32 protein-coding genes and 1 tRNA gene (1 of these 33 cut by a window edge) are annotated in these 42,559 nt (G+C 69.4%); 9 read left to right on the forward strand and 24 right to left on the reverse strand.

What is annotated here, in order from left to right; genetic code table 11:
• Nucleotides 1–398: the 3' portion of a DUF2142 domain-containing protein gene (locus tag QM568_RS13735; protein WP_415139737.1), read on the forward strand. 1,099 nt of this gene lie to the left of the window's left edge; only the last 398 of its 1,497 coding nucleotides appear in the window; the start codon falls outside the window, past its left edge; the stop codon is at nucleotides 396–398.
• Here QM568_RS13735 and QM568_RS13740 read toward each other — a convergent pair.
• The 6 genes from QM568_RS13740 to rfbA all read right to left on the reverse strand — a co-directional run bounded on the left by QM568_RS13740 (nucleotide 340) and on the right by rfbA (nucleotide 8,285).
• A complete protein-coding gene (locus tag QM568_RS13740; RefSeq protein ID WP_415139738.1) occupies nucleotides 340–1,389 on the reverse strand; it encodes a glycosyltransferase family 2 protein in 1,050 nt (349 codons plus the stop codon). The genes QM568_RS13735 and QM568_RS13740 overlap by 59 nt on opposite strands.
• A 2-nt stretch (nucleotides 1,390–1,391) precedes the next feature.
• A complete protein-coding gene (locus QM568_RS13745; RefSeq protein WP_415139739.1) occupies nucleotides 1,392–2,597 on the reverse strand; it encodes an ABC transporter ATP-binding protein in 1,206 nt (401 codons plus the stop codon).
• Nucleotides 2,598–2,606: 9 nt separating this feature from the next.
• Nucleotides 2,607–3,473: an ABC transporter permease gene (locus QM568_RS13750; protein ID WP_415139769.1), complete on the reverse strand. Its 867-nt coding sequence runs from the start codon at nucleotides 3,471–3,473 to the stop codon at nucleotides 2,607–2,609.
• A gap of 86 nt (nucleotides 3,474–3,559) precedes the next feature.
• Nucleotides 3,560–5,497 (reverse strand): rhamnan synthesis F family protein, encoded by a 1,938-nt coding sequence (locus QM568_RS13755; protein ID WP_415139740.1) that lies wholly within the window; start codon nucleotides 5,495–5,497, stop codon nucleotides 3,560–3,562.
• Entirely contained in the window at nucleotides 5,494–7,416 is a 1,923-nt protein-coding gene (locus QM568_RS13760) for a rhamnan synthesis F family protein (protein WP_415139741.1), read from the reverse strand. The genes QM568_RS13755 and QM568_RS13760 overlap by 4 nt, the downstream gene beginning before the upstream one ends.
• Nucleotides 7,413–8,285 (reverse strand): glucose-1-phosphate thymidylyltransferase RfbA, encoded by an 873-nt coding sequence (gene rfbA / locus QM568_RS13765; RefSeq protein ID WP_415139742.1) that lies wholly within the window; start codon nucleotides 8,283–8,285, stop codon nucleotides 7,413–7,415. Before rfbA ends, QM568_RS13760 begins: the two co-directional genes overlap by 4 nt.
• A 78-nt stretch (nucleotides 8,286–8,363) precedes the next feature.
• Here rfbA and rfbB point away from each other — a divergent pair, with 78 nt between their 5' ends.
• The gene (gene rfbB / locus QM568_RS13770; protein WP_415139743.1) at nucleotides 8,364–9,362 is read left to right on the forward strand and encodes a dTDP-glucose 4,6-dehydratase; all 999 of its coding nucleotides are present in this window, start codon (nucleotides 8,364–8,366) and stop codon (nucleotides 9,360–9,362) included.
• Nucleotides 9,362–10,771: a sugar nucleotide-binding protein gene (locus QM568_RS13775; protein WP_415139744.1), complete on the forward strand. Its 1,410-nt coding sequence runs from the start codon at nucleotides 9,362–9,364 to the stop codon at nucleotides 10,769–10,771. The genes rfbB and QM568_RS13775 overlap by 1 nt, the downstream gene beginning before the upstream one ends.
• Before the next feature lie 6 nt (nucleotides 10,772–10,777).
• Here QM568_RS13775 and QM568_RS13780 read toward each other — a convergent pair whose 3' ends face one another.
• Both QM568_RS13780 and QM568_RS13785 read right to left on the reverse strand, forming a co-directional pair.
• Nucleotides 10,778–12,913: a hypothetical protein gene (locus tag QM568_RS13780; protein ID WP_415139745.1), complete on the reverse strand. Its 2,136-nt coding sequence runs from the start codon at nucleotides 12,911–12,913 to the stop codon at nucleotides 10,778–10,780.
• A gap of 130 nt (nucleotides 12,914–13,043) precedes the next feature.
• Nucleotides 13,044–14,117: a glycosyltransferase gene (locus QM568_RS13785; RefSeq protein ID WP_415139746.1), complete on the reverse strand. Its 1,074-nt coding sequence runs from the start codon at nucleotides 14,115–14,117 to the stop codon at nucleotides 13,044–13,046.
• An 86-nt stretch (nucleotides 14,118–14,203) separates the two neighbouring features.
• Between QM568_RS13785 and QM568_RS13790 the strand changes: the two genes are divergently transcribed.
• Nucleotides 14,204–15,964: a DUF4012 domain-containing protein gene (locus tag QM568_RS13790; protein WP_415139747.1), complete on the forward strand. Its 1,761-nt coding sequence runs from the start codon at nucleotides 14,204–14,206 to the stop codon at nucleotides 15,962–15,964.
• A 140-nt stretch (nucleotides 15,965–16,104) separates the two neighbouring features.
• The gene (locus QM568_RS13795) at nucleotides 16,105–16,683 is read left to right on the forward strand and encodes a hypothetical protein (protein WP_415139748.1); all 579 of its coding nucleotides are present in this window, start codon (nucleotides 16,105–16,107) and stop codon (nucleotides 16,681–16,683) included.
• Between the two features lie 217 nt (nucleotides 16,684–16,900).
• Here QM568_RS13795 and QM568_RS13800 read toward each other — a convergent pair whose 3' ends face one another.
• The 6 genes from QM568_RS13800 to QM568_RS13825 all read right to left on the reverse strand — a co-directional run bounded on the left by QM568_RS13800 (nucleotide 16,901) and on the right by QM568_RS13825 (nucleotide 22,772).
• Nucleotides 16,901–18,373 carry an LCP family protein gene (locus QM568_RS13800; protein ID WP_415139749.1) on the reverse strand — a complete coding sequence of 491 codons (1,473 nt, stop codon included), beginning with the start codon at nucleotides 18,371–18,373 and terminating at the stop codon, nucleotides 16,901–16,903.
• Complete coding sequence (gene purE / locus QM568_RS13805; protein WP_415139770.1) at nucleotides 18,370–18,837, reverse strand: 5-(carboxyamino)imidazole ribonucleotide mutase; 468 nt, start codon at nucleotides 18,835–18,837, stop codon at nucleotides 18,370–18,372. Before purE ends, QM568_RS13800 begins: the two co-directional genes overlap by 4 nt.
• A 118-nt stretch (nucleotides 18,838–18,955) precedes the next feature.
• Nucleotides 18,956–20,083 carry a 5-(carboxyamino)imidazole ribonucleotide synthase gene (locus tag QM568_RS13810; RefSeq protein WP_415139750.1) on the reverse strand — a complete coding sequence of 376 codons (1,128 nt, stop codon included), beginning with the start codon at nucleotides 20,081–20,083 and terminating at the stop codon, nucleotides 18,956–18,958.
• Nucleotides 20,084–20,129: 46 nt separating this feature from the next.
• The gene (locus QM568_RS13815) at nucleotides 20,130–20,675 is read right to left on the reverse strand and encodes a PH domain-containing protein (RefSeq protein WP_415139751.1); all 546 of its coding nucleotides are present in this window, start codon (nucleotides 20,673–20,675) and stop codon (nucleotides 20,130–20,132) included.
• A 53-nt stretch (nucleotides 20,676–20,728) separates the two neighbouring features.
• Complete coding sequence (locus tag QM568_RS13820; RefSeq protein ID WP_415139752.1) at nucleotides 20,729–21,499, reverse strand: biotin--[acetyl-CoA-carboxylase] ligase; 771 nt, start codon at nucleotides 21,497–21,499, stop codon at nucleotides 20,729–20,731.
• Nucleotides 21,489–22,772 carry a CDP-glycerol glycerophosphotransferase family protein gene (locus QM568_RS13825; protein ID WP_415139753.1) on the reverse strand — a complete coding sequence of 428 codons (1,284 nt, stop codon included), beginning with the start codon at nucleotides 22,770–22,772 and terminating at the stop codon, nucleotides 21,489–21,491. The genes QM568_RS13820 and QM568_RS13825 overlap by 11 nt, the downstream gene beginning before the upstream one ends.
• 179 nt (nucleotides 22,773–22,951) lie before the next feature.
• Here QM568_RS13825 and QM568_RS13830 point away from each other — a divergent pair, with 179 nt between their 5' ends.
• A complete protein-coding gene (locus QM568_RS13830) occupies nucleotides 22,952–23,971 on the forward strand; it encodes a glycosyltransferase family 2 protein (protein ID WP_415139771.1) in 1,020 nt (339 codons plus the stop codon).
• A gap of 319 nt (nucleotides 23,972–24,290) precedes the next feature.
• On the opposite strand, the gene QM568_RS13835 is transcribed toward QM568_RS13830, so the two are convergent.
• The 3 genes from QM568_RS13835 to QM568_RS13845 form a co-directional block, all read right to left on the reverse strand.
• Complete coding sequence (locus QM568_RS13835) at nucleotides 24,291–25,727, reverse strand: CDP-glycerol glycerophosphotransferase family protein (protein WP_415139754.1); 1,437 nt, start codon at nucleotides 25,725–25,727, stop codon at nucleotides 24,291–24,293.
• Entirely contained in the window at nucleotides 25,724–26,977 is a 1,254-nt protein-coding gene (locus QM568_RS13840) for a CDP-glycerol glycerophosphotransferase family protein (RefSeq protein WP_415139755.1), read from the reverse strand. Before QM568_RS13840 ends, QM568_RS13835 begins: the two co-directional genes overlap by 4 nt.
• A 183-nt stretch (nucleotides 26,978–27,160) precedes the next feature.
• The gene (locus QM568_RS13845) at nucleotides 27,161–28,648 is read right to left on the reverse strand and encodes a S1C family serine protease (protein ID WP_415139756.1); all 1,488 of its coding nucleotides are present in this window, start codon (nucleotides 28,646–28,648) and stop codon (nucleotides 27,161–27,163) included.
• A 98-nt stretch (nucleotides 28,649–28,746) separates the two neighbouring features.
• On the opposite strand from QM568_RS13845, the gene QM568_RS13850 reads away from it, so the two are divergent.
• Nucleotides 28,747–29,949, forward strand: a complete 1,203-nt coding sequence (locus tag QM568_RS13850) for an aminotransferase class I/II-fold pyridoxal phosphate-dependent enzyme (RefSeq protein WP_415139757.1) — start codon at nucleotides 28,747–28,749, stop codon at nucleotides 29,947–29,949.
• 249 nt (nucleotides 29,950–30,198) lie between these two features.
• Here QM568_RS13850 and QM568_RS13855 read toward each other — a convergent pair whose 3' ends face one another.
• From QM568_RS13855 to QM568_RS13870, 4 genes are all read right to left on the reverse strand, one after another.
• Nucleotides 30,199–31,017 (reverse strand): carbon-nitrogen hydrolase family protein, encoded by an 819-nt coding sequence (locus QM568_RS13855; RefSeq protein ID WP_415139758.1) that lies wholly within the window; start codon nucleotides 31,015–31,017, stop codon nucleotides 30,199–30,201.
• A gap of 105 nt (nucleotides 31,018–31,122) precedes the next feature.
• Nucleotides 31,123–31,196, reverse strand: a tRNA-Met gene (locus tag QM568_RS13860).
• 221 nt (nucleotides 31,197–31,417) lie between these two features.
• Complete coding sequence (locus tag QM568_RS13865) at nucleotides 31,418–34,318, reverse strand: UPF0182 family protein (protein WP_415139759.1); 2,901 nt, start codon at nucleotides 34,316–34,318, stop codon at nucleotides 31,418–31,420.
• Nucleotides 34,319–34,395: 77 nt separating this feature from the next.
• Nucleotides 34,396–35,475 carry a PDZ domain-containing protein gene (locus tag QM568_RS13870; protein WP_415139760.1) on the reverse strand — a complete coding sequence of 360 codons (1,080 nt, stop codon included), beginning with the start codon at nucleotides 35,473–35,475 and terminating at the stop codon, nucleotides 34,396–34,398.
• Nucleotides 35,476–35,584: 109 nt separating this feature from the next.
• Between QM568_RS13870 and QM568_RS13875 the strand changes: the two genes are divergently transcribed.
• The gene (locus QM568_RS13875; protein WP_415139761.1) at nucleotides 35,585–36,955 is read left to right on the forward strand and encodes a zinc-dependent metalloprotease; all 1,371 of its coding nucleotides are present in this window, start codon (nucleotides 35,585–35,587) and stop codon (nucleotides 36,953–36,955) included.
• Nucleotides 36,956–37,747: 792 nt separating this feature from the next.
• Here the strand turns inward: QM568_RS13875 and QM568_RS13880 are convergent.
• Nucleotides 37,748–39,469 carry an ATP-dependent helicase gene (locus QM568_RS13880; protein ID WP_415139762.1) on the reverse strand — a complete coding sequence of 574 codons (1,722 nt, stop codon included), beginning with the start codon at nucleotides 39,467–39,469 and terminating at the stop codon, nucleotides 37,748–37,750.
• Nucleotides 39,466–40,356, reverse strand: a complete 891-nt coding sequence (gene nudC, locus QM568_RS13885) for an NAD(+) diphosphatase (RefSeq protein WP_415139763.1) — start codon at nucleotides 40,354–40,356, stop codon at nucleotides 39,466–39,468. The genes QM568_RS13880 and nudC overlap by 4 nt, the downstream gene beginning before the upstream one ends.
• 64 nt (nucleotides 40,357–40,420) lie before the next feature.
• Between nudC and QM568_RS13890 the strand changes: the two genes are divergently transcribed.
• The gene (locus tag QM568_RS13890; protein WP_415139764.1) at nucleotides 40,421–41,812 is read left to right on the forward strand and encodes a phosphotransferase; all 1,392 of its coding nucleotides are present in this window, start codon (nucleotides 40,421–40,423) and stop codon (nucleotides 41,810–41,812) included.
• On the opposite strand, the gene QM568_RS13895 is transcribed toward QM568_RS13890, so the two are convergent.
• The coding region (locus QM568_RS13895; protein ID WP_415139765.1) for a PD-(D/E)XK nuclease family protein at nucleotides 41,758–42,559 on the reverse strand (802 nt) is incomplete at its 5' end. The genes QM568_RS13890 and QM568_RS13895 overlap by 55 nt on opposite strands.

Here is a 42,559-nt window from a genome sequence, read left to right on the forward strand (position 1 = left end):
TCGCCCAGTCGCACACCGTCGTCGGCGATCTCGTCCAGCCGCGCTACATCCTTCCGCTGCTCGTGATAGCGACCGGGATCGGGGCGCTGGGAACGACACTGCGCACCGAGTGGAACCCTCTCATCACGACGATCGTCGTGGCCTCGCTCTCCGTCGCCGGCGGATTCGCCCTGTACTTCAACATGCGCCGCTACACCACCGGACTCGATGAGCTCGGACTGGTGCAGGTCGAGTGGTGGTGGGATGCCGCTCCCACTCCTGCGATCGTCCTCGCCATCGGGGTCGTCGCCTTCACCGGGCTGATCGCGACGCTCGCCGTCGTCGGCACCGATCGTCCGGTCAGCGACGCCGGTGAATCGTCACGTTGTACACCTTCACCTCGAGCATCCGCAGGGTGAACAGAAGCCGGCACGTCACCCGCTGATTCCAGGTGAGTCGGCGCAACCGATCTCTGAAGGCCTGCCGGTCGGACTCGTAGAGAGCACGATCCTGCGGTGTGCGGATGCTCCTGCGCTCGACATCGACGGTGCGCAGGCCGGTGTACGCCCTGGCAGGCAGGATGCCGAGCTCGATGCTCGTATCGAAGGACGCCGCATGAGCGGTCACGATGTCGTGATAGTACGAGGTCGAGCGCATGCCGTGCGAGACGGAGTCACCGCGTTGCAGCCAGTAGTACAGCGCATCGCCGCAGGATGCCACGCGGGTCATCCGACGGTACAGCTGCATTGCGACCGCCACATCCTGGGCGTAGCGCCCCGAAGGGAAACGGATGCCGTCGAACAGCTCCCGACGATAGAGCTTGCCCCAGTTGGCCTCGCTGAAGTACCGCAGCTCGTTCCCCCCGAGCCGTCGCAGCGTCAGGCTGAAGATCAGCTGGTAGGCGCGCGCGGCCCCGGTGAACACGATGCTCTCGCCGAGCGGATCATGCTCGTGCGCGCGGAGCTCATCCTGCGCACGGCTGGCTCCGACGTTGCGCCAGCGGCAGCAGCTCATATCCGCATCGCCGTCCTCGAGGATCTGCACGAGCCGCGCGATCATCCGCGGATCCATCAGGTCGTCGTTGTCGCAGAACGTGATCAACGCCCCGCGAGCGCGGTCGAGCCCGGTGTTCTGTGCGACCGCGATGCCGCCGTTCGGCTGATGGACGACCTCGACCCGGTCATCCTCCGATGCGAGCTCATCGCAGATGCGCCCTGATGCATCGGTCGATCCATCGTCGACGAGGATGATCTGGAGCTCCTCGTGCGTCTGCGCGAGGATGGATCCCACGCAGGCCGCCAGGTAGGCCTGCGCGTTGTACACCGGGATGATCACCGAGACCAGGGGGCCCGGTCGCCCCCTGCCGCTCAAGGGGTCCATCGGCGTTCCCGGTTCAGACGATGCGGGCATGGTCAGGCGATGCGGATGTCCGCCGCAACGGGGCCCACCGTCGGCGCCGCCCCCGCGATCGTGAAAGAGGCCGCTCCGGTGAGCGAGTGCGAGGTGGAGTCGCTGAGGCCGGCCACGTTCGCGTTCACCACGTACTCCCCCGGGCTGAAGGCATCCGTCGAAACCACGACGTCGACCGTCTGCTCGTCGACCAACTCGGGAAGCTCCACCGCGAGCAGATCCGTGTTCGAGGCGACGGCCATCTGCCCGCCCGCCGTGTCGATGCTGAACCCGAGCGCCCATTTCTCCAGCGGTCTGACCGCACAGACGCGGATGCGCAGTCTGATCTCGGTGCCCGCCTCGATCTCCGACACCGGGACACCAGAGGCATCGTGGACATCGACGGATTCGATCGCGACGCCGCGTGACGACTCCTCGGTGTGCGCCTGGCCGACGCCGTTCTCGACGAGAAGCTCCCGGAACCGTTCGATGGCGGTCGCCGGCAGCCCGTCGTAGACCATGCTTCCGTGATTCATGACCACGACCCGATCGCACAGCGATGCGATCTGATCGAGAGCGTGACTCACGATGATGATGGTCCGGCCCTCGCTCTGGAACTCCTTGATGCGGTCGAGGCACTTCTGCTGGAACTGCTCGTCGCCGACGGCGAGCACCTCGTCCACCAGCAGGATGTCGGGGTCGGTGTGGACAGCGATGGCGAACGCCAGGCGAACGTACATGCCAGAGGAGTAGAACTTCACCTGGGTGTCGATGAAGTCCCCGATGCCTGCGAACTCCTGGATGGCGTCGAACTGGGCCGCGATCTCGTCGTGGCTGAGTCCGAGCACCGACCCGTTGAGGAACACATTCTCCCGACCGGACAGATCGGGATGGAATCCCGCGCCGAGCTCCAGCAGCGCGGCGATCCGACCACGCTGCTCCACCGTGCCGGAGGTGGGCTGCACGATGCCGCCGAGCACCTTCAGGAGCGTGCTCTTGCCGGAGCCGTTGTGTCCGATCAGACCGATCGTTGTGCCCGCGCGGATGTCGAAGCTGACATCGTTGAGGGCCCAGAAATCCTGCCGATGCTGCCGGCCGGCGCGACCGAGCGTGACCATCCGCTCCTTCAAGGAGGTGTCCTTGCGCACGGTGAACCGCTTGGACACGCTGTTGACCGTGATGACCTGAGGCGGACGGACCGCTTCAGCCCGATTGATGACCGTCGACACGTGACTTCCTCACAATTCCTGGGCGAAGTTCCCCTGCAGACGCAGGAAGAGCCGGTGGCTCGCGATCAGCAGGACGGCCCCAATCACCAGCGCGACGAGCATACGCAGGAGCAGGTCGCCCGGCCACGCGCTCTCATCGCCCGCAACCCAGAAGGCCCGCTGGAATCCCAGCACCGCCAGAGTCAGCGGATTGTCGGTGTACACCTCGACGAGCCACTTCGTCTGCACCATCTGCGACACGGTCTGCCAGGAGTAGACCACCGGCGACGCCCAGAACAGGAGCATCGTCGCGACCTCCACGAGGTACTGCATGTCACGCAGATAGACATTGACAGCGCTGAAGAACAGTGCGAACGCCAGCCCGTACACCAGCACCAGTGCAAGAGCGGGGATCGCGTAGAGCAACCCGACGTGCAGGGGCGGCTTGCCGACGAGAATCGTCGCGATGATGAGGATCACCAGCTGCACCAGGAAGTTGAACAGCGCGGCACCCGTACTCGCGAGCGGGAACACCTCACGAGGCACATAGACCTTCTTGACGAGCCCCGAGTTCGCGATGATCGAGCCCGTGCCCCCGACCGCGATCTCCTGGAACAGGCCCATCATCGTGAGGCCCGTGAAGATGAAGATCGCGAAGTCGGGGATTCCCCGCGCCGCGCCGAGGAAGTTGCCGAGCACGATGAAGTAGATCGCGAGCTGCATCAGCGGACGCGCGAGCACCCACAGGAAGCCGAGCACGGAGTCCTTGTAGCGCGCCTTCAGATCGCGCTTGGTCAGCAGCCCCAGCATCTCGCGGTGCGCGATGAGGTCGCGCACGGGCTTGACGATGGACCGGATGCCGCCACCGCTGACCGCGCCGACACTGTCCATCGGCATCCCGGCGAGGCGCGCATAGCGCACCTCGGCCACGGACGAACCGGCGTCAGACACGCCAACCTCCTCTTCGCTCGCCGCAGCGAGCATCATCCATGTCGAAGCCAGCTCTTCGGGTGGCGCAGCTTCCAAAACGCGGCACGCCATCGTGTCGACCTGTCGAAGAAGCTCCGCAACCGCGGCTCCCACTGCGGGCGATTGAGCCTCGCGTACATGTACGCGAAGTCCTCGAGCGTTCCTCGACCGAAATCACCGGCCTGCCGGAGCAACTGTATCTGCTGCATGGTCGAATCGAGCATACGGCTGCTCATCTGATCCAGGTTGTACTCCAGAGCGGTGTAGCTGCTCGCGAAGTACTCCGTGCACGCGATCGTGCGGGTCGTGTACCCGGCTTCGCCGGCGACATACGACGGCAGCCGCTCCAGCACATGCGCGAGACCGCCATCGCTGTACGCTTCGCCGTCGAAGTCCTCGGCGGTCCACTGCGCGAGAGCGAGTATCCGAAGGGCTTGCGGCCGGGCGAAGTACATCGATCCGAACGGGGCGAGCGGCGAGACCTCATCCACAGGGACGCGCACATCGAGGTTCGCGGCGACCTCGATGAACCGCTCGCGGTTCGACCACCAGGCGTGGCCCATCGTGCCATAGCCGATATGCACCATCGGCGGATACGCGATGCCCAGCGTGGGGTCCTGCTGGAACAGCGCCAGCACGTTCGAGGCGTATTCGGCATCGGCCAGCAGGTTGTCGAACTGCTGCGCGACGAATCCGCGCCCGGCGTTGAAGCCGTCCTGCGGTGTGCGCTTGGAATGCACTTTGAGGATCAGGTCGTACTCGTCGGAGAGGATGACGTCCCTCGTGTCGATGAGGAAGGCGCTCTGATCGCGCCCTTCGTTCGTGGTCGCCACTCTCACCTCGACCCTGCCGCGCAGCTCCCCCCTGGCCGCGAGCAGCCCTCGGATCGACGCCGCGCGTTCCTCGTCGGCTGTGGTCACGATCAGGTCGTACCCGCAGGGCAGCAGATCAACGCGATCGATGATCTCGGTGGTCATCTCCGGGTAGTAGATGTGCGCAACCACAACGACCCGCAGGGGCTGCTCCTCCGCGTAGGCGCCGGCCCCTCCCGGAAGCACCTCGAGCATCGCGGCATCGGCGTTCAGGGTGCGCGGCGCGACGTTCCTGGCGAGATCCTGCATCAGGAGGCTGCGGGGATACCCGTACCTCACCGCGGCGTCGAGGGTCCATCTGCCGATCGTGGCGAGCCGGTCCATGTACGGCGGCCACTGGAAGAACGGTCGTCGCTTGAGCGTCGGGCATCCGGCATCCAGCAACTGCTCCGGGTACAGAACCGCGTGGTTCTCGATCTTGTCCGTGATCGTGGGGAACGCGACCTCGCCGACGAAACCGTGCGAGATGAAGATCTCCGTGAACACCGCCTCGTGCTTGACGACAGCGTCCTCATACGTGTTCAGCTCTGGAAGAGCCCGCCAGTAGTCCGTCCACTCGCGTGACAGGAACATGTCCCGTCGCACCACCAGCCAGTACGACTGCAGGTGGTAGGCGAGATACCCGGTTCCCGTGAACGGGTTGGGCTCAACGCGCGGGTGGTCGGTCATCCCCCAGAAGTGCAGCTCCTGACGGTCCATCCGCTCGAACACCGGCGCGAAGGACCGCACCGGCCCGTACCAGGTGTCGTTGGCGAGAATGATCTCGTCGTACTCGGCGACGCGGTCGCCGAGATGGTCGAGGCCATGCTTGTACCCCGCGATGTCGAATCCGCGGTTCTCGCGCTGGAGCACCTCGTCGGAGACCTTCTCCAGGCGCTGCCTGCCGTCCGGCGTCAATTTGCCGTTGACGACCGCGATGATCGTGTCGCAGTGCCGACGAAGCTGTTCCAGCGCATAGAGGATGTAATCCTCGACATCGCCGCGCCGATCGTACACGACATAGATCAGCGCTCTGCGGCCGCCATCGGGAAACGGCACCGCATCCCGAGCAGGATACGTGGTGAGCTCGGCGGTCTTCATCCGACCCCCTTCGATTCGCGCCGCGCACGTCGCAATGCCCGCCGTGCGGCCACCCGAAGGCCCGCGAACGTGTGGTGCCCCGACAGGGCGATTCGATACACCGGCACCAATGCCCGGGCGACTCGCGGGTGGTTGATGTTGATGTACATCCTGAGCAGCCCGAGCGGCCCACCGCCGCTGATGCGTCCTGCCCGCTGGATGAGCGTGATCTGCTCGACCGGATAGCCCGTCGTCGTGGAGAACAGCTGGTCGACCTTGAAGTCGAGCGCCGTGTGGCTGATCGCCGCATGCTCCGTCGTCAGCACGGTTCTGGTGTGATAGCCGGCTTCTCCTGCCGCGTACGAGATGAGTCTCTCCTGCACCCTGCCGAGATCGCGCTCCCGGCTGATCACGCCACCGGAATAGTGCTTGTAGCGCCAGTGCTCTGCCGTCATCGGCGCGAGCGCGGCCGGACGGAAGACCCACATGCCGCCGTACGGCGCCAGCGGCGATACCGGATCCACCGCCACGTCGATCCCCAGTCGTTTGAGCAGGCGGCACGCCGCAGCATGGTACACAGCCCAGCCGCTGCCCATCGTCGCGTAGCCGATGTGCATCATCGGAGGGTAGACCACGCCCAGTCCCGGCTCAGCCCGGAACAGCGAGATGAGGTTGCGGACGTACCCGGCACTCTCCAGCAGGTTTCCCAGCTGGTAGCTGCGGAAGTAGCGCGCGATGCTCAGCGTCTTCTTGCCGAGCCCACGACCGTGAACCTTGAAGACGAGTTCGTACCGATCGTCATGGAGCACATCGACACAGCCGACGAAGAGCGCGCTCATGTCGCGCCCCGCGCCTGCGGGCGTCACACGGATCTCGACGCGACCGGCACCGAGATCGGCGTCCTCGAAGAAGCGCTCCAGCGTGGCCGCTTTCCGCCCGTCCGTGGTGGTGATGTAGAGGTGGAATCCCTCGGGCAGATTCGCCAGATGATCGCGGAGGATGCCTGCGGCGCCGAGATCGGTGACATGGACGACCGCCGCGATCGTCGAGCCGTCGATGTCGTCCTCAGCGGTCGCGTACTTCGGCAGCACGTCGAGGAGCCCGGCGTTCGCGTTGAGAGTGCGTGGCGGAACCGTCCGTGCAAGCGCCCGGTACACGAGCTCCACCGGATAGTCGAAGTCCCGGAGCCCCGCGATGATCCGTCTGCCGACGATGGCATGGCGATCGAGCTCAGGAGGATAGATGCCGAACAGCACCCGGCTCAGGAACGGGTAGCCCTCTTTCAGCAGCACATCGGGAATGTGGAGCGCCGGATCGTCGACCGGGTAGCCGTCCACCGGCCAGGCATAGGAGGCGACCAGACCGCGGCTCCTCATCTCTTCGACGAAGGTGCGCTCCTGCACGAGGTGCTCGTGCCGAGATCGCCGTACCCCCCAGTACTCACGCCATGCCGCGGACTCGAACAGCTCCCGGCGAATCGTCGTCCATGTCCACGGCACGACCGGTGCCGGGTGGGACTGCATCGGGAAGTCATGCAGATCCGTCGAACGATTCTCCACGATCTGCCAGAGCGCGCCTGGCACCGCATCCATCCGTTCGAGCACCGGAGCGAGCTCGTTGATCGGCCCGAACCAGGCGTCACCGGTGAGGACGATCTCATCGACGTCATCGACCACGGCCCCGAGACTCTCGAATGCGTCGAAGTAGGCCGCCGGATCGAACTGCGCCCCCGACGTGAAGTAGACCTGGTCGGCGTGATCCTCGAGCTCTGCCGTCGCCCCCTCGAAACCTCGGCCGACGATCACGACGAGGTGCGTGGCATGCGCTCTCACGGCATCGAGCGCGTGGGTGACGAAATCCTCGACTCTGCGGGAATCCCCGGACAGCGCGTACAGGACTGCTCGACGAGGGCGCGCGATCGACGTAGGACTCGAGGTCAATTCAACCCCTGTTGCAGCGCCTTGAGCAGATAGGTCCCGTACCCGCTCTTGATGAGAGGCTCAGCCCGCTCGCGCAACTCGTCGTCCGTGAGGAACCCCATCCGCCAGGCCACCTCTTCAGGGCACCCGATCGACAGCCCCTGTCGCTTCTCGACGGTGCGGATGAAGTCGGTGGCCTCGGCGAGAGAATCGAAGGTTCCCGTGTCGAGCCACGCGGTTCCCCGGGTGAGCAGCTGGACCTTGAGCTTGCCCCTGGCGAGATACTCGCGGTTGACATCCGTGATCTCCAGCTCGCCGCGAGGGGACGGCTTCAGGTTCTTGGCGATCTCGATGACGTCGTTGTCGTAGAAGTAGAGCCCGGGCACCGCGTAGTTGCTCTTCGGCTTCTCCGGCTTCTCCTCGAGAGAGACGACTTTTCCGTCCCTGTCGAACTCGACGACGCCGTATGCCTTCGCATCATCGACCCAGTATCCGAAGACGACTCCCCCGTCGAGCTGGGCGTACTGGCGCAGCTGCGTTCCCATCCCCTGACCGTAGAAGATGTTGTCGCCGAGGATGAGGGCAGCGGAGTCCGAGCCGATGTGCTCTTCGCCGAGGATGAAGGCCTGGGCGAGACCGTCGGGAGAAGGCTGGGTCCGGTACGTGATGGACACCCCGAACTTCGACCCGTCGCCGAGGAGGCGCTGGAACGCCTCGGCATCATGCGGCGTCGTGATCATGAGGATGTCGCGGATGCCCGCGAGGATGAGCGTCGAAAGCGGGTAATAGATCATCGGCTTGTCGTAGACCGGGACCAGTTGCTTGGAGACGCCGAGAGTGATCGGGTGCAGCCGGGAGCCTGTGCCGCCGGCGAGGATGATGCCACGCATACGCACTAGTCTCGCTGATCGACGCCACCTGAACAAACGCCCGGAGTCTGCGGACGCGCTCCCGCTACGCTGGACAGCATGCAAAAACTGCTCGTCACCGGCGGTGCCGGATTCATCGGTTCGAACTTCGTGCACCACGTCATCGAGAACACCGATGCACACGTCACCGTGCTCGACAAGCTCACCTACGCGGGCAATCGCGCCTCACTCGACGGCCTTCCCGAGAACCGCCTGCGCTTCGTCCAGGGCGACATCGCGGATGCCGAACTGGTCGACGGCCTGTTCGCCGACGTCGACGCGGTGGTCCACTACGCCGCCGAGTCGCACAACGACAACTCGCTGCACGACCCGCGCCCCTTCCTCGACACGAACATCATCGGCACGTACACGCTTCTCGAGGCCGCGCGCCGGCATGACCGCCGCTTCCACCACATCTCCACCGACGAGGTCTACGGCGATCTCGAGCTCGACGATCCGGCGCGCTTCACCGAGTCGACGCCCTACAACCCGTCCTCGCCGTACTCGTCGACGAAGGCGGGCAGCGATCTGCTCGTGCGCGCCTGGGTGCGCTCCTTCGGCGTGCGGGCGACGATCTCGAACTGCTCGAACAACTACGGCCCGTACCAGCACGTCGAGAAGTTCATCCCTCGCCAGATCACGAACGTGATCCGCGGCATCCGTCCCAAGCTCTACGGGGCTGGGCAGAACGTTCGCGACTGGATCCACGCCGACGACCACTCCTCCGCCGTGCTCACGATCCTGGAGAAGGGCGAGATCGGGGAGACCTATCTCATCGGCGCGGACGGCGAGAAGGACAACAAGTCCGTCGTCGAGCTGATCCTCACCGAGATGGGTCAACCAGCCGACGCCTACGACCACGTCACCGATCGCGCAGGCCACGACCTCCGCTACGCGATCGACTCAACCAAGCTGCGCACCGACCTGGGGTGGGCCCCGAAGTTCGGCGACTTCGAGTCGGGTCTCGCCTCGACGATCGCCTGGTACCGCGACAACGAGGCCTGGTGGGCGCCGTCGAAGGACGCAACGGAGTCGTTCTACGCCTCGAAGGGGCAGTGATGACCGCGTTCGGCAAGAGCCTCTCGTTCACCGAGACGGCCATCCCGGGGCTGCTCCTGGCGGAGCTGCCCGTTCATGGCGACTCACGCGGCTGGTTCAAGGAGAACTGGCAGCGCGAGAAGATGGTCGCTGCGGGCCTGCCCGACTTCGCGCCGGTGCAGAACAACATCTCCTTCAACGACGCCGTCGGCACCACCCGAGGCATCCACGCTGAACCCTGGGACAAGTGGGTCTCGGTCGCGACCGGCCGCATCTTCGGCGCCTGGGTGGATCTTCGCGAGGGCGAGACCTTCGGCGCCGTCTTCACCGCGGAGATCGATCCGTCCAGGGCCGTGTTCGTGCCCCGAGGTGTCGGCAACGCCTATCAGACCCTCGAGGCCGACACCGCCTACGCCTACCTCGTCAACGACCACTGGTCGCCGGATGCCGAGTACTCCTTCCTCAACCTCGCCGACGAGACCGCGGCGATCGCCTGGCCGATCCCGCTGACCGATGTCGAGATCTCCGCGAAGGACCTCGCCCACCCGCGCCTGGCCGAGGTGACGCCGATCCCGCCGAAGAAGACGCTGGTGCTCGGTGCGAACGGCCAGCTCGGCCGGGCGCTGCGCGAGGCGTTCGGCGACGGGCAGCGCTTCGAGTACGCCGGCCGGGAGGAGCTCGATCTCGCCGATCCCGACCTCCCCTCGGCGCGCCGCTGGCGCGACTACGACACGATCGTCAACGCCGCCGCCTACACGGCCGTCGACCTCGCCGAGACCGCGGAGGGAAGGGCGGATGCCTGGGCCGGCAACGTCGCCGGCGTCGCAGCCCTCGCCAGGGTCGCCGCCGAGAACGGCATCACGCTCGTGCACGTCTCCAGCGACTACGTCTTCGACGGCACCAAGGACGGTGCCTACAGCGAAGCGGACGCCGTGCGTCCGCTCGGGGTCTACGGACAGACGAAGGCCGCCGGCGACGCGATCGTCGGCACGGTGCCGCGCCACTACATCATCCGCACTTCCTGGGTGATCGGCGAAGGCAAGAACTTCGTGCGTACGATGGCTTCTCTCGCTGAGCGCGGCATCGATCCGAGCGTCGTCGACGACCAGTTCGGGCGTCTGACCTTCACGGCAGACATCGCGAGCGCGATCGACCATCTCCTCGCGACCCGCCCGCCCTATGGCATCTACAACGTGACCAACGACGGACCAGCGCAATCCTGGGCGGAGATCGCGAAGAAGGTGTTCGAGGGCGTGGGAAGCGATGCCGATCGAGTGAGCGGCGTCAGCACCGAGTCGTATTTCGCCTCGGCGACAGGGCCCGTCGCGCCCCGCCCGAAGAACAGCATCCTCGACCTCTCCAAACTGCGCTCGACGGGCTTCTCGCCCCGCCAGGTCGACGAGGCGCTCGCGGAGTATCTCGCCGAGTAGTGGCGGCTATTTCACCGTCACATCGCGGCACGCGAGCAGAGGGTTCGTCCCGGAACCGTCGTTGATCGCGTAGACGCACACGCGGTGAGCGCCTGCGGATGCCGACACGCTCGCCGTGAAGCCGCGATAGGCTCCCGCACCGGCAATCGCAGCCGCCACATCGGGCCGCCCCTGATCGGCCGTGACCGCGGCGGCTGCTTTGCCGTCGACATAGACATGCACGGAGATCGATGCTGCGGAATCGCGGTCGTACGCCCATCCGGCGACGGAGATCCCGCCCTTCTTGGCCGTCACCGAATCGAGGACGCCGATCGGATCATTGCCGCCGACGGTCACGACTTTGCAGCCGAGAAGAGGATTGCCCCCCTTGCCGTCGTTGATCGCATAGACGCACACGTTGTTCCGTCCCTCAGGGAGGGCGACCTTTTCGGCGAAACCGTGCTTGTCCCCGTAGACGGGGTACACCTTCTTGACATCCGTACGGACCTCATCCGCCGCATAGGCCGCGCCCTGTGATCCGACGTAGATGTGCACGGGGATCGAACTCGCGATATCCGGGTCGATCGCCCACCCGCTGATGAGTGCCGTCCTCCCGGACACGACCACGGAGTCCAGGTAGCCGATCGGCGTCTTTCCGCCGTCGCCATTGGCCGGTATCAGCAGCCGCTTGCAGGCGAGCCCGGTTGACGTCCCAGGCCCGGTATTGACCGCGTAGATGCATATGGTGTGATCTCCCGCAGGAACCTTGACCGTTGCGTTGTAGCCGTGCGCGGCGCCGTAACCGGGATAGTGCGCGACGAGATCCGTCCGAGCCGCATCGGACGACAACTGCACCGAGAACGTCGAATCCACATAGACGCGGAGGGGAATCGACGACGTCGTGTCCGGATCGATGGCCCACCCGGTGATCGCGACGCTCTCGGCCTTGGCCGTGATCGTGTCCAGACGCCCGACGGGCGATCCGCTGAGCGCCGTGAGCGACTTGCACGCGATGAGGGCATTCTCCCCCGCTCCGACGTTGATCGCGTAGATGCACACCTTCACGGTGCCACCGCCGGTGGCCGGGATGACCGCGTCGAAGCCGCGTGTGGTTCCGACGCCGGGATATGCGGCCTCGACGTCTGGACGCGAGACGGTGGTCTTTATCGCTGTACCGACCGAACCGACGTAGACGTGCACAGCGAGGGATCCCGTCGTGTCGCGATCGGCGACCCACCCCGACACGCGGAATCCACCCGGCTGCGCTTCGACGATCTCCACGTTCCCGAAAGGATTGCTGGTGGTTCCCCTGGTGGGTCCGAACCAGTCTGTGAAGTAGTTGTAGAAGTTGCGGTTGCCGTAGGCGGAGCAGGCGTCGCCACCGCCGTATCCGGCCTTCAATGCCGCCGCATTGGGCTGATACGGCGTGTAGTAATAAAGAGCGGAGGTCGCCGCATTCGCCACGAAGACGGGTGCGCTCCCGCAACTGCTGTTGGGATTGTAGCGAATACTCCACGTCTTCCCCGGCGCATAGTACGTGAAGTAGCGACCCTCCAAGTAGATCTTCATCTGCCGAGCGGCGCCGTAGATCTGCTGGAAGAATCCGACGTAGTCCGGGTTGCATGACGCGTCGTCCGGGCACCCCTGCCCCAGAGCGATGTCATAGCGCCAGGCACTCGGCCAGGTGTGAGTGACCAAGCCCTGCTCCTTCTGGAGCATGACGATCAACACCTGCGGATTGATACCGCAGGACTGAGCGACTCGGTAGATGATCCGGGCGGCTGACTCGTTGGCCGCTCCGCTGTATCCATCGCAGTAGGTGTCGGCGGGACGGCTGGCGGACGTGATCGTGAAGTCCTTGAGACACACGATCGCACGGCCGTCCTCATCCGTGCCGCCGAGGCACCGTGACACCTTGCTGTTGAAGAACGTCTGGATCTGCGCCTCGGTCATCGAATCCCGGTTGGTGAAGACCTCGTCGCTGATGAGGTTTCCCGCATCGAATCCTGCGAGAGAGGTCTTCACAACGCGAGATTGCGCCAGACTCCCGTTCACGCCCACCGAGGTCGTCACCGCAGCAGGAGCCGCCTGTGCGGGGAGCAGAACACCCGTGACGATGATGGCGACGAGGAGAAGAGCGCGGAGGATTCGGGAGTCGCTCACGGTGCTTCGATAGCGTGGGGCGCGTCGCGACATGTGACCAGTGTGACGTATGTTGCGCAAGGATGCCACTGTTGCGAAATCAGATGACCGATCCGCCGGCATTCCGGCGCACACGCAGCAAGCCCGTGCGTCAGAGATCGGCGTGCAGGCTCCACACCCGCTCGGCCGAGCTCAGCCACGAGAACGCCCTGGCGCGGTCGCTGCCGAGCACGCTGAGCCGGCGCGAGGCCGGACCGACCGCGGCGAGCAGGGCGTCGACGATGTCGGCCTCGTCCGCGATGGCGCCGCCGTCGGCGATGACGTCGCGGTGCACGCCGCTGTCGACGGCGACCACCGGCACGCCCAGCGTCATCGCCTCGATCGCCCGCCAGGGCCACGCCGTACCGGGGTCGGTGGCCACCAGGGCGGACGCCGCGGCGAGCACCGCCGCACGGTCCGGCGCCGAGAGTGCGCCGCGCACGTGGGCACGGGACTCGGCGAGTCCCGCAGCGGCTGCGACCTCGGCGATCCTCGGCTCCGCGCCCTCCGCAGCGTCGAGCACGACGGTGTCGACGCCGGCCGCGGCCGCCGCCCGGAACCCGGCGGCGAGCGTCGCCTCCGTGCCGGTGAGCACGACGAAGCCGCGCGGCACCGACAGTGCGGAGCGCCGCTGGTCGGCATCGAGGGGAACGGTGAAACCGCTCGGGGCGGCGCCGGGGATCACCCGGATGCGCTCGCCCAGCTTCGCGATCTCCCCGAGGCGCTCGGCGAAGGCGTGGGAGGGCACGACGACGGCGTCGGCGTGCTTCGTCGCACGGCGGAGCATGCCCTTGTGCCAGGCGACGACGCTCTTGGTCAGCGTGTCCGGCGCCTCCCAGGCCCGCAGGTCCCAGAGGGTCGCCGTGGTCTGATCGTTGTCGTGCACACGATCGTGCCGCACGAGCGGCGCCATGATCGTGGGGGCGTGGATGAGACCGCCGCCGACGCCGGGCACGACGCCCAGCTGCCACGCCGCCGCGAGTTCTCGGCGCGGCAGAGACAGCGTGCGGACGCCGGCGAGACCCTCGTGGGCGGGAACGGCGCGCGCGGGCACGATCGCCTCCACCTCGCAGCCGGAGGGCGCCGTGGCGATGAGACCGGCGACGAGGTCGTCGGACGCCGTCGCCTGATCGGCGTCGACGATATCGGCGACCTGATCGAGAACCACACGCAGCCGCACACCCATGAGATCAAGGGTAGGCGCTGGCGCGCCGAGTGCGACGACGACAGGCGCAACGACGCCGGACCGCGGCTTCGTGCTTGAATGCTCCAGTGAGCGATGGTCGTCTTCCTGCGCGTCGCCGATGGGTCGGATGGACCATCGGCCTCCTCGCCGTACTCCTCTTGCTGGCCGTCGGCTGGGTCGCTGTGCGCGGCCTCGGGGCGGTGAACGACCTGCAGCAGGTCGCCCGGATCTCCTCGCAGCTGAAGGCGGCCGTCGGCGCCGGCGACCTCGATCGCGCCGAAGTGCACGCCGACAGCATCGCCCATCATGCCCGCTCCGCGCACGAGCTCACGAGCGACCCGGTCTGGCAGGCGTTCGGCGTCGTCCCGTGGATCGGTCCGAACTTCACGGCGATGAGCGAGGTCGCCGCCCTCGCCGACGACATCGCCCAGGAGGCGGTGACCCCGGTGCTGGACGCAGCTGGTGGCATCGACCTCAGCAGCCTCGGCTTCGCCGGCGGCGCGATCGACCTGGCCCCGTTCGCGGAGATCGAGCCGCCGCTCGCCTCGGCGGCGGCGGCGCTCCAGAAGGCCGACCGCAGCGCCAGGCAGATCGACGCCGACGCGGTCCTCCCGCCGCTCGCCGACGCCGTGCGCGAGCTGCGCTCGACGCTGACGCAGGCCACCACCGTGGTGGGGACGCTGCACGGAGCCTCGGTGCTGCTGCCGACGATGCTCGGCGGAACGGAGCCGCGCAGCATCCTCCTCGCGATGCAGAACAACGCCGAGGTCCGCAGCTCCGGCGGCATCTCCGGCGCGACCGCACTGCTGCGCGCCGAGAACGGACGTGTCACCCTCGTGCAGCAGGGCTCATCGGCCGACTTCCCCCGCCTCGACGTCCCGCTCCCCCTGAGCGCATCGACCACCGCGCTCTTCGGCGAGAATCCGGGCTACTACCTGCAGAACATCACGAGCATCCCCGACTTCACCGAGGCCGCCCCGCTCATCGCCACGCGCTGGCAGGACCGGTTCGGCACGCCGGTCGACGCGGTGATCGCGGTGGACGCGGTGATGACGAAGCACATCCTCGCCGCAACCGGGCCGATCTCCTTTGGGCCGTTCGTCGCCGATGAGGACAACGTGGTGCCGCTGCTGCTGTCCGACGTCTACGCCACCGTCGACCCCGCGCAGCAGGACGGCGTCTTCGCCGCAGCCGCCGGCGCCATGTTCGCCGCGGCCATGTCCGCAGCCGACCCCAAGGCTCTCGTGTCCGCGCTGGCCGCATCGTCCGACGAGGGCCGCATCCGCATCTGGAGCGCCCACGAGGAGGAGCAGAAGGTCCTCTCCGCCTCCACCCTCGGCGGCGCGCTGCCGACGGACAGCGACGCGGCGACCTACGTCGGAGCGCTGTTCAACGATGCGACCGGCGGCAAGATGGACTACTACGCGCGAGCCTCGGTGGTCACCGCGGTCGGCGTCTGCGAGGGCGAGCCGACCACGCAGGTGAAGGTCACCTGGACGAACGACGCACCCGCGGATGCCGCGACGGCCCTGCCCGAGTACGTCACCGCGGCCGGCTGGTACGGCGTGCCCCCCGGCTCCACGCGGACGCTGATCGCGGTGTACGGACCCGAGGGCGCCACCGCCACCCGCATCGACCGCGACGGTGAGAGCGAACCGGTGCAGACGACGACGCTCGGCTCTCGCTACGCCGTGCAGCACGATGTGACCCTGGCCCCGGGCGAGTCGACGACGATCACCGTCGAGTTCCAGGGCACAGGGGCCGGCGCCCGGCTCACCGAGGTCGCGCACACCCCGCTCGTGGACGAAGTGGAGATCCGACACGCTGAACTTCGCTGCGGGTCGTGACATTGCGCCGACCATGATGTACGGTTGGTAGTACTGGGGAATATCTGGGTTCTGAATCCTGTCGTGGGGACAGGAGAACCCACGCAGTCGAATGCAGGGGTGCATTCGTTGCGATTCCGCGTGTATTTCTGGGGAGAATCATGCTGAAGAAGCTTGCTGCAATCGGCCTTACGGTCGGTGCGCTGGTCATCGCTGCACCCGTCGCCGCCAACGCGGCCGACGACTACACCACGCCTCCCGGCGTGAATGTCGACGACCCGATCGTCGACATCTGCGAGGTATCCACCATCGTCTTCGGGCCCGGTTGGTTCGCCCCGTCCGAGACCGTGAGCGTATCCGTATCCGGGTACAACGCCGGCGCCGCCTCGGTGTCCGGCAACACGGCATCCGCCGATGGCAGCCTCGTGCTCTCCTTCCGCCCGCCGTCCGACGCGCAGGGCAACTACGCCGTCACCTTCACGCGCACACAGACCGAGGGCGGCAACGGACCGCAGTCGTACACGGCGCAGGTCACGGTGTCCACGAGCTCCTCGAGCGGATGCCACCACGACCCGGTGATCGCCGCGGCCAGTGGCACGGAGCTGCCGCTGACCGGCGCTACGGAGCTTGCCCTCACCGGCGGCGACGTCTCGCCGTGGGTTCTCGGCGGCGGCGCAGCCGCGCTGGTCGCCGGAAGCGCGCTCGTTGCTGTGGGGGCGGCTCGCCGCAAGCGCGCCTGAGAGGCAGGCAACTCCAGATCTGATCCCGCTTCTGCGCGGATCGACCGGACGACGGTGATCCCTCCCCCTCCGATCACCGTCGTCTGGCGAATCCGGTGACCTCACCGGAGGCCCACGGTCCTCACTTCTCAGGTGATGGCCGTGGGTTTTTCGCGCGCCGGGCGCGCTCACCGCCCACCTCGGGTACGGGTCCTCGTGGCGCGGACCCCGAGACCGGCTACGGGGCGGGCGTGGAGGTCGGCGTCGGCGGATGCAGCGCCGCCTGAATCACCGCGTGCACGTATCCGAAGTCGATGTCGGTCTCCGGGATGCCGTTGTCCGGTGTGAGCTCGATCGTCGTGACCTGCTGGTCCTTGGCCTTCGTGACGAGGCCGAAGAACTCGGGCAGCTTGTCCTGCGGAAGGTCGGTCTGCACGATCGCCGTCCCTGCCGCGGCGACCTCGTTGAACCGGGTGAGCACGGTCTGCGGGGTGAACTGGGCGAGGATGGCCTCCTGCAGCTGACGCTGGCGCAGCATGCGGTCCCAGTCGCTCGTCGTGTACCGCGAGCGCGCGTACCACTGCGCTGTGTCGCCGTCCATGATCTGCTCGCCCGGTTCGATCCAGCCGATTGCCCACGAGTCGACATCGTGCGCGCCCGAACCCGGCGGCGGTCCGCCCTTCGGCAGCCGCTCGGAGACCGTGATCTTCACCCCGCCGAGGGCGTCGACGAGGTCGGCGAAGCCCTTCATGTCGAGGAAGACGTAGTACGGGATATCGATGCCGAGAATCCCCTCGGCGGCGTCCTTCGTCGCCTCGATCTCGGGGCTCGAGCCCTGTGCTGCGGCGTCAGGGTACAAGCCCACGCCGTCGTCCTCCCGGCACACCTGCACGGCGTTGGTGAGCTGGTTGATGCCGGAGCCCCAGCCGCAATCGGGGTCGCTGTGGCCCTCGAAGTAGTTGCGGTAGTCGTAGCCGACGAGATCGGGGTCGCGCATCGGGCTGTCCTCGGCGAACGGGAACTCCGGCATGTCGCGCGGGATGCCGGTGATGGTCACCGCGCCCGTCTCGGCGTTCACGGACACGACCGAGATGCTGTCGAACCGCATCGAGTCCCGGCCCTCGCCGCTGTCCGCCCCGAGGAGCAGGATGTTGTAATAGCCGTCGCTCGCCGGCAGGCTCGGGCCGCTGCTGCCGAAGATGCTCGTGATCGTGTCGCGCGCTGTCCCCACGTACGACGCCGCCGTCGCGGCGGCCCCCCCGACGAGGCCGAGCAGGACGAGCGCGACCACCGGAATGGCGAGCCTCGATGCCGGCTGCACCTTCACCAGTCGCACGAGCCGGAGCGTGTCCATCGTGAGGACGATCCACAGGATCACGGAGCCGACGAGCAGCACCTGGACGGCGGTGAGCACGGCTGCCGAGAGCCACCCGGCCCCCACGGTGAGCCAGAGCAGCCACGGCTGCGCGAAGAGCGCGAGAGCTGCGGCCGCGATGACGAGAGTCCACGCCAGTAGCGTGGCGCCGAGGCCGAAGCGGCCGAGTCGGCGATTGCCTGCGAGCACCTGCGCGGAGCCGGGCAGCAGCACGTTGAGCACCACCAGCCACCAGCCGCGCCGGGTCATCATGCCGGCATCCGCGCTGTCGGGATGACGCAGCGGACGGGTCTGGATGAGAGAACCCCCTGCCGCACGCGGCGGGGCGAGGGTCACAGCGACTCCTTCAACCGATCGTTCTTCGCCCCGACCTGGGCTTCGAGGTCGCGGGCATAGGCTTCGACGCGATCGGCGAGGGCCGCGTCCGACGTGCCCAGGATCCGCGCGGCGAGGAGACCGGCGTTCTTCGCCCCGCCGATCGACACCGTGGCCACCGGGATGCCGGCCGGCATCTGCACGATCGAGAGCAGCGAGTCCATGCCGTCGAGGTACGCCAGCGGCACCGGAACGCCGACGACGGGCAGCGGCGTCATCGACGCCAGCATCCCCGGCAGGTGCGCCGCTCCCCCGGCCCCGGCGATGATCACGCGGATGCCGCGGCCGCGCGCCTCCCGGGCGTACGACATGAGCTTGTCGGGCGTGCGGTGCGCCGAGACGACCTCGACCTCGTGCGGGATGCCGAAGTCGGTGAGGGCCTGCGAGGCGTCGCTCATGACGCGCCAATCGGAGTCGGATCCCATCACGACCCCCACGAGAGGGTTTGCCGAAGAGTGCAGAGGCTCAGTCACCACAACAGGCTACGGTCTCGACCTGCGAGATCTCCTGAGCGGCTCGCCCAGTCGGGCGAGGAAGTGGCTGTCAGTCCAGGAAGTGCGCGGCCGCGGCGCGGGCGACGTAGACGGCATCGTCGAGGTCGTCCCCTGACACGTTGATGTGACCCACCTTGCGGCCGGGGCGGGGCGCCTTGCCGTAGGTGTGGATCTTCGCCCGCGGATGCTCTGCCATCGCCGTTGCGAACCGGTCTCCCAGTGCGTCCTCCGCGGGGCCGCCGAGGATGTTCACCATGACCGACCACGACGCCACCGGCGACGGATCGCCCAGGGGCAGATCGGCGACGGCGCGCAGGTGCTGCTCGAACTGGCCGGTCACGGCGCCGTCCTGGCTCCAGTGCCCGCTGTTGTGCGGGCGCATCGCGAGCTCGTTGACGAGGATGCGCTCGTCGTCGGTCTCGAACAGCTCCACCGCGAGCATGCCGGTCACCCCGAGCCCCTCGGCGATCGAGCGCCCGATCCCCTCGGCGACCTCCAAGAGGCGCGCGCCGGCCGAGGGGGCAGGGGCGATCACCTCGGCGCAGACGCCGTCGCGCTGCACGGTCTCGACCACCGGGTAGGCGACGATCTCGCCGCTGGGGCGACGGGCGACCTGCTGCGCGAGCTCGCGCACGAAGCCGACGAGCTCCTCGACGAGCAGCGCCTCGCCCTCGGCGAGCGCCGAGAGCCAGTCCTCGGCCTCGGCGGCGTCGCGCACCACGCGCACGCCCTTGCCGTCGTACCCGCCGCGCGGAGTCTTCACCACGCCACGGCCGTCGTGCTCGTCGAGGAACGCCTGGAGCTCGGACGCATCGTGCACGGCGGCCCAGTCGGGCTGGGGCGCACCGAGCTCGGCGAGGCGCGTGCGCATGACGAGCTTGTCCTGGGCGAACTGCAACGCGTCGGGTCCGGGGTGCACCCGCACGCCCTCGGCGACGAGGGCCCGCAGCACCGCCTGCGGCACATGCTCGTGGTCGAAGGTGACGACGTCGACCCCGGCCGCGAAGGCGCGCACCGCGTCGAGGTCGCGGTAGTCGCCGACCGCCGTGGCCGCCAGCTGCGCCGACATGCCCTCGTCCTCCGCGAGAACCCGCAGGTCGAGACCGAGCTCGACCGCCGGGGCGATCATCATCCTGGCCAGCTGTCCTCCGCCGATCACGCCCACACGCAGCGCCATGCCGCCTCCATTCGTCAAGGCCATTCTCTCAACAACCGGAGGACGCTCAGTACGCGTCGGCGCCGGAGAGAGCGTCGCGGTGCGCGAGGATCTGGTTGACCTCGATCTGATCGGCGAGCGTCTCGTGCACGAGGGTGACGTTCGGCACGTTGCTCAGACGCAGCGGCGCGTCGACGCCGTTCGTGAGAGTGATGGTCCCCACGCCCCACAGGCGCTGGATGAGCCCGCGGTGCACGCCGATCGCGTATCCGCGCACGTGCGACATCTCGCGCCGACGCCGCGCGCCGACCCCGTGCGCGACGATCACGCGCCGGGTCGTGACGGTGGTGGAGCGCGAGTACCAGACGACGAAGGGGACGACGACGAGCACCACGACCACCACGGCGGCGGCGGTGAGCAGCATCCAGTTCTCGAAGGGCTCCGGCAGATTGTCGTAGAAGAACGCGGTGGCACCGAAGACGGCGATGAGCACGAGCGCCGACCAGAACAGCCGTCGCGCGTGCCCGCGGAAGCGGGCGATGAGCAGCTCTTCGACCGGCGCGCCATGCGGCGGCATCGACGGCCGACCTCCGAGCGTCACGGGCTGAGTCACCCCTCCATTGTGCAGTCCGCCTCCGACATCGCCCGCCAGCGCACCTGGGCGTGTCAGTTCGCGAGGCTGGCGTGCACGACGTCGCCTGCCGAGACGGCGTGCTCGGCCCCGTCCGCGAGGACGACCAGGCGCCCGTCGGCGTCGAGCGCGACAGCCCGTCCCTCCAGCATCCGCTCCCCCGGCAGCGAGACGCGCACCTCGGCGCCGATCGTCGCGCTGCGGGCGACCGCGGCCGCATGCAGACCGCTCGCCGCCGCATCGCCCGCGGCGACCAGCGCCTCGACGGACGCTGCGAGAGCATGCAGGTAGTCGGCGACGAGCCGGTCGGCGTCGGCCTCGGCGCCGAGGGCCGCGAACGACGTCGCGGTGGGCACCGGCAGGGCGGATGCCGGCATCGCCGTGTTCACGCCGGCGCCGACGATCACGGCGTCGGCGGTCGCCTCGGCGAGGATGCCGCAGATCTTGCCGCCGTCGACGAGCACGTCGTTCGGCCACTTCACGGCGACGTCGTGACCGGGCAGCTGAGCGGTGACGGCATCCGCCATCGCGACGCCGGCCGCGAGCGGGATCCACCCGCGTGCCGCGACCGGAGGAAGCTCCCGCAGCAGCACCGAGATCGCGAGCGCCATGCCCGCAGGGGCCGTCCAGGTCCGATCGAGCCGGCCCCGCCCCGCCGTCTGATCGTCGGTGAGCAGCACCGACAGATGCGGCCAGGAGACGTCGGCGGCCAGCGCGTGCAGCTCGGCATTCGTCGATCCCGTCCTGGCGAGCACCTGCAGACGCGACGCGACGGCGTCGGTGAGCGGGAACTGCTCACTCGTCATCGTCGTCGCCCTCCTCGTCGTCATCGTCCTCATCCGGTCGCACTGCACCCATCTCGTGATCGTGCCAGCGGTCCCACTTGTGCATGAGCTCCTCGATGGCACCGTGGAACTTCGCCGTCGCCGCCCCCGGGGTGGTGTCGCCGAAGTAGTGCTGCACCCACATGCGCAGCCGCGCGATCGCCGCCTCGTCGTCGCGGACGCGCTCGACCTCGGCGACGATGCGGGAGGCGGCTTCGGCAGTGAGCCACTCGCAGTCGGAGAGGTAGCCGTTGGTGTCGACGCTCGCGCGCTCGTCGACCGGCCGGGTGATCATCAGCGGCTTTCCCACGGCCAGCCGGTCGTACACCATCGCCGAGATGTCGACGACGGCCACATCGGCGGCGGCGAGCTGCCAGCCGAGGTCGGGCCCGTCGTCGTAGACGTGCTGCGCCGTCGCATCGGCGGCGTTCGCCGCAGCGATGGCGGCGAGGATGCGCTTGTGCGCGGCGCCGTACTCCCGGTCGAGCACGCCGCTGCGCGGGTGGGGACGGTAGATCACCCGATGGCTGCCCGTCGCCAGCAGCGCGTTGACGAGGGCTTCGCCATGCGTGGCGATGGAGCCGTAGTGTGCGCTGGGGCGATCGCCCTCCCAGGTGGGCGCGTAGAGCACGACGGTGCGCTCATCGGGGGTGAACGGCAGCGCTCCGCTGTAGTGGTCGGCCTGCGGGCGGCCGATCTCGATGGCACGGCGACGGACGTCGAAGTCCCACAGCGTGCGCGTAAGACGGTCGCGGGCGGCCTGACCGGCGATGAACGCGTAGTCGTACGCCTTGTACTGGTTCGTGGTCATGTACATCTTGTCGGACTCGCCGTGGTTGATGAACACGTGCCAGCGCCGCCCGTAGCGGAACATCTGGAAGTTGCGGGTGTTCTGGTTCACGTAGAGCACGATGCGGATGTCCTGCGTGGCGATGAACCGTTCGAGGTCGCGCACCGTCGGCACGAACGCGACCGGGGGCGCGTCCTCGTCGAGGAGCTTCTCGGCGCCCGTCGCGCTGCGCGAGAGCACGACGACGGGCCAGCGCTCGGCGAGCCCGGCGAGCGGCCGGTACCACTGGCGCATCTGGTACATGTTCACTGCGCCGTCGGCGAAGTACACGGCGATCTTGTAGTGATCGCGCGGATGCGCAGGGCCAGCGGCCAGTCGACGCCGCACGCGCTGCACGGCAGAGCGCGACCTGAGCGCCTTCCGCAGCAGACGGTAGGCCTTCTTCGCGTCGGAGACTGCACCCATCTCTCCAGGGTATCGACCGCGTCGCCGCAGAGACCCGCCGCCTGCGCGTGCGCGGCCGAAACGAGATGGTTCCGTTAACAGCAGCGGATGCCGGTCAGCGAAGCCGCGACCGGCCATGACATGATCGACCTGTGTCCGACGCGCGATCCCCCGCCCCCACCGACGGGGTCTCGTTCGTCATGCCCGTGCTCAACGAGCACCGGTATCTGCGGCACGCCGTCGATTCCGTCCTCGCCCAGGATCTCGATGTCCCCTCCGAGCTCGTGCTCGCCCTCGGCCCGTCGACCGACGGCACCACCGAGCTCGCCCGACAGCTCGCCGACGCCGACGAGCGCATCCGCATCGTCGACAATCCGGCGGCGCACATCCCGGTGGGACTCAACGCCGCGATCCGCGCGAGCCGCTACGCGACGATCATCCGTGTGGACGCGCATTCCGAACTGGCCCCCGGCTACGCGGCGCGCGCCCTTGAGACGCTCGAGCGCACGGGAGCGGCGAACGTCGGCGGCGTCATGCACGCCGAGGGACGCACGCCGTTCCAGAAGGCCGTTGCGCGGCTGTACAACTCCCCCATCGGGCTCGGCGGCGGCGCCTATCACGGCGGCACCCACGAGGGCGAGGCCGAGTCGGCGTACCTCGGCGTCATGCGCCGGGCGGTCCTGGATGAGGTCGGCCTGTTCGACGAGACGATCCGCCGCGGCGAGGACTGGGAGCTGAACCTGCGCATCCGCCGGGCCGGGCACCGGGTGTGGTTCGACCCGCACCTGTCGGTGACGTACTGGCCCCGCGAGAGCTGGCTGCGCCTGGCACGCCAGTTCCGCGCGACCGGCGCCTGGCGCGGCGAGCTCGTGCGCCGGTTCGGCCGACGCAACGGCATCCGCTTCTTCGCCCCTCCCGCGCTCGTGCTGGTGCTGGGGGCGGCTGTCGTCGTCGGCATCCTGCAGCTCACCGTGCTCGATGCTCTCTCCGCGCTCCTCGCGTCGATCGTGTATCTACCGCTGCTCGCCTATGTCCTGCTCGACCTCGCGGTCGCGCTGGCACCGGGCGGCGGGAGCCTGCGTCAACGGCTGTGGACGCTCATCGTGCTGCCCACGATGCACATCTCCTGGGGCCTCGGCTTCCTCGGCGGCGTGCTCAGCGGCGCCCGTGACACCGTCGACGCGTCGCGCCTCGGCACCCGCAACACCCCCCTGCCCTGACAGCCCGACGTCGCGCTACTGTTCCCCGCGTCACGCTACTCAATTCCGCTCGCGCTGCTCATCCCCTCGTCGCGCTGCTGTTCCCCGCGTCACGCTACTCATCCCCTCGTCGCGCTGCTGTTCCCCGCGTCACGCTACTCAATTCCGCTCGCGCTGCTGAAAGTTCAGCCGCGTCTGCGGAGAACAGCAGCGCGACGGCAAGAACAGCAGCGCGACAACGACAAGAACAGCAGCGCGAAGACAAGAACAGCAGCGCGACGAGAACAAGAACAGCAGCGCGACAACAACAACAACAGCAGCGCACCCCAGGCGCACGGGGTCAGCGCTCGAGCATCCCCAGGTCGAGAATGCGGTCGACGACCCGCTCGGCGGCGCGACCGTCGTCGAGACGGTTGAACTGCGAGCGCCACGCGGCATAGCGCTCGGCGTAGCGCTGCTCGTGCCCTGGGTCGGCGAGCGCGGCGACGAGCTCTTCCTGGGTGTGCACGAGCGGCCCCGGCGCACGCGCGGCGAGATCGAAGTAGAAGCCGCGAAGCGTGCCGCGGTAGTGGTCGAGGTCGGGCACGAGGAAGTACAGCGGCTTCCCTGTCACACTGAAGTCGAACATCACCGAGGAGTAGTCGGTGATCAGCGCATCGGCGGCCAGCAGCAGCTGCGACGTCTCGGGGAAGCCGGTGACGTCGATCACCCTCGCCCCCGCGCGGTCGCGCCCCGCCTGGAGGGTGCGGGTGTGTCCGCGCACGAGCACGACGGCATCCGCCTTCTCGGCGAGCTCCTCGGGGTCGACGAAGTCCACGATCTCGTCGCGGTCGTCACGCCAGGTGGGCGCGTACAGGAGCACCCGCTCGTCGGCGCCGATGCCGAGGCGGGCACGGACGGCGGCCGCGTCACCGGAGAAGAGGACGTCGTTGCGGGGATACCCCTCGACCCAGATCGGACGGCCGAAGAAGGCGTAGGCCTTGCGCAGGATGCGCTCGGAGTACGTGTTCTGGGCCAGCAGCACGTCCCATCGGCGCGACTCCTTGACGACGGCCGCCATGCGTCGAGGGTCGAACCCCGGGCGATGCAGCGCGAGCCGCTTCAGCGGGGTCCCGTGCCAGGTCTGCAGCACCTTCTGCCCGGCCTTGCGAGCGAACCGGCGCCGCAGCCAGTCGTTGACGACGAGCAGACGCGCAGCGGCACGGGCGCGCCACCACTCCGGGCTGCCCTCGACGACCGCCACCGCTCCATCGGGCACCGCGACCGAGAGGTCGACGACGCTCCAGTACCGGGTCACGCCGGGCGCCGCCGCGGCGAGGGCGCGATCGATCTCGCGCGGATTGCAGCCGACGGTGCGACCGTAGAAGCTCTCGAAGAAGACGGCGTTCTCGGATCCGCCGGCCTGCGCCACGTACCGGCCCTCGAGGGTGGCTTGCCCCTCGACGCTCTCGTACACGGGATCGATGGGCGCGGCGATCCGCACCGATGCGCCGTCGACCGAGATGCGCAGTCCCGGCAGCAGCGCCGGATCGAGGCGGACTCCGGAGAGGTCCTCCCCATCGACCGACAGCACGTACTCCCCCGCGGGCAGCGGCAGCTCGGGACCGCCCCACCGCGACGCGCGCAGGGCGAAGGTCGCCTTCCAGGTCTTCCCGCCGCCGGTGACGCGGGCACGGACGCCCGCACGGGGCCCCGTGAGCGTAGCACTCGACGGACGGGCGCCGACGCCCGAGACGACGAGAGTTTCGGCGGCCTCATCGATGCGGGCCGTAGTCATCCTGCTCCTTTCGGCACGGGCGTCGCCCGCGCTCGGATCACGTCGTACACGCGCCGGGTGTTGCCGCCATCGCGGAACGCGTGCATCTGCGCGCTGAGCGCGGCGGAACGCTCGGCACGCGCGGCGAACTCCGCGTCGTCGTCGAGCACCGCCGCCAACTGCTTGACGAGGCCGGCCCAGTTGGCGGCGGCATCGGCACCGGCCACGTCCTCGTAGCGACCGTAGAACCCGCGCGTCTGCGCGTACTGGGCCGCATCCGGCGCGAGGTAGAGCACCGGCATCGCCAGCAGGCCGACGTCGTACGCGAGGGAGGAGTAGTCGGTGACCAGCACGTCAACCGCCGGCAGGACGGGGGTGACGTCGGCGACGACGCCGGCGCCCAGCATCCGCACTCGCCTCGTCGGCAGCGGCGGGGCGTAGGCGCCCTCGCCGAGCGGGTGCGAGCGCACCAGCAGCACGGCGTCGGAGCTCTCCAGCAGACGGATGATCCGCACCCACTCGTCCGCCGTCGGCACGGCGGGGTCGGCCGCCCCGTCGCGCCACGTCGGCGCGTAGAGGATCGTGCGCGCCTCGGCGGGGATCTCGCCGACCGCACGGTGCAGAAGAGCGGATGCCGAAGCCCGCCGCTCTGCGGCGGAACCGGTCGAGAGCACGTCGACACGGGGCTCCCCTGTAACGACAACCCGGCCGCCGCCGAGCCCGAACGCCGACTCCAGGCGGCCGCGCGAGCGATGTGAGGCCGCGGGGAGCACGCGGATGCGCTGGGCCGCGCCCCGGTACAGGAGGCCGACGATCCGGCGCAGCACCGCCGCGCCCGGCACAGCGGGGACCTGCGTGGTGGCGGGCGAATCGAGGCCGATGCGCTTGAGGGGGATGCCGTGCCACAGCTGCACGACGAACGCCCCCGCATCGGCGTAGCGGTTGACGTCGCCGAGCCCGTGGGTGACGACGACGACGCCCGCGCGCGCGGTCGCCCACCAGCCGCGCAGGCCGCTCTTCGCAAGCGTGCGGATGCCGAGCGCCTCGGCTTCGCGGCGCTCGCGCGCCGATGACGTCAGCCAGATCGTGTCGTGCCCCTCGGCCGCGGCCAGGCGCTGCAGCGCGAGGGCCCCGTCGCCGATGCCGGCGCCGCACCCGAACACCCACCGGCGCCCTCGGGGCACGATCAGCGTGCCGATGCGGCCGACCGCGTACAGCGGGATCCGGAGCAGCTTGGCCGCATTGCCGGAGCCGAAGGAGAAGGACGCCACCCCGCGAGCCTATCGCGGCGTCTGGCCGTCCTGCTCCTCTCCGGCTCCGAGCTCATCGCCGGCTCCGTGCTCCGCGCCCGCTCCGTGCCCCGCGCCTGGAGAGCCCGGATCGCAGCCGAGCGCTGCGGCGTGTCGGCAGTCGGCACGCCGCAGCGCTCGGGATCGCTCTGCTGTCCTGCGATGTCAGTTCGCGAGAGTGCCGAGGGCGACCTCGATCTCGTACTGCTTGCCTCCGCGGACGTAGACGACTGTCGCGTCGCTGCCCGCAGCGGCTGCGCGCACCTGCGCGGTGAGGTCGCTGGCGCTGGTGATCGGCACCCCGTTGAACGCCACGACGATGTCGTCGGCCTTCAGCCCGGCATCCTTCGCCGCGCCGCCGTCGGTGACGTCGGCGATGTAGGCACCCGACTGTGTCGTTCCCTCCACCGAGGCCGCATCCCGCACCGAGGCGCCCAGCAGCCCGTGGGTCGCGGCGCCGTCGGCGATGAGCTCCTGCGACACGCGCTCGGCGATGTTCGAAGGGATCGCGAAGCCGATGCCGATGGAGCCGGATTCCTCGGAGCTTCCCGAGCTCGCGATGGCCACGTTGATGCCGATGAGCTCGCCCTTGCTGTTCACGAGCGCGCCACCGGAGTTGCCGTGGTTGATCGCCGCGTCGGTCTGGATGACGGCGATCGAGATCGTGTCGCTCGTCGATCCGGAGCTCTGACCGGGGAGGTCGAACTGGAACGGCCCCTGCTCCCCCTCCTGGGGCGACTGCTCCTGTGGGGCGTCCTCCTCCGACGAGTCCGGAAGCGCCGAGGAGGCGATCTGGATGCTGCGGTTCAGCGCGCTCACGATGCCGGTGGTGACCGAGTTCGACAATCCCAGCGGGGCGCCGAGGGCGACCGTCGTGTCGCCGACGTTGAGCTTCGACGAGTCGGCGAACGTGATCGGCGTGAGCTCCTCGGCGTCATCGAGCTTGATCACCGCGAGGTCGTAGATCGGGTCGGTGCCGACGACCGTTGCTTCGTATATGCGCCCGTCCGAGGTCGTCACGCGGATCGTCGGGTCGGCGACCGCGCCCCCGAGAGTCACGACGTGGGTGTTCGTGAGCACGTAGCCGTCCTCGCTGATGATCACGCCAGAGCCGCTGCCGCTCTCGCTGGATCCGGCGACCTCGATCGTGACCACCGAGGGCAGCGCCGTCGTGGCGACCGCAGTGGTCTCGTTGACGGAGCCGGGGTTGTTCACCGTCACGGTCTCGGGTCCTTCGGCGACGCCGGTCGATGCGGGCCCGCCGAGTCCGCCGTAGAGGGCGCCGCCGCCGAAGCCCGCGACGCCGCCGACGAGGGCGGCTGCGACGACGAGGGCCGCGATCTTCACGCCGCGCCCCTTCTCCTTCTGCTCGTTCGCTCCGGCGACGGTCGCGGTGAACGGCGTTGTCGGGTCGAGCGGCTGCGTGGGCTGCGTCGCATCGGCGAGCCCGAACGCCGAGCCCGCGGGCGCAGCCGTCGCGTGGGTGGCGGCGTATGCGTGCGACGTCGGTGCTGTCGGCGCCGCGAACGCGGCGGCTTCCGGAGCGGCGGGATCGGCCGGGCCTGCCGGGCCGGCGGGGCCGGCCGGTGTCGAGGAGAAGGTGTTCGGCAGGTCGTGACCGGCCGCGGGGTTCCAGCGGGATTCTTCGTTCATAGTGTCTGCTCCTTCGGCAACCTCTTCAGAGTGCTCCCCGCGTCTGTGGGTTTCTTATGTCGACGATGAGTTTCGGCTATGGCCTTAGCCTGTTCTTCATGAGTGTCATTCCCGGCGCCTGGCGGCGCACGGCCGCGGGCGCAGGTCTGCTCGCCACCGACGGCGCCATCGCGCCCACCATCTTCGCAGAGATGTCTGCGCTCGCGATGAGCACCGGGGCGATCAACCTGGGTCAGGGTTTCCCCGACGAGGACGGCCCGGCCGCGGTGCTCGACGCCGCACGCGCGGCGATCTCCGCGGGGGCGAACCAGTACCCGCCCGGGCGAGGGACGCCGGATCTCCTCGCCGCGATCAGCGAGCACCAGCGGCGGTTCTACGGGCTCGAGGTCGACCCCGGCACCGAGGTCATCGTCACCGCCGGCGCGACCGAGGCCCTCACCGCCGCCCTGCTCGCGCTCATCGACGGCCCGGACGACGAGGTGGTCGTCTTCGAGCCCTACTACGACTCCTACGCCGCCGCGGTCGCCCTCGCCGGCGCGAAGCTCGTGACGGTGCCCCTGCGCGCACCCTGCTTCCAGCCCGATCTCGATCAGCTCGCCGCATCCGTCTCCGATCGCACCCGCGTCATCCTCGTCAACGACCCGCACAACCCGACCGGCGCGGTCTTCGGCGCCGAGGTGCTCGCAGAGGTGGTCCGCCTCGCCGAGCGTCACGACGCGATCATCGTCACCGACGAGGTCTACGAGCACCTCGCCTTCCATGCGCCGCACACGCCGATCGCGACGCTGCCGGGGGCGGCGTCGCGGACCCTGACCATCTCGTCGGCGGGCAAGACCTTCGCGGCCACCGGCTGGAAGATCGGCTGGGTGCACGGTCCCGCCGCGCTCATCACGGCGGTGCTCACCGTGAAGCAGTACCTGACCTACGTGAACGGCGCGCCGTTCCAGCCGGCGGTCGCCGTAGGGCTGCGGCTGCCGGATGCGTACTTCACGGATGCCGCGGCGACCCTCGCACGCAAGCACGAGGTGCTCGGCGAAGGACTGCGCGCCGCCGGATTCACAGTGCACGCCCCGCAGGGCGGCTACTTCACCGTCGCCGACGCGACGGCGCTGGGCGGGGCGGATGCCGCGGCGTTCTGCAGCGCGCTGCCCGAACGCGCCGGTGTCGTGGCGATCCCGCTGACCGCGTTCGTCGCGCCGGCCCATCGGGATGACCACGCCGGGCTCGTGCGCTTCGCCGCCTGCAAGCGGATCGAGGTCCTCGAGGAGGCCGCAGCGCGGCTGCGCCGACTCGCCGGCTGAGCGCCGACTCCTGGGTGCCTCCCCGGTCGTTCGCGCGGGCCGTTTGCAGGGAGCGGATGCCGCCGGCACGGCGTGTCGGCCCGAATCCGCCCTGCAGATCGCAATTCCTCCGACATTCGGCTCGCTGAGGTCTGCGTCTCGGCTCGCCGAAGTCTGCGTCTCGGGGTGCTCCGCTCGCGGGGCGACCGGTTCTCTGACTCCCGGTCGCCCCATGAGAAGGCGCCGGCGACCGGGACGAGATACGTCCGCTCAGCCGCCGATCGGCTCTACCCGGTAGCGGCGCAGCGCCAGCACCGGGTTCACCCGGCGCACGCGCTCGATGACGGCGCGGTCGACCTCGGCCACGGCGATGCCTTCGCCGATCGCGACCGCGGCGGTTGTCACACCCTGCGGATCGATGATGGCCGAGTGACCGATGCCGATCGGCGTCGGGTGGTCCGCAGCGACCACGTAGCTGGTGCTCTCGATCGCGCGGGCGGCGAGGAGCGTCGTCCAGTGGTGCTCCTTGAGCGGACCGCGCACCCACTCGGCCGGCACCACCAGCGCCTCGGCGCCGGCGTCGACCAGGGTGCGCGCGACCTCGGGGAAGCGCAGGTCATAGCAGGTCATCAGCCCGAAGCGGATGCCGGCGACGTCGAACACCGCGGGGGCACCGAGTTCGCCGGCCTCGACCCAGTCCGACTCGGTCTGACCGAACGCGTCGTACAGGTGCTGCTTGCGGTACACGGCGCGCACGCCGTCGCCGCGCACGGCGACCACGGTGTTGCGCACCCGGCCGGCATCCGACGCCCTTTCGACGAGTCCGGCGACGATGACGATCCCGTGCTCGGCGGCGATGCCGGCGAGCGTCGAGACGAAGTCGCCGTCGAGGGTCTCGGCGTTGGCGGCGAGCGAGTCGTCCATCGGATCGACGAAGTAGCTGGAGTACTCCGGGAACACGACCAGACGCACGCCTCGCGCCGCGGCGCGCGCGCTCAGTCGCGCGATGCGCTTGAGGTTGTCCGCCCGCGAAGCGGTGGGGGCGAACTGGCAGACGGCGACGGGCAGGGCCGGGGCGTGGTCGGACATGACCCCATCCTTCCACTGCGCAGCCGGCGCGCGCTCCGGGAGCGCAGCACCGGGGAAACCGAAGACCCCTGATCGGGATTTCTCCTGATCAGGGGTCTTCTTTTGTTGCGGGGACAGGATTTGAACCTGCGACCTCCGGGTTATGAGCCCGGCGAGCTACCGAACTGCTCCACCCCGCGGCACAAGGAATAGCCTAACACGGGAACGAGGGGTGCGCGAATCGGCGCCGGGTTGCGCGCCCCTCCGGGCGTGTCCCCCGCGCCCCTTCCGCCGACGCCCCACCTGGCTCTCCACGCCCCACCTGACAGACGTCGCGCAAGTGGGGCGTCGCCGCGCAGATGGGGCGTCGGCGGAAGGGGCGGGAGGGGGCGCGGGGGCGGGGCGGGGAGGGGGACGGGGGTCACTCCCCCGCGGCGTCGTCCAGCGCGATCAGCGTCTCGACGGCGGCCGTCAGGCGCTCATCGGCCTCGGCAAACTTCGCGAGGTCGCCCTCCTTCAGCGCGGCTTCGCGGTCGGCCAGTGCCTGCCCGGCCTCGGCGAGCGCCTCGGCACGGGCATCGGATGCCACCGGCGGCGTCTCCTCTCCGGAATCCGTCGGCTCGGTGGGCTCGGTCGGCGTGACCTGTTCGTCACCACCGGTCGCCCCGGCCGATCCGCCGAAGAGCGAATCGAGGGCTGCGGTGAGGGTGTCCTCGATCGCGACGCTGCCGCCGAACGCGACGAGCACGGATCGGAGCTTGGGCACCTGCGTGTTGTCCGTCGACTGCAGGTAGACCGGCTGCACGTACAGCAGACCGCCGCCGACGGGCAGCGTCAGCAGGTTGCCGTAGGCGACCTCGGATTTTCCGATCGCGAGCACGTTGAGCTTAGGCGCCACCACCGGATCGGTGTCGAACGCGTTCTGCACCTGGCCGGGCCCAGGCACCGTGGTGGCATCGTTGATCTCGAGCAGTCTGAGCTGGCCGTAGCCCTCGGCCTTCACGCCCGCCTCGCTGCCGGCATCCGAATCCACCGCCAGGTAACCCATGAGCACGTCGCGGGTACTGCCGGAGGTGGAGGATGCCGGGATGAACGTCGAGAACATCGAGAACCGCGCGGTGTCCTGCCCCGGCATCTTCATGCTCAGGTAGTAGGGCGGCTGCAGCAGCTCCTTGCTGCGCGGGTCCTTCGGCGTCTGCCAGCGGTTGTCGAGCTGCGCGAACGAACCAGCGTCGTCGATGTGGTAGACCCCGAGCATCTGACGCTGCACCTTGAACAGGTCGGTCGGATAGCGCACGTGGCTCATGAGGTCGCCGGACATCTCGCTGATCGGCTTCAGCGTCGACGGGTACACCTTCTGCCAGGTCTTGAGCACCGGGTCGGTCTCGTCCCACGCGTACAGCGTGACCGAGCCGTCGTACGCGTCGACGGTGGCCTTGACGGAGTTGCGGATGTAGTTGATCTGGTCGATCGCCAGCGACGGGGTCGGCGTGCTCGAATCGGCGATCGCCTTCGACAGGCTGATACCGGTCGAGTACGGGTACGAGTTGCTCGTCGTGTATCCGTCGACGATCCAGACGACGCGGCCGTCCACGACGCTCGGATACGGGTCGGAATCGATCTCGAGGTACGGCGCCACCTTCTGCACGCGGGTCGTGGGGTTGCGGTCGTAAAGGATCTGCGACTCCTCGTTGACGAGGTTCGAGAACAGGATCTGCTCCGACTGGAACTTCAACGCGTACAGCAGCTTCGTGAACGTGTTGCCCACGGAAGGGCCGCCGTCGCCGGTGAAGGTCGTCGTCGTGTTGCTCTCGCCATCGGTGCCGCTGGCGTAGTCGATCTCGACCGGCTTCGAGCCCTCCGGCGCGCCCACGATGGAGTACTCGGGCGAGTTCTCGCCGAAGTAGATGCGGGGCTCGTACTGCTGGTCGGAGCTCAGCGTGCCCGAGGTCGGCATGCCGCGCTCGAGGAACACCGGCTCGCCTGAGGTCGTGCGATCGTTGCCTGCCATCGCGAGCAGACCGTAGCCGTGCGTGTACACCGCGACACGGTTGTTCCACGTGCCGCTGTCGCCGAGGTTCTTCAGGTCCAGATCGCGCACCGCGACCACCGTGTCCTGGCTCGCGCCGTCGATCTGGTAGCGGTCGACGTCGAGCGTCTTCGGGAACTGGTAGTAGTCGCGGGACTGATCCTGCTGGCGGATGACCTCGCTGACGATCTTCGGGTCGATGATGCGGATGGATGCCGTCGTGTCGGCGTCCTCGCGCAGCTGGCCCGCCTCGGCATCCGTCTTCGCCGTGAACGGCGTGACCTCGACGTGGGAGAGCCCGTACGCCTCCTTCGTGCCGTCGATGTTGCGCTGGTAGTAGTCGGCCTGATAGGCGTTCTGGTTCGGCTTCACCTGGAAGGTGTTCACCACCCACGGATAGCCGACGCCGACGACGAGGGAGGCCACGACGAGCAGGGCTGTTCCGGCCAGCGGGAAGCGCCAGCGGCCGATCGCCGCGGTGACGAAGAACAGCACGGCGACGACGGCCGCGATGACGGCGAGGATCGCGAAGCCAGGGATCGTCGCGTTCACGCTCGTGTACGCCGCTCCCGTGATGCGGTCCTCCGGGGTGACGAGCGTCTTGTAGCGGTCGAGCCACAGGCTCACGGCCTGCACGACCAGATAGAGGCCGGCGAGCACGGCGAGCTGGATGCGGGCGGACTTCGAGATGCGCAGCTCGCCCTGTCCGACGCGCACCGAGCCGTAGAGGTACGACACCAGCGCGGTCACGATCAGGCACAGCAGCAGCACCGCCGAGACGAACGCGAGCAGGATCTCGTAGAACGGCATCGCGAACATGTAGAAGCCGGTGTCGAGGCCGAACTCCGGGTCGACCTCGCCGGTTGCGACGCCGTTGGCCCACAGCCAGACGATGCGCCACTGGCTGGCCGCGGAGAAACCGGCGAAGAGCCCGAAGAACACGGGCATGCCCCACATGGCGAGGCGCCGCAGCGGCTCGATGACCTCCTGATAGCGGTCGAGCTGCGAGCTCAGGCGCACGTAGACCGGACGGAGGCGGTACGCGAGCTGGATGACCACGAACAGCGGCACCGCCATGCCGAGGAACCCGATCACGAACATCAGCGCGATCGCGGACCACTGCGTGGTGAGCACGTCGGCGAAGCCGAGCTGGTCGAACCAGAGGAACTCGGTGTACAGCGAGGCGAACACAAAGAAGGCCGCGATCAACGCTGCGAGGATGGCCACCGAGATGCCGATGATCCGTCGGGATGTCCGAGGCGTGGCCGGGTTCATTGATGAGGTCGAGGTCACCCGTCCATCCTAGGCGCGCCCGACTGTGCACCGGCTCCGGATCCGCCGAGGGCGCAACAGCCGACGACGGAGCACGCTCAGCTGCAGGCGGGGAGGGCGCCCACATCGCCGCCGTCGGCGATGACCTCGAGGGCGTGCAGCGATTCGTCGAGGGTCGCTGTCTTCACGACGGTGAGCCCGTCCGGCACGTGGCCGACCACCTCGTCGCAGTTCGAGGCCGGGGCGAGGAAATAGTCGGCGCCCGCATCCCGCGCGCCGTAGAGCTTCTGACGGATCCCCCCGATCGGCCCGACCGTGCCGTCGGCCTCGATCGTGCCGGTGCCTGCGACGTCGGCCCCGCCGTTGAGCTCCCCGGGGGTGAGCGTGTCGATGATCCCGAGGGCGAACATCATCCCGGCGCTGGGGCCGCCGACGTTGTCGAGCTGGATGGTGACGTCGAAGGGGAAGTCGTAATCGGTGCGCAGCGAGACGCCGATGAGCCAGGTCGTCTCGCCGTCGGCCTCGTGCTTGTCGGGTGCGATCTCGATCCGGTGCTCATCGCCGTCGCGCCGGATCGTGAGCTCGACCGCAGCTCCCTCGCTCTGCTGGATCGTCTCACGCAGCATCTTCGCGGAGGTCACAGCGGCACCGTCCACGGCGGTGATCACGTCGTCCGCCTCGAGGACGCCGTCGGCCGGGGAGTCCTCCACCGCTGCCACCACCACGACCTCTGCGCCGGTGTCGTAGCCGAGCTCGCCCAGCGCCGCAGCGGTCGCCTCGTGCTGCGAATCGACCATCAGGGTGGCGTTCTGCGCGTCGCGCTGCTCGGTCGTCACCCCTTCGGGGAAGACCGAGTCCAGCGGGACGACCGCCTTCGAGGCATCCATCCAGGCGAGCGCGAGCTCGAACCAGCTCGGCGTGCGCTCGCGATTGCCTACCACCTGCACGGTCGTCAGATCGAGCGACCCTGCGGTCTCGTAGGTGTCCGCGCCGTCGACGCTGATGAGCGGGATCTCCTCGCCGTCCTCGTCGGAGGCGCTGCCCAGCGTGTTGTACACGGGGCCGGGTCGCTGGATCACGTACGGCGTCGGCAGGAAGGTGAGGACGACCAGCGCGATGAGCGCGACGACCAGCGACCAGGCGCCCAGTCCGAGCTTCACAGACCGGGTTCGTTCCACAGCATTCCTCCGTCGTTCGCGAGCGGCGTACAGCGAACGAGGTCGCGGGCCTGTCTCTGTGACTAGCGTAGATCCCGCACGCTTATGGCGTACTGAGAGGGCGAGCGACATGGCAGACAACGACCCCACCCCTGAGGACTTCCAGGAGTTCCTGCGGCGCATGATGAACGGGCAGGGCGGCGACATCGACCCGCAGCAGCTGCGGGACATGCTCGGCGGCATCGAGGGCATGCAGTTCGACCCCGCCATGATGCAGACGATCATGTCGCAGCTGCAGGGTGCGCTCGGCGGCGATCCGTGGCAGAGCGCGCTGCGGCAGGCGCTGCACATCGCCAACCGTGAGGGGCAGGGCATCAGCGACGGCTCGCGCACCTCGCTCGCCGACTCCTTCGCGCTCGCGAACCTGTGGCTCGGCGAGGCCACCACGATCTCCGATCTCAACGAGCAGCCGCGGGCGATGACGCGCGGCGAATGGGTCGAGGCGACGCTGCCGGTCTGGAAGGAGATCGCCGAGCCGGTCTCGACGAGCATCGCCGATGCGCTCACCAGCGCCCTGGACACGCAGGTCCCCGAGGAGATGCGCGCGCTCGTGCAGGGCGCGGGCAAGCTCATGCGGGGCCTGGGCGGCTCGGTGTTCGCCGCGCAGTTCGGCCAGGTGCTCGGCAACCTCTCGCTCGAGGTGGTCTCCGGCGGCGACGTCGGCATCCCCGTGCTCCCCGCCGGCACCGCCGCGGTGATCCCGCAGAACCTCACCGCCTTCGGCGAGGGCCTGGAGATCCCCGGCGATCAGATCGCCCTGTACCTGGCCACCCGCGAGCTCGCCTACGCACGCCTGTACCGGCACGCGAAGTGGCTGCACCTGCACGTGATGTCGCAGATCACCGACTTCGCCCGCGGAGTCACCGTCGACGTCGGCGCGCTCGAAGACGTCGCGAGCCGGCTCGATCCGTCGAACCCCGAGGAGCTGCGCGCGGCGATCGAGGGCGGGGCGCTGCTGCCGGCGCAGACCGAGGCGCAGCGCGAGGCGCTGGCCCGGTTGGAGAACCTCGTGGCCACGATCGACGGATGGGTCGACGTCGTGACCGCCGACGCGACGGCGCGGCTGCCCGAGAGCGTCCGCATCGCCGAGGCCGCTCGCCGCCGCCGCGCCGTGGGCGGGCCGGCCGAAGACGCGCTCGGCGCCCTGGTGGGCCTGAAGCTGCGGCCGCGTCGGCTGCGCGAGGCGTCGGCGATGTGGCGGGCCGTGACGGATGCTGTCGGCACGGCGGCCCGCGACTCGCTCTGGGACTACCCCGACCTCATGCCGCAGGCATCCGACATCGACGACCCGGCCGCGCTGATCGCCCGCCTGCAGGCGAGTGCGCGTGGGGAGCAGCCGGCCGCCGATGAGATGGACGAAGCGCTCGCGCGCCTTCTCGACGGCGAGGATTTCGGGGACGAGGGCGGCGCAGAGGACGGCGCGGGCGAGAAGCCGGTCTGAGCCGGCACTCGTCCTGCACAGCCGAGAAGTTATCCACCGATCACGACGACGCGCCCCGCAGCCGTGCGCAGGTGCCGAGAATCGGTGGCATGTCTCCGCTGTCCCCGACGACGATCACCCGCCTCGACCCCGGCGTGCCGCTGCTGTGGCGCGATGCCGACACGGTGCAGCTGGGCGCGTCAGGAGAGATCCGTCTCGATGTCGACGCCGAATGGGTCGTGCCGCTGCTGGCGCGGATGGCGGAGGGCTTCCGCATGAACGCGTTCGACGTCGTCGCGCACGGCGCCGGCGCACCTCGGCGCGAGGCCCGGATGCTGCTGGCGCGGCTGCGTCCGCTGCTCGTCGACGACGACGCCGTGCCGACCCCGGTCTGGGTGGAGAGCATCGGCCTCTCCGACCCGCGCATCGAGTTCCGCCTGCGCGAGGCGCTGATCGACGAGGGCCTGCCGGCCGGCGACCGCGCAGAGCGGACGCACTGCGGCGTCATCGTCGTGCAGGGCGCCGCCGCCGCCGTCCAGCTCGCACGCTATCTGCGCGAGGACCTCGCGCATCTCCCCGTCGCGCTCGAGCGCGGCCGCACCACCGTCGGCCCCCTCGTCGTCCCCGGCGAGACGCCGTGTCTGAGCTGCCGCGACGGGCACGAGCGCGATCGAGATCCGGCATGGCCGCGGCTGCACACGCAACTCATCGGCCGCTCCCCAGGGCCGGTGAGCCTCGCCCGGATCGCCGAGGCCGCAACGCTCGTCGCGCGACTGTTCGCCGAAGGCGCGTCGGCAGGGAGCTTCGTCGAGGTCAGCGCGTCGGGCGGGAGGGTGTGGCGTTCGATGACGTTTCACGAAGAATGCCGGTGCCGCGCGCCGCAGCCCCGATCTCCGCGAGAAAACGCGACGGCGCCCGCTCCCCCCGACCCGCCGAACGCGACCACGACAGCGCGAGCGTTCGCGCGGCGCGCGTGACGCCGACGTAGGCGAGGCGTCGCTCCTCGTCGATGGCGTCGAAGCCGGTCGCATAGGAGATCGGCAGCGCACCCTCTGCCCACCCTGCCAGGTAGACGTGCGGCCATTCGAGCCCCTTGGCCGCGTGCAGGGTCGACAGCGTCACCGTGCGCAGCGCCGGCTCGTGCTGGTCCTTGGCGCGCGCCATGAGCGCGTCGCTGAAGCTGCGCAGCGTCTCGCCGGGCGCGGCCTCCTCTGCCAGGCGCAGGATGGCGCGCCTCGCCTCCCAGCCGTCGCGCTGCGCACCGCCCGCTGCCGGAGGCTCGTCGGTGAGTCCGAGCTCGCGCAGCACCCGCTGGACGCCGGAGAGGAAGTCGTGCTCGGTCGGCGCGACGGCGGCTGCGCGCAGCGCGAGGATCGCCTGACGCACCTCCGGCATGGCGAAGAACCGGGTGCCGCCGAGCACCGTGGTCGCCACGCCCTGCGCGGCGAGCGCCTGCTGCAGCACGGCCGATTGCGCGTGGGCGCGGTACAGCACGGCGATATCGGCCGGAGAGGCGCCCGCTTCGATGCGCAGGGCGACGGCGGCGGCGATGCCTGCGGCCTCGTCGCTCTCGGTGTCGTAGGCGGTGAGGGTGGGGGCGTCGGCGGTGAACGACTCGCGGGCCGGCACGAGCTCGAGGGCTCCCGGTCGGCCGCGCATGAGCGCGTTCGCCGCGGCGAGGATCGGCGCCTGCGAGCGGTAGTTCGTCTCCAGCCGCACCACCGTCGCGTCGGGGTGCCTTCTCTCGAACTCGAGGAGGAACCGCTGGTCGGCACCGGCGAAGGAGTAGATGGTCTGGCTCGCGTCGCCGACGACGCAGATGTCGCGCCGGTCTCCGAGCCACAGCTCGAGCAGACGGTTCTGCAGGGGCGACACGTCCTGGTACTCGTCGACGGTGAAGTGGCGGTACTGCTCGTGCACCGATGCGGCCACCCGCGGCTCGGCCTCGAGCATGCCGGCGCATGCCAGGAGCACGTCTTCGAAGTCGAGCTGGTGCCGCTCGTCCTTGAGCGCCTCATAGGCACGCTGCAGCTCGGCCAGCTGGGTCGCGTCGACGCCGGTCACCGTGCGCCCGAGGGCCGCGTGCTGGTCGATCGACAGCATCGAGACCTTGCGCCATTCGATCTCCGACGCGATATCGCGCAGCGTCGCCGTGCTCGGCCGCAGCCTCATCGCATCGGCAGCCTGCCCCAGCATCCGCACCTTGTTGTCGATGAGTCCCGGTGCGGGAGCTCCTGCCAGCGTCGGCCAGAAGAAGTTCAGCTGGGCGAGGGCTGCAGCGTGGAAGGTGCGCGCAGCGACGCCTTCGACGCCGAGGGCGCGCAGCCGGCCGCGCAGCTCGCCCGCGGCCTTGGCCGTGAACGTCACCGCCATCACCCGCGAGGGCGAGTAGGCGCCGGTGTCGACGCCGTGGGCGATGCGGTGCGTGATCACGCGGGTCTTGCCGGTGCCGGCGCCGGCGAGGACGGCGACGGGCCCGCGCAGGACGGATGCCGCCTGCCGCTGCCGTTCGTCGAGCGCATCGAGCGCGCTCAATGCTGCGGGCTCCGCTCGCGGTGCCAGAGCTCGATGAGGCGCCTGGCGATCGACGCGCGGCCGGGAAGGGCGACGGGTCCCTCTCCCTCCAGCGCTGCGCCGATCTCGTCGCGGGTGAACCAGCGCACGTCGACGATCTCCTCGCCGTCGGCGCGTGCGGCGCTCTCGTCGTCGACGACGGCGCGGAAGCCGAGCATCAGCGAACGGGGAAAGGGCCAGGGCTGCGATGAGACGTACGTCACCGCGCTCAGGCGGATGCCTGCCTCCTCCTCGAGCTCTCGATGAACGGTCGACTCCAGGGACTCGCCGGCCTCGGCGAACCCTGCGAAGCACGAGTACATGCGTCCGCCCCAGATCGCATTGGCTCCGAGCAGCAGCCGTTCTCCGTCCGCGCTCTCCGGCGCGACGATGACCGCAGGGTCGGTGCGCGGGAAGTGCTCGCGGGCGCAGACGAGGCAGCGGCGCGACCAGCCCGCCTGACGCAGCTCGGTCGCGCCCCCGCACGCGGGGCAGAACGGCGCGTCGCGCACCCAGGCGTCCACCGCGAGCGCCTCGACGAGCAGCTCGTTCTCGAACGCGTCGAGGACGCCGCCGAGGCCGCGGAGTCCGAGCCACGTGTCGTCGGGGGCGCTGTCGACGCTGCCGTGCTCCGGTGCAAGGGAGGCGAGCAGGATCGGCGCGCCATCCGCACTGCGCCCGAGCAGCGCCCAGGTCGCGTCTGCGACCTCGTCGGGAGCGCGCAGCACCAGGTGCCCTGCGGCGATGAGCACGCGGGCCTCGCGCACGGCGAGGACGCGGGTGGCCGCGTCGGCGCGCAGCCGATCGATGATCCCGGGGGTGTCGCGGAGTTCGGCGGCCCGATCGATGGACGTGGGCGGACTGGTCATCGACTCCCTCTCTCACGGGCGTGGCGGAGGCTCGACCTCCGGCGAGCCGACCTACCCTGGGGGGATGGGACGCTCTGCATTCACTCTAGCCGCGGCCGTGACGGCGGCACTGCCCGGGGCGGAGGTGACGGGCGCTCGTGCCCTGACCGCCGACGGCGACGGACGTTTCGATGCGGCGGTGGCGACGCTGCGCGACGGCCGCGAGCTCGCCATCAGGGTCGCCGACGACGACGAAGCAGCGCGGGAGCTGGCCTCCGAGGCGCTGGCGCTGCGTGCACTGACGGCCGGCGCCCGTGCGATGCTGCCGTTCGCGGCCCCGGAGTACGTGGGCGAGACGCAAGTGCACGACGCCCCCGCTCTCGTCACGACGCTGCTGCCCGGCTTCCAGATCGACGCGGCGCTCGTGCCCGCAGGGCGCGGAGCCGCCGAGTCCATGGGCGCGGCGATCGCCGCCGTGCATGCCCTGCCCACCTCGGTTGTGCGCGGAGCAGGGCTGCCCGCGCGCTCGGCGCAGGAGACGCGCGAGGAGATCGAACGCCTCATCGACACCGCAGCGGCGACGGGGCGGGTGCCTGCCCGCCTGACCGTGCGCTGGCGGGATGCCGTCGCCGACGACGACCTGTGGCGATTCGAGTCCACGGTGACGCTGGGAGGCGCGCAGTCGGCGTCGTTCGTGTTCGCCGACGACGACGAACGAGGCCCGCGGGTCACCGGTGTGCTCGGCTGGCACGGCCTGTCGGTGGGAGACCCCGCCGTCGACCTCGCCTGGCTCTCGACCGCTCCCGAAGCGGCCGACGACGTGCTCGCCGCCTACGCCCGCGCCGCTGATCGCACCCCTGACGGAGCGATCGAGGTCCGCGCGCGACTGTCGGCGGAGCTGGAGTTCGCCCGCTGGCTCGTGCACGGCGACGCCCTGCACGACCCGGCGATCGTCGACGACGCGGCTGGTCTCCTGGAGGCGCTGGCGGAGGGGCTGCGCAGCGACGACCTGCGTGTGATCGCCGCCCGCAGCGAGGGCGTGGACTCGGCCATGGACGCCCTCGATCGCGTGCCGACCGGCGCGAAGGCCGCGGTGGACACCTCGATGCAGACCGACGCGTACACGCCGAGCGAGCTGTGGCGCGAGGAGGGCGCGACGGCGGAGGTCGCCGGCGCAGGGGTATCCGGCGCGGGGGTATCCGGCGCGGCGGACGACAGCGCGCGCCTCGGCTCGGTGGGCGACGATCACGGTGGCGCCTCCGGGAGGGAGATCGACCCCGCCGTGGCCGCGCACCGCGCCGAGGCGGCGATCCTTCCCACCGAGGACCTGTCGGACGTGCGCCCCGCCGACGGTTCGAGCGGTCCGATCGCACCGCTTCCCGAGCAGCCCGACGATGACGCCATCTCGCCCGAGGACGAGGCTCAGCGCGCCGCGCGCGCCGCGCTCCAGCGCTGGAGGAGCTCGGACTCCGAGTAGACCCGATCGCCGCGGATGACGAGGTCGTCAGCGACGTAGTAGAGCGCGACGTCGATCTCGTCCAGCGGCACACCGAAGCGGCGGTGGTACGCCAGCCGGTACAGCGCGAGCTGCAGCATCCGCTCCTCGCGCTGCGCCGCCGTGCGCGGCGACTTGCCGGTCTTCCAGTCCACGATCTCGATGCGTCCGCCGCGATCGTCACGACGGTAGACGGCGTCGAGCTTGCAGATGATGACGTGCTCCGCACCGCGGGCCGCCGCCCTTTCTGCGCCGACGTCCGCACCGGGATCGTCGTCGCCTGCGGCGCCGAGGGCGAAGTCGATCTCGATCTCGACCGCGATCGGCCTGAGCGGGCCCCACTCGCTGCGTTCGAACGTGGCCTGCAGCGCGTTCAGGTCGGCGGCATCGGCCGCGGAGACCTCGGCGGCATCGGCGAACGGTTCGTCGTCGAGCTCCCAGAGCGCCTCATCGATGCGCGCCCCCGCGCCCACCTGCTCGCTGCGCTGCTCCACCCACGCGTGGAAGAGCGTCCCGAGGCGGGTCTGCCGGTAGGGGCGCTCCGGCATCGGCCGCACGATGGACGACAGCGTGCCGCCGAAATCGGTGACGTAGTCCTTGAACCGCGACGCCGGCACCCTCGTCGGCGGCGCGGCATCGGTGCCGCGCAGTCGTGCCGCCCGCTCCTCGAGCAGCCGCGCGAGTTCGGCGCTCGGCGCCGGCGGATGCTCGGCGGCGGCACGGACGGCG

It is taken from the genome of Microbacterium sp. (assembly GCF_047607465.1).
Lineage (GTDB): Bacteria > Actinomycetota > Actinomycetes > Actinomycetales > Microbacteriaceae > Microbacterium.

Excerpts from the sequence above, each read along its gene's own strand:
- purE (WP_415139770.1), bottom strand. The coding sequence starts at position 18,837 with ATGGGATCCGACTCCGATTGGCGCGTCATGAGCGACGCCTCGCAGGCC.
- QM568_RS13795 (WP_415139748.1), top strand. The coding sequence starts at position 16,105 with ATGCTGAAGAAGCTTGCTGCAATCGGCCTTACGGTCGGTGCGCTGGTC.
- nudC (WP_415139763.1), bottom strand. The coding sequence starts at position 40,356 with ATGACCAGTCCGCCCACGTCCATCGATCGGGCCGCCGAACTCCGCGAC.
- QM568_RS13785 (WP_415139746.1), bottom strand. The coding sequence starts at position 14,117 with ATGGGTGTGCGGCTGCGTGTGGTTCTCGATCAGGTCGCCGATATCGTC.
- QM568_RS13845 (WP_415139756.1), bottom strand. The coding sequence starts at position 28,648 with ATGAACGAAGAATCCCGCTGGAACCCCGCGGCCGGTCACGACCTGCCG.
- QM568_RS13820 (WP_415139752.1), bottom strand. The coding sequence starts at position 21,499 with ATGACGAGTGAGCAGTTCCCGCTCACCGACGCCGTCGCGTCGCGTCTG.
- QM568_RS13825 (WP_415139753.1), bottom strand. The coding sequence starts at position 22,772 with ATGGGTGCAGTCTCCGACGCGAAGAAGGCCTACCGTCTGCTGCGGAAG.
- QM568_RS13875 (WP_415139761.1), top strand. The coding sequence starts at position 35,585 with ATGGCAGACAACGACCCCACCCCTGAGGACTTCCAGGAGTTCCTGCGG.
- QM568_RS13755 (WP_415139740.1), bottom strand. The coding sequence starts at position 5,497 with ATGAAGACCGCCGAGCTCACCACGTATCCTGCTCGGGATGCGGTGCCG.
- QM568_RS13810 (WP_415139750.1), bottom strand. The coding sequence starts at position 20,083 with ATGGCGCTGCGTGTGGGCGTGATCGGCGGAGGACAGCTGGCCAGGATG.
- QM568_RS13830 (WP_415139771.1), top strand. The coding sequence starts at position 22,952 with ATGCCCGTGCTCAACGAGCACCGGTATCTGCGGCACGCCGTCGATTCC.
- QM568_RS13775 (WP_415139744.1), top strand. The coding sequence starts at position 9,362 with ATGACCGCGTTCGGCAAGAGCCTCTCGTTCACCGAGACGGCCATCCCG.
- QM568_RS13835 (WP_415139754.1), bottom strand. The coding sequence starts at position 25,727 with ATGACTACGGCCCGCATCGATGAGGCCGCCGAAACTCTCGTCGTCTCG.
- QM568_RS13740 (WP_415139738.1), bottom strand. The coding sequence starts at position 1,389 with ATGCCCGCATCGTCTGAACCGGGAACGCCGATGGACCCCTTGAGCGGC.
- QM568_RS13750 (WP_415139769.1), bottom strand. The coding sequence starts at position 3,473 with ATGCCGATGGACAGTGTCGGCGCGGTCAGCGGTGGCGGCATCCGGTCC.
- QM568_RS13855 (WP_415139758.1), bottom strand. The coding sequence starts at position 31,017 with ATGTCCGACCACGCCCCGGCCCTGCCCGTCGCCGTCTGCCAGTTCGCC.
- QM568_RS13890 (WP_415139764.1), top strand. The coding sequence starts at position 40,421 with ATGGGACGCTCTGCATTCACTCTAGCCGCGGCCGTGACGGCGGCACTG.
- rfbB (WP_415139743.1), top strand. The coding sequence starts at position 8,364 with ATGCAAAAACTGCTCGTCACCGGCGGTGCCGGATTCATCGGTTCGAAC.
- QM568_RS13850 (WP_415139757.1), top strand. The coding sequence starts at position 28,747 with ATGAGTGTCATTCCCGGCGCCTGGCGGCGCACGGCCGCGGGCGCAGGT.
- rfbA (WP_415139742.1), bottom strand. The coding sequence starts at position 8,285 with ATGCGTGGCATCATCCTCGCCGGCGGCACAGGCTCCCGGCTGCACCCG.